The following is a 56281-nucleotide window of genomic DNA, read 5'->3' as shown; positions in this document are numbered from 1 at the left end:
GGCGCAGTGCTTCGAGCCACCGGCGGCGGTCCCGCTCGGTCAGCACCACCACTGCCTCGCAAAACCGCGCCGCCAGGCGGCGTGCCAGCCTGCGCGCCGGCTTGCCGAGGTCTTTGTCAAAGTGGCAGTGTTCCCAGGCAACGTGGCGCACGCCCAGGCCAAGTGCCGCAGGCAGGGCAAAGAATGCGAGCATGGGGTCCACCTGTACCAGCACATCTGTCTTGTGTGCCCTGAGGTGGCGGCGGATGCCGGCCACGGTGGCGGCGTATGCGCGCTTGAAGGAAGGGCGGCTTGCAAACAGCGCTTCGTGCCTGACGGCGGGGTGCAGCGGGAAGCAGCTTGCCGCATCCCACAGACTCAGGATTGTGACGGCATATCCCTTCCCGGCGAGTGCATTGGCCATGGTGGCGGTCATCCGTTCCGCGCCCGCCACCGCATTCAATGTCCCGGTGAGGAAACACAGCCGGGGCAGTGCCGGCTTCACGCGCGGACCCCCTGCGCGGCTGGCTGTGCATTTGCGCTGCGCAGCCAGATAACAATGCCGAACAGCACCGAGAGCAGGTTAGCGACGGCGTAACCCAGGATGGCGCCGTACACGCCGAAACGGGGAATGGCGACAATATCGATGAGAATCGTGACAGTGAACGCTAGGCCCCATTTGACTGCCACCAGGCGCGGGCGCCGCAGGTAGATCGGCAGCAGGGTCAGCCCGACATCGGCGAATATCAGCGTCGAGGCCAGCGCGGCGAGCTGCAGCAGGCTGGCCGCCGAAGCGAAGGCCGAGCCATAGAGCAGGTGGATGATCCAGTGCGCGCTCAGCGCGATCAGTATGCCGCCGATGGCGCCCACGGCCATCATGCTGGCGGCAATCTTGAGGATGTTGCGGCGCGCCTGCGCCAGCGTGGGCTGCGCGTAGACATAGATCGGCGCGATACCGGCTGCCAGGATGGTGGCCACCATGACAAAGTTGTCCAGGATCTGCATGGAGGCTGCGTAGGCACCCAGTTCACCGAGGGAAACTAGTGGCTTGAGCAGCAACTGGTCAATCCGGCGCGAGCCCATCATGAGCATGAAGCTCGCCCAGAACAGCAGTCCGTTGCCGAATAATTCCCGGATCTGGGCCGGGTCGTGCGATACGCGGGAACGGGGCGCGCGCGCCAGATAGAAACTCGTCAGCAGCACGGCCATCACCACCGGTTCCAGCGCGAAGGCGGTCGCATAGGCGGGCACATTGTGGACACCCAGGGCGAACAGCAACGCGACACCGGCTGCCTTCACTGTCAGCGAGGCTAGGTTGAACAGCGTGTTGGGCCGCGTCTGCGTATGGGCCTGCATCCATGCCGTGACAATGCCGAAGGGCTCGCGCAGCACCACGGCCACGCCGATGATCAAGGCCGGCAGCCAGAATTCGACGGCCTGCCCGGTGACGGCCAGGAAGGCGCACATCAGCAGGTAGCCGAGCATGCCCGCCGCCAGCCTGAGCCGGAATGCATGGGCCAGCAGGCTATGTTGCGCGAGCGGATCCTGGTTGGCCACCAGGCGGGGAATGACGACTTCACCGCCGCAGATCAGCGCGATCGAGGAGGCGATGTAGACCACGGCCTGCGCATACTGGATATGCGCGAATCCCTCCGGTCCCAGCCCGCGAGCCAGCATGGCCACGATACCGATGCCGGCGCCGACCTGCAGGCCACGCTCGACCAGCATCCACACCAGGTTGTTCGCGACCCTGCGTTGCATCAGACAGGCTCCGTACAGGCTGCGCGGGACGTCCGGGCCAAGCTCGCATAGCATGCGAGCCACTGGCCGGCGACCGCTTCGATACTGAAGCGCGATACGACGCGCTGGCGGCGGGCGACCTGTTCGGCGGCGCTGCCCTGGCCAGTCGCCAGCGCCTTGCGCATGGCCGCGGCCAGGGCCGGGGCGTCGCCCCTGGGTACGATCTCGCCGCACTCGCCGAGCAACTCCGCCACGCCGGCCGCGTCGGTGGAAACCACCGGGCACCCGCAGGCCAGCGCTTCGCCCACGGCCAGCGGCATGCCTTCGATCTCCGAGGAAAGGACAAACAGGTCGGCCGCGTTGAGCAGGGCCGCCACGTCGCGGCGCATGCCTGCCAGCGTGACACTGCCTTCGAGCCGGTGCTGGCGAATTCGCTGCTCGAGCACCAGGCGCTCGGGTCCTTCGCCGACAATGGCCAGCCGGGCAGGCGTCGTTGTATCGGCTTTCAGCCTGGCGAATGCATCGATCAAGACGGTTTGTGCCTTCTCCGGCACAAGGCGGCCGATGTTGAGCAGCAGCCGCGTGTCGTCGGCCAGGCCCAGTTCCGCCCTGGCGATGCTCCGCTCGGCGGGATCGGGGCGGAACTGCAAGGTATCGATGCCATTCGGCATGACGACAATGCGTGCGGCGGGAACGGCGCCCGCATCCACCATTGCCAGCCGCGCTTGCGGGCTGACATGGGTGGTCAGGCTGGCCCAGCGGTCCGTCAGCCGGTACGCGAGCATGCGCAGGCGTCCGCCCTCCCGTGCACTATGCGCGGTGCAGATGATGGGGGGCATTTCCGCAGTCGCGGCAAGCGCACGGGCGAGCAGGTTGGCGTGGACCATGTGGGCATGAATGATTTCCGGGCGCCACTTTCGCACAAATGCGCGCAATTGCCATAGTGCCCTCGCCATTGATATGGGCGTCTTGCGCATATTCAGCTGCAGCAGGGTGGCCGCGTCCGGCAGCGCCACATCGTGGCCGGGCGTCAGGCTGACGACCGCAACCGCATGTCCCATGGCGATGAACTGCCGCGCCAGGGCAGCCACCTGCCGCTCGGCTCCGCCGAGCTTGAGCCCCGTGCTCAACAGCAGGATACGCATCGGCGCGGTGGCGCAGTGGGAGCGGAATGCCTTGGTCACCGCGCCCCGTACCCCGTCAGCAATGTCCTCAATGTCTTCACCGCGATCAGTAAGTCCAAGGCAAACGAGCAGTGCTTGACGTAATACAGGTCGTAGCTGAGCTTTGTCACAGTTTCTTCATGCGTGCCGACGTAGCCTTGCTGCACCTGCGCCCAGCCTGACAGTCCCGGCCGCACCAGGTGACGGTAGGGATAGTATGGGATGGTGCGGGCGAAATCCTCGACCATCGGCACTTGTTCGGGGCGCGGGCCGATCAGGCTCATGTCGCCGACCAGCACGTTCCACAACTGCGGGATTTCATCTAGCCGGTATTTGCGGATGACGCGGCCGACACGGGTCACGCGCGGGTCGCGGCGGGCGGCGAACTGTGCCGGCGCGCCGGCGTCGTAGCCCATGCTGCGGAACTTGAACATGGTGAAGGGCTTGCCGAATACGCCCACCCGTGCCTGGTGGAACAAGGCCGGGCCGACGGATTCCAGGCGGATGGCCACGGCTACCGCCAATCCCAGCGGCAGCGCAACGGGCGCCAGGCAGAGTACCGCCGCCAGGTCGATCAGGCGTTTGGCGAAGCTGTAGAAGTAGTGCGCGGCGTAGTCGTCGAGGAAGTTCTCGTCGATGTGCGCCAGCCCCACGCGGCCGGTCAGCATCTCTCCGATCCGCTCGACAGAATACATGCGTACGTGGCTGAGCTTGAACTGGGCGAGCACCCGGGTGCGCTCGGGGTCGGCGGTGGCGTTGCGGTCCAGCATCAGGCCGTCGCAATGCACGGCTTCGTCGAGCGAGCTGATGGCCTGGAAGCGGGTGGGGCTGGCCGGCGCCGCACCGGGCATGGCGAGGATCTGCTCCAGCTGCGCCAGCGTGGCGGCGTCGGTATAGCCGAACACGGGCACGTAGTTGCGCACGAAGCGCCGGTAGCCGAACCAGATCCAGCCTAGCGTGGTGACGTAGCTGAGCAGCAGCGCGCCGCGCGAATACTCGAGGTGGAAGGCGGCGAAGACAAAGAGCAGCGCGGCAAAGGGCAAGGTGGTGGCCAACCCGACAAGGCTGTTGCCTTCCATGGCGGGCAGGTGCAGGGACCGGTGCAGCAGCACGAAGGCGAACAGATAGGGCAGCACCGACCACAGCAGGGTGCGGGTGAAGACGTAAGTGACCAGCGCGGCGTGATGGGCGAACTCGGCGAGCGCGATATTGAGGCCGAACAGCAGCAGGCCGAGCAGCGCCCAGGCCAGCATGCGGCTGGCGCGGCGGACGGTTTCCGAGCCCTGCGGGCGGGTCAGCTGGGCAGGGCGGCCGACACTGTGGGTCTTGTTCATTGTCCGCCTGCTCCGGTGCTGGCCGCCGCGCGGGCGGCGCCTGGCTTGCCCGCCAGCGCTTGCTGGTAGATCGTCCAGGTGGCGTCGGCCATCGGTGCCAGGCCAAATTCCCTTGCCCAGCGCGTCCGGGCATTGCGTCCCAGTGTCTCACGCAGCGTGGGGTCGTTGGCCAGCCGTGCCAGCGCGGCCGCCCAGGCGTGTTCGTCATCGCCGGCGACCAGCAGGCCGCTAGCGCCGCTGTCCAGTTGCTCCCGGATGCCCGGGAGGTCGCTGGCGACGACGGGCAGGCCGGCACGCATGGCCTCCAGTACCGAAAGCGGGAAGCCTTCATGGTCAGATGCCAGCGCGAAAGCCTGGGCCGATGCCAGCAAGGCGGGGACGTCGGTGACAGGGCCAGCAAACCTTACCCGGCCCGGTGCCACGCTATCGGCCAAGGACTGCAGGGTGGCCATCTGGGGGCCAACGCCCGCCAGTACCAGCTCGCAATCGGGCAGGGCGGCGCGGGCGAAGGCGCGAATCAGCAGGTCGGCGCGCTTCGGGGCGGCCAGGCGCGCCACCATGACAATGCGCCGCAGCGGCGTGCCGGGCGTCGCCCGCGCGCTGCTGTCCGCGATGCCGTTGCGGATCACGCTGACCCGCGCGGCGGGGATCGGCAGCGACGCGGCCAGCGCGCGTTCGCCCTGCGCCACGCAGATCAGGCGGGCGGCCAGCGGTGCCAGCAGCCATTCCATGCAGCGCGAGATGAGGCGCTGGCGAGCCGGGGCCGCGGCCTTGAAGGCAAAGCCATGCACCGTATAGACCACAGGGATGCCGAGCAGCCATCCGGCAACGCGGCCTAGCGCGCCGGCCTTTGCGCTATGCGCATGGATAAGGTCAGGCGAGGTCTCCCGGAGAGCCTTGAGCAGTTCCCTGAGCGCGGCCAGCGCGCGCAGCGGCGAGAGGGCATTGTCGAGCAGGGCCAGGCGTATGGTGCGGGCGCCGGCTGCCCTGGCGGCGTCCAGCAGGGGCCCGTCGCCCCCGGCCAGCAACACGGGCTCGATCCTGTCGCGCAGGGCGTGCAGCAGATCGGCGACGTGCGTCTGCGCCCCGCCGATCTCGGAGTTCGTGATCAGGAAGGCGATACGCGGGCGGCGGGAGGGCAGGGGCGAAGGCACTGGGCAAAAAGCGCGAGGGCGGGCAACAGGAACAGGCTACCAGGGCATTTCAGTATGGCCGACGAGCCTGGGGCAGGGCCGGCGGCAAGGTTGTCCGGCAGGCCCGTCCCCCGATACTGGGCGGGCAGCTGTGGCACCCCGCTCAGGTGGGGATCGATCCACTTCCAGGCTGGCTTGCGGCGCCATTTTCCAGCAAGGCCGTTCGATTATAACTGGCGCGCCACTCGCAATCCGGCAAAATACGGTCTTTGACGCATTTGCCTGCCGACTCGGCCCTGGCCGGAATTCGTGGCCGGCAACGTCGACTGGTTCTACCGCCTACACACAGGATGACCCATGCAAGCTGATCCTTCCATTTTCAAGGCCTACGATATCCGTGGCATCGTCGACAAGACACTGACGCGTGACGTGGCGCGTGCGATTGGCTTGTCGTTCGGTACGGCCGCCGCAGAGCAAGGCGAGCGCGCCGTGGTGGTCGGGCGCGACGGGCGCCTGTCGGGGCCGGACCTGCTGGGCGGACTGGTCGAGGGCCTGCGCGCCGCGGGCATGGACGTGATCGACCTCGGCATGGTGGCCACGCCCATGGTGTACTTCGGCACCAATGTCGAGCTGGCGGGGCGCCGCGCCACTTCCGGCATCATGGTGACCGGCAGCCACAATCCGCCTGACTACAACGGCTTCAAGATGGTGCTGGCCGGCAAGGCGATCTATGGCGAGCAGATCCAGTCGTTGCGCCAGCGCATCGACGCCGGCAAGTTCGCCAGCGGCGCGGGCGGCTACCAGCAGGTCGATATCCGCCAGCAGTACCTGGACCGCATCGTCGGCGACATCAAGCTGGCGCGCCCGATGAAGATCGCGCTGGATGCCGGCAATGGCGTGGCAGGTGCCTTCGTGGGCGACCTGTTCCGCGCGCTGGGCTGCGAGGTGACGGAGCTGTTTTGCGAGGTGGATGGCAATTTCCCCAACCACCATCCCGATCCGGCCCATGTGGAGAACCTGCAGGACCTGATGCAGTGCCTGCGCGACACGGATTGCGAGCTCGGCCTGGCCTTTGACGGCGACGGCGATCGCCTGGGCGTGGTGACCAAGGACGGCCAGGTGATCTTCCCCGATCGCCAGCTCATGCTGTTTGCCGAAGAGATCTTGTCGCGCAATCCCGGCCAGCAGATCATCTACGACGTGAAGTGCACCGGCAAGCTGGCCCCCTGGATCCGCGAGCACGGCGGCGAGCCGCTGATGTGGAAGACGGGCCATTCGCTGGTCAAGGCCAAGCTCAAGGAGACTGGCGCGCCCTTGGCCGGCGAGATGAGCGGCCACGTGTTCTTCAAGGATCGCTGGTACGGTTTCGACGACGGCCTGTACACCGGCGCGCGCCTGCTGGAGATCCTGTCCAAGCAGGCCGACCCGAGTGCGGTGCTCAATGCCTTGCCTAACTCCAACTGCACGCCCGAGCTGCAGCTCAAATGCGCGGAAGGCGAAGCTTTCACGCTGCTCGACAAGATCCGCGCCAATGCAAGGTTCGACGGCGCGCGTGAAGTCATCACCATCGATGGCGTGCGCGTGGAGTACCCCGACGGCTTTGGCCTGGCGCGTCCGTCCAACACCACGCCCGTGGTGGTGATGCGTTTCGAGGCCGACAATGACGCCGCGCTGGCGCGTATCCAGGCCGAATTCAAACGTGTGATCCTGGCGGAAAAGCCGGACGCGCAACTCCCGTTCTGAGCGGATGCCGTTGACTGAGCCCCTGACGGGAACAACGGGCAAATCCTTGACCCCGCATGCGCTGCCCGCGCGGCCGCGCATCCTGGTGGTCAAGGTCTCGTCGCTAGGCGACGTGGTGCATAACATGCCGCTGGTGCACGACCTGCGCGCGCGCTGGCCGGATTGCGAGATCGACTGGGTGGTCGAGGAGGGCTATGTCGATCTCGTGCGCTTGCTGCCCGAAGTGCGGCGGGTGATTCCGTTCGCGCTGCGGCGCTGGCGCAAGCGTTTCTACCAGGCTGCCACCTGGCGGGAGATCGGTGCGTTCAAGCGCGCCTTGCGAGAGGACGCTTACGACGCCGTGATCGAGACGCAGGGCCTGCTCAAGACTGCCGTGGTGGCACGCGTGGCCAACCGCCGCCAGGGCGCGCCTGTGATCGGGCTGGCCAATGCCACGCAAGGCTCCGGCTACGAGCCGGCCGCGCGGATGTTCTATACCGAACCCGTGACCGTACCCCGCCAGACGCATTCGGTGCGCCGTTCGCGCCTGCTGGGCGCGGCGCTGACTGGTGGCACGCCGCCGGAACCGCCCCAATTCTTCGGCCCCGGCGCGCGCGCGCTGCATGTCGACGATGCGCTATGGGCTGGCCTGCCAACGCGCTACGCAGTGTGCTTTCACGCTACCGCGGGCGCGAAGAAGAAATGGCCGCTGGCGAGCTGGCACGACCTCGGCCGCCGGCTGGCGCACGAGGGCCTGACCATGTTGCTGCCCTGGGGCAACGACGCGGAACGGCGCGCGGCGCAAGAGATCGCTGCCGGCGTGCCGCAGGCGCAGGTGCTGCCGCGCTTTACGGTCATGCAGGGGTTTGGCCTGATCAATCGCGCCGAGGTGGTGATCGGCGTCGATACGGGGTTGGTCCATATCGCCGCGGCGCTGTGCCGGCCCACAGTCGAGATCTACACCGCGACGTGGCGCTGGAAGACGGAAGGCTACTGGTCGGGCCAGATCGCCAATGTGGGCGACGATGGCATCGTGCCGTCCGTCGATGAAGTCTACGCGGCCAGCCGGCGCGTGCGTGGGCAGGGGAACTGATGCTGCGCGTCTTGTATAACCTGCTATGGCTGCTGGCGCTGCCGGTCGCGCTGCTGCGCCTGGTGTGGCGTGCCCGCAAGGAACCCGGCTACGTGCAGCACGTGGGTGAGCGCCTTGGCGCTTATGGCGGCCTGCCGTCGGCGGGCCCCTGGTTGTGGGTCCATGCGGTGTCGGTGGGCGAAACCCGGGCCGCCCAGCCGCTGATTGACGCACTGCTGGCGCAATATCCGACCCATCGCCTCCTGCTCACGCATATGACGCCGACCGGGCGGCAAACCGGCGCCCAGTTGTACGGCGGCGAGCCGCGCGTGCTGCAGTGCTATCTGCCGTACGACCTGTCGTGGCTGGTGCGGCGCTTCCTGCGCTATTTCCGTCCGGATGCCGGCATGCTGATGGAAACCGAGGTATGGCCCAACCTTGTGCGCGGTGCCCGCGTGGCCGGCGTGCCGTTGCTGCTGGTCAATGCCCGGCTGTCGCCGCGCAGCTTCCGGCGCACCGCGCGCTTTGGCAGCGCCGCCACCGCGATGTATCGCGACTTCACCGCGGTGCTGGCGCAGACCCAAGGCGACGCTGAGCGCTTCCGCGCGCTCGGGCTGCCGTCAGTACAGGTGACCGGCAACCTCAAATTCGATATGCAACTGCCCGAGGCAGGCCTGCGGCGCGGCCGCGTGCTGCGCCAGGGGTTTGGCTCGCGCGCCGTGTTCGCCGCCACCAGCACGCGTGACGGCGAGGAAGCGCTGCTGCTGGAAGCGTTTGCGCGTTGGCAGGCGCTTGGCGCCGATGTGCCGCGCCCGGCTTTGCTGCTGGTGCCGCGCCATCCGCAGCGCTTCGATGAAGTGGCGGCGATGGTCACGCGTGCCGGCTTCACGCTGCAGCGCCGCGGCACGCTTGGCGACTCCGCTGCGTGGGAGCAAGCGGGGCTGCCGGAGCCGGTCACGGCGGACGTGCTGCTGGGGGACTCCATGGGCGAGATGGCGATGTACTTCGCCGCCTCGGATATCGCCTTTATCGGCGGCAGCCTGCTGCCACTCGGCGGGCAGAACCTGATCGAGTCCTGCGCCGCTGGCACGCCCGTGCTGATCGGGCCGCATACCTTCAACTTCGCGCAGGCCACGGAAGATGCCATCGCCGCCGGCGCCTGTGAGCGCGTGGCGGATGCCGATGCGCTGATGCGCGCGGCGGCAACGATATTGGGCGATGCGCCGGGGCTCGAAGCCATGCGCGGAAATGCGCGTGAGTTCGCGGTGCTGCACCGGGGTGCCACGGCGCGCACGATGGCTGCGCTGGGGCAGGTGCTCGACCACGCGAACTAGGCGGTTCTGTACGGCAGTGCCGCCGCTTTTCGCTGCCGCATGCGGAACTTGTAGGCCGCAGCCCGATGTCCCTCGTCTCCAGGCGGTTGTTAAACTATCCCGCGTGAGGGCCAGACTCGCGGCCCCAACCGGGCCTGCGAGCTGCCGCCGAGCGGCGCGGGCCGATCAAGCCGCGCGCCCCCAACCAGGAGCTTCCAGATGCAGAACATATTCCGTCTTTCACCCGCCGCGCTCACCGCGCGTGCCGCCGCAGTCGTACTGCTGGCCGCAGCCCTGGGTGCCTGTGCCACGTCACCCGCACCGGATTCGCCTGGTGCCGGCACCAGCCTGAACCAGGCACAGACCGGCGGCCCTAGCCGCTGGGAGCTGGTGCGCTGGCAGCAGGCCGATGGCACGCTGAAATCCATTCCGCACGGCGACAATGGCCAGCCGATCATCTTTGAGTTCAATAGCGGGATCGATTCCGCGCAGGGCACGGTGAGCGGGTACAGCGGCTGCAATCGCTTTACCGGTGGCTATGGCAAGACGGCAACAGGCATGCGTTTCGACCGGCTGGCCGGAACCCGCATGGCTTGCATTGCACCGGGCGGGGAGCTGGAGAGCGCGCTGCTCAAGGCAATGCAGTCGCCCTTCACCACCGTGGGTACGCAGCCGTCGGCCGGTTCAACGGGCCGCCAGATCATCTGGAAGACCGCTGACGGGGATCTGCTGCAGTTCGTAGAGCGCGAGGGCGTGGGCCGGCGCGGCGCGAAGATGGATGCGCAGGCGGCCGCCGCCGGCGTGGAGAAGACGGTGTACGTGGATTCGCAGCGGGTGGAGTGCTCAGGCGTGGGCCGGCAGACTTGCTACCGCGTGCGCGAGAACCCGGGCGCGCCGTGGACGCTTTGGTATGGGCCGATCGAGGGGCTGGATTTCGAGCCGGGCGTGGAGTACACCTTGCGGGTGCGCGAGACGCGTGCGGAGAACCCGCCGATGGATGCGTCCGCGATTCGCTGGCAGTTGTTGAGCGTGGAGTCTCGCACCCGGGCGAACTGAGCAACGTGGGGCCAGCAAGCAAAACGCCGCGGTTCACAGCCGCGGCGTTTTTGTCTTGAGCGGATGCCGATTGCTGCCAGGCGCCCGGCATTCACATTCAGCTGCGCGGCGCGGGCGCTGCCGCAATCGCTTCCTTGCTGCGTGTGGCGGCGCGCTTTGCCGGCGGCGTGCCTGCCGGCGATGCCGTGCCAAGCTTGACCTTCTCCGGCAGCTTGTACATCGAGCCTGGGGTTGAGGTCAGCAGGGTGTTGATCTGCACGACATCGTCCTCGGTCAGGGCGCCGGTAGCGGCCTTCAGGCGCAGCCCGTTCATGATGGTGTCGTAGCGCGCCTTGGCCAGGTCGCGGCGGGTGGAGAACAACTGCGCTTCGGCGTTCAGCACGTCGATGTTGATGCGCACGCCGACTTCGTAGCCGAGCTGGTTGGATTCCACGGCGCTCTGTGCGGAATGCTCGGCGGCTTCCAGTGCCTTGACCTGGGCGAGCCCGTTGGACACGCCCGAGTAGGTTTGGCGCGCGCTCTGGGCTGCGGTGCGGCGGGCAAACTCGAGGTCACTGGCGGCCTTGTCGGCCAGCGCGGCGGTTTCACGCACGCGCGACTGGATCTGGCCACCGGTGTAGATCGGCACGCTCAGTTGCACGCCGATCTGGGCGCTGTTGTAGCGGCTGGAAATATTGACCTGCTGCGCGGCGTTGCCGGTGGAGTTGACGAAGCCGTACGACGCGACCAGGTCGACCGAGGGCAGGTGGCCGGAACGTGCCTTGTTGTACTCGCGCTGGGCAGAGTCGAGGTTGTAGCGCGCCAGGCCCACCTGCGGGTTGGTGTTTTCGGCCTGGCTGGCCCAGGTGTTCACATCGGGCGGCTGCGGACCGGGCAGCGTGGCGGCGGTGCGCAATCCGAGCAGCTCGTCGACCGGCTTGCTGGTGATCTGCTGCAGGTTGGCGCGCCGGATTTCGAGGTCGCTCTGCGCCGCGATCTCGGTCGAGGTGGCGAGGTCGTAGCGGGCCTGCGCGTCGTTGGCATCGGTGATGGTGGCGGTGCCGACCTCAAAGTTGCGCTTGGCCTGCGCCAGTTGCTCGCCGATGGCTTTTTTCTGCGCGCCGGCCAGGTAGAGGTTGTCCTGCGCGGCCAGCACGTCGAAGTAGGCCTGCGAGGTGCGGGTGATCAGGTCGAGCTGCGCCTGGCTGAAAGTCACCTCGCCAGCCAGCGCGGCCAGTTCGCCCTGCTTGTAGGTTTCCCAGCGGTCCCAGCGAAACAGAGGCTGGATCAGTTGCAGCGACCAGTTATTGTTGTTGATAAAGCGGTCCGACACCAAGGGCACGGTCTGGTCCACATTGGTGCGCGTGGCGTTTAGCGTGCCGCTGACCTGCGGCAGCAAGCCGGAGCGTCCCTGGGGCAGCTTTTCCTGACTGGCCACCAGCTGCGCGCGCGCGCTGGCGAACTGCGCGTCGTTGGCCTGCGCATCGCGGTAGACCTGGAGCAGGTCGGCGCCATGCGCGGCTGGCAGATGCAGTAGCGCAAGCAGGGAACCCGTCAGTGCCAGGCGCGTCTTGGGCACGCCCCGCGCAGGGAAAAGCGCAAACCTCATGACATCTCCAGTCTGCCGGGCATCGGGCGCGCGGCTAACGTTTCTAACGATCAGCGTTCAAGGGAATTGGCGCCGCGGGAGGCCGGCGCCCTGGGAGTGATGCTTGCTGTGCTCTTGCTGTGCTCAGTACTTCGGCATGGCCGGGTCGACCTGCTCGGCCCAGGCGTGCACGCCACCGGTCAGGTTGTAGACCTTGGCAAAGCCTTGCCGCTCGAGGAAGCTTGCCACCTGCATGCTGCGCGCGCCGTGATGGCAGATGCAGACGATGTCTGCGTCTTCGTCAAGCTCGCCGGCACGTGCCGGGATCTGGCCCATCGGGATATGCGTGATGCCGGGCATGGCGCAGGTCTGCACCTCCCAGCCTTCGCGTACGTCGAGCAGCACCGGCTGCGGCCGGCTGGCGTCCGCCAGCCATTGCACCAGTTCGGGTGCGTTGATTACCTGCATGTCTTGTTTCCCGCTCAGAAATGGAAGCGCGACGGCTGCTCGGCGCCCATCAGCGGCGTGACGGCGGTCTCGAACAGGTTGACAGTCTTGTACTCGTTCTCGCTCACGCGCGTGATGATCTGCGCTTCCATGGCCGGCAGCGCGCCGACGAAGGCCGCAATGCGCCCGCCGACCTTGACTTGCGACAGGATGGAGGCGGGCACCGAGGGCAACGCGCCAGAAATGCAGATCACGTCGTAGGGGGCGCTCGCGGCCCAGCCAGTGGCGGCATTGCCTTGGGCCACGTCGACATTGGTCACGCCGGCGTCGGCCAGGTTCTTGCGGGCCAGCTCGGCCAGTTCCGGCAAGATGTCCACGGTCAGCACGTGGCGCGCGCGGTGGGCGAGCAGGGCAGCCATGTAGCCGGAGCCGGCGCCGATTTCCAGCACTTGTTCATGCTTGCGCACGGCCAGGTCCTGCAGGATGCGGGCTTCCACGCGCGGGGCCAGCATGTTCTGGCCGCCCGGCAGCGGGATTTCCATGTCGACGAAGGCCAGCGCGGCGTAGGCCTGCGGCACGAACTGTTCCCGCTTGACCACTGCCAGCAGGTCCAGGATTTCCTGATCCAGCACATCCCAAGGGCGGATTTGCTGTTCGATCATATTGAATCGGGCTTTCTCGAGGTCCATCTTGCCATTCCTTCCAATGCCAACCGCTAATCAGTTCAGAGTTCCGGCCGCGCGGTGCGAGGGGCCGGGGAAATCCGTCAAACCTGATATTTTAACCCCGCGCCATGACAGTTGCCCAAGCGCGTGGCCCAAGTTGTGGCCTCCATGCCGCAGTCCGGCCATGGCTGAGGCATTCCGGGCTGGTTCCAGTCCCGCCCGGGGCTTTTGGGGCGGCTTGCCTCATTCCGCGCTTGCTGGCTTGTGCGCCGCCGTGTCGTCGGCTGCCGGCGCGGTGGCGGGAGTTGCCTGGGCTTGCTTGCCGCGCCACTTGCGGCCCAGCCATGCGCTGAAGTCGTCGAGGTACGTATAGATCACCGGAACCACTACCAGGGTCAGGATCGACGAGGTGATGATGCCGCCGATCACCGTCTGGCCCATCGGCGCGCGTTGCTCGGCGCCTTCGCCCAGGCTGAAGGCCAGCGGCACCATGCCGAAGATCATGGCCAGCGTGGTCATCAGGATCGGCCGCAGCCGCACCCGGGCGGCGGCAACCAGCGCGGCCTCGCGCGACATCGGCGGCTGGCCGTCGGTGCCGCGCCGGGCCTGGTTGGCAAAATCCACCAGCAGGATCGCGTTCTTGGTCACCAGCCCCATCAGCATGATGAAGCCGATGATGGAGAACATGTTGAGCGTGGAGCGGAACAGCAGCAGCGCCGCGAATACGCCCACCAGCGTGAGCGGCAGCGAAGTCATGATGGCGATCGGCTGGAAGAAGCTGGCGAACTGCGAGGCCAGGATCATGTAGATGAAGATCACCGCCAGCGCCAGCGCCGACACCGCGAAGCCGAACGACTCGTTCATCGACTTGGTGGAGCCGCCGAAGCGGTACTTGTAGCCCGCCGGCCAGTTCATGCCATCCAGCGCCGCCTTGACCTCGCGTGCCACTTCGCCTTGCGAGCGCCCGGCGGTATTCGCGGTCAGCTCCACTTCGCGGGAGAGATCGCGCCGGCTGATCTGGTTGGCGCCGGTGGTGGGCACCAGCTCGGCGATCTGGCGCAGGGGCACCATGCGCGGCGAGCCGTCGGTGTTGGTCTGGTTGCTGGCGATCATCAGCGCGCTGAGATCCGCCATGCCGGTGCGGGCGTCCTTGGGCAGGCGCACGCGCACGTCGTAGTTCTGGTCGTCGGGGGCGCGCCATGAGCTGATGGCGTCGCCGGCCAGCAGCGGGCGCAGCGCATTGCCGATCTGCACGATGCCCACGCCCAGGTCGGACGCAAGCTCGCGGCGGATGCGCACTTCCACGGTGGGGCGGTCGTCCTTCATGCTGGAGTCGAGGTCGGTCAGGCCGCGCACCGCGGCCATGTGCCGGCTGGCTTCCAGCGACAGGCGCCGCAGCGTTTCCAGGTCGTCGCCCTGGATCGACACCTGCAGTGCCTTCTGACCGCCGGCGCCATCCGGCATGCCGACCATGGTCAGCGTGATGCCGGCGATGCTGGCCATGCGCTCCCGGATCATCGGGTTAAGCTCTTTGGTGGTGAGTTTGCGTGCGCGGCGCTCGGTCAGGCGCACCGACACCAGCGCGTTGTTGCGCCCGGAGGTATTGCCCGAGTTGATGGTGGCGTAGGTGTAGGCCACCTCGGGGAAGGTCTTGAGCGCGGCTTCCACCTGCCGGACCTTGGCTTCGGTAACGGCCAGGGAGGTGCCCACCGGCGTGGTGAAGCCCACCTGGGTTTCGCCCAGGTCGGCGGCCGGTACGAATTCCGTGCCGATCAGCGGCACCAGCGCGAAGCTGCCCAAGAACGTCACCACCGCGATGATGGCGGTGGCCAGCCGGTGCTTGAGCGCCCAGCCCAGCATCGAGCCATAGCCGTGGCCGAGCGCATCCATGCGCGCCGAGAACCAGTCCAGCATGCGGCCCACAGTGCGGCCGTACAGGCTCTTCTTGTTGCCGGTGCCGTGCAGGTCGGGATCGTGCCAGACCGAGGACAGCATCGGGTCCAGCGTGAACGAGACGAACATGGAGATCAGCACCGCCGCCACCACGGTCACGCCGAACTGGTGGAAGAAGCGGCCGATGATGCCGCCCATGAACCCCACCGGCAGGAACACCGCCACGATGGAGAAGGTGGTGGCCAGCACCGCCAGCCCGATCTCGTTGGTGCCATCGAGCGCCGCCGTGCGATGGTTCTTGCCCATCAGGTTGTGCCGCACGATGTTCTCGCGCACCACGATGGCATCGTCGATCAACAGGCCCACGCACAGCGACAGCGCCATCAACGTGATCACGTTGAGCGTGAAGCCAAACATGTACATCACACCGAACGTGCCGATCAGCGCGATCGGCAGGGTCAGCCCGGTGATGACCGTGCTGCGCCACGAGCCGAGGAACAGGAAGACGATGGCCACCGTCAGGAAGGCGCCTTCGAGCAGGGTGGAGCGGACTTCCTTGACGCTGCTGCGGATGCCGCGCGCGGCGTCGTTGACCACGGTGAGCTGCACGCCCGCGGGCAGCAGCTTGCGCACCTCATCGGTCATCTTGATCAGGCCATCGACGGTGTCGACCGTGTTCTGGCCCTGTGCCTTCACCACCGCCAGGAACAGCGCGCGCTTGCCGTCCAGCATGGCCAGGCTCTCCTGCTCCTCCTCGCCGTCGCGCACGTCGGCGACCTGCTCCAGCGTAACCGGCTGGCCAGCCCGGCGCGCCACGATGATGTGGCGGAAGGCATCCGGCGTGATGACGCGGCCCTTGATCTGCACCACCGTCTCGGTGGAGGTGGAGCGCAGCTCGCCCGCGGGTAGTTCCTGGTTCTCGTTGCGGATGGCGTCCATCACCTGGTTCACGCCGATGCCGAGCGCCTCCAGCTGGGCGGGGCGGATACGGATCTCCACCTCGCGCTTGGTGCCGCCAACGAGGCTGATGGCGCCCACGCCGCGCACGGTCTCCAGCCGCTTGCGCACGATCTGGTCGGCGATGGTGGTCAGCTCGCGCTGCGTGCGCTCGGCCCCCGGCGCGTTCGACACGGACAGGTAGAACACCGGTGCGTCCGACGGGTCGTAGCGCAGCACGCGCGGGTCTTTCACCTCGTCGCGGAACTGCGGGCGGATCAGCGCGATCTTGTCGCGCACGTCCTGCGCGGCCTGGCCGACATCGACGGACAGGTCGAACTTGATCACCACCACCGAGGTGCCTTGGTAGGAGTGCGAGAAAATCTCGTCGATGCCCGAGATGGTGTTGACGATTTCCTCGATCTTGCGGGTGACATCGGACTCCACCGATTCCGGCGCGGCGCCGGGGTACTCGGTCTGCACCACGACGATGGGGAAGGTGATGTCCGGGAACTGGTCAACCGGCAGGCGCTGGTAGGAGAACAGGCCGATCACGATGAAGGCCATCATCATCATGGTGGCCAGCACCGGGTTGTGGATGGACAGGCGGGTGAACCACATGGGCGGGGGCTCCTACGCCTTGACCAGCTTGACGCGGCTGCCCGCGCGCAGGGTGCCGAGGTTGTTGCGCACCACCTTGGCGCCGGTGGCCAGGCCGCTGGTGATTTCCACCAGCCCGCTCGCATCGTCGCTGATGCCAAGCTTGACCTGGCGCTCAGCCAGCACGTCATTCTCTACGCTATAGACGAACGCGCGCTCGCCATCGTTGCGCACTGCTGTGGCTGGCACCGCCACCACGCCGGCGTGGTGGCCGAGCACCAGCGAGCCCTGGGCGAACATGCCCGCGCGCAGGCGCGCCTCGGGGTTGTCCACCCGCACATAGACCATGATGCTGCGCGTGCCCTGGCTTACCGCCGGGTTGATGCGCACCAGCTTGCCCTCGAAGCGGCCGCTGCCTTCCACGTCGAGCTGCACGGCCTGGCCGATGGCAACGCGTGCCACATCCGCCATGGGGATCGGCGCCTCGAGTTCCAGCGCGCGCAGGTCGACCACGTCGATCAGGCGCGTGTCGGGCGAGACCTTCTCGCCCGGCTGCACCGCGCGCGCGGCTACCAGGCCATCCAGCGGTGATTTGACGATGGTGTCGGCGAGCGCCTTTTGCGCGACTTCAAGGCCGCCCTGGGCGGCATCGAGATTGGCGTGCGCCACGTCCAGGTTGCTCTGGAAGTTGTCGAAGGCGGTCTTTGAGATAAAGCCCTTGGCCACCAGCTCACGATTGCGCTCGAAGGTCTGCTTGGAATTCTCATACTGGCCACGCGCCGCCAGCATCTGCCCGCGCGCCTGCGCGACCTTGGCCTGGTACTCGGTTGCCTCGATGCGCACGATGACCTGGCCGGCGCGCACGGCTTCGCCCTCGCGCACCAGCACTTGCAGTACCTCGCCCGCGACCTTGGCCTTGACCGAGGCCTGGTTGAGCGCCCGCAGCCCGCCCGACAGCGGCAGCGACACGCGCAAGTCTTGCGTGGTGGCCTCGACCAGGTCGGATGGCAGGAACTCCACCAGGTCTTGCACCGCGGCAGCCGGGGCCACCGGGGCCGCGCCGGGCTTGCCATTGCTTGCCTTGCGCACGGCGGCGGCGGCGCTGAGCACGGCAACCACCGCGATGGTGGCGATCGCGGCGATCAGGATCTTCTTGCGTCGGGTCATGCGGTCTCCGGCGGCGGCGCTGGGATCTCCCGCGCGGCCTGCTGCCCCTGCGCTTGTGCCAGGGCTTCTTGTTGTAGCTGTTCCCAGACGTAGGGGCCGACCTTGGGCGGCAGCGGGGTATCGCGCGCCGCGCCGGTGGTCAGGCCGAACAGCAACATCTGGAGCAAGTTGTCGAGGAATGCCTCGGGGTCGATCTCGATGCGCGACGACGCGCTGAACGCACGCTGCCACAGCATCAGGAACATCAGCGGCGCGCAGATCAGCGTTGTGGTCGGGTTGGCCGGCATGTCGCGCAACTCGCCACGCGCCACGCCGCGCTTGAGCACGCGCGCGAACAACTCATCGCCCGGCAGCACCACTTCCTCGTGGTAGAACTGGGCAATGTCAGGAAAATGGCTGGATTCGGCCATGATCAGCTTGGTCAGGCCGGCCACCGGCGTCGCCCCGACCAGGCCCCACCAGCCGCGCAGCAATTCCCTTAGCAACTCCGGCGTCGAGCCCTGGTAGTTCTCCACCAGGTCGATGCCCCTGGCCAGCGTCGGCACCAGGTTTTCGCGCACCACCGTCTTGAACAGCTCTTCCTTATTAGCAAAGTACAGATAGACGGTGCCCTTGGACACGCCCGCCGCGGCGGCGACATCTTCCAGCCGGGTGGCCGCATAGCCGCGATCGACGAAGAGATCGAGCGCGGCGGCCACCAGTTCCTGTGGGCGCGCTGCCTTGCGGCGAGCCCAGCGTTTGGTGTTGGCGGATTCCTGATTCTGGCTCTGGCCTGGCGGGTTTTTCACTGGGGCGCTGTGCACCTCTGCGGGGAGCAATCCGCATGAGCTGCAAATAAATAACTCATGGGTCAGTAATGTAGTGGACAGGAATCCGGCGGTCAAGCGCGGGGAGGGCCGTACGGCTTGGGGCACAATATGGTCTGCCGGGCGTCGTCCGCGCCTGAACCATTGCCATGTCCCCTCAGTCAGAACTCTCTTGCCGGCCCGATTGTGGCGCTTGTTGCACCGCGCCCTCCATCACCTCGCCGATTCCCGGCATGCCCGGCGGCAAGCCGGCCGGCATACCCTGCGTGCAGTTGCTGCCTGATCGGCGCTGCGCGATTTTTGGCGAGCCCACGCGGCCGGCATTTTGCGCCGGGCTCAAGCCCTCTGCCGACATGTGCGGCGAAACCCGCGGGCAAGCGCTGGCGTGGCTGACGCAGCTTGAGGTTGCCACCGCGCCTGGCCGCGCCGCCTGAACCCGCAAGGAACAAACAGATGGTCATGATCAATCGCCGGCGCTGGCTGGCAGCAAGCGCCAGCGCCGCGCTGGCCGCGGCACTCGTGGGCTGCGGCATGATGGGCAACGACTACACCTTCTCGCAGAGCCAGCTGCAATCGGCCCTGGAGCGCAAGTTCCCGTTCAACAAGCGCTATATGGAGCTGTTCGACATCCAGCTCGCCAACCCGCAGCTCACGTTAGATCCCAGCCGCAACCGGGTGAACGTGCAGTTCGACGCGACGGTGAACAACCGCCTGTTCTCCGGCGAGCCGATGACCGGCCGCTTTGCGCTGGACAGCGGGCTGCGCTACGACCCGGCCAGCCGCGCGGTGGTGCTGCAGGACCCGCAGGTCCAGCAATTCGACGTCAAAGGCCTGCCGCCTCAGCTCACGCGCCAGTTCAACGCGCTCGGCGGCATCCTTGCGGAGCAGTTGCTGCAAGGCTATCCGCTCTATACCTTCCGTCCCGACGAGCTGCGCCTCGCCGGCGCCAGTGTCGAACCCGGTACAATCACCGTTTTGCCCAATGGGATCAACGTCAAGATCAATCGGCCTTGATGACGCGCCGCGCCCAGGCATGCACCTTGCGCAGCCACTGCGGTGTCATGGTCGTGGCGGATAGTTGTGATCCCTGGCGCGTGGCTGATGGCATAAGGCTGACGGTTGCCCGTTTCCCTCTTGCCCGCCTGTCCTTGGCTTTTCCTTGGCTTTTCCTTCGCTCTTCCATTCAGCATTCCACACATTCCAATCAGCATGGATATTGCCCTCGCCCTGAAAGCCGTGATCCTCGGCATCGTCGAAGGACTGACCGAGTTTCTGCCCATCTCCAGCACAGGCCACCTGATCCTCGCCGGCCAGCTGCTCGACTTCAATGATGAAAAGGGCAAGATCTTCGAGATCGTGATCCAGTTCGGTGCCATCCTGGCGGTTTGCTGGGAGTTCCGCCATCGCATCGTCACCGTGGTGGGCGGACTGGCCACCGATGAAAAGGCCCGGCGTTTTGCCATCAACGTGATCGTTGCCACCGTGCCGGCGATCGTGCTGGCGCTGGTATTCGGCAAGTGGATCAAGGCTCACCTGTTTAACCCGATCACCGTGGCCACCGCATTTATCGTTGGTGGTGTGGTGATCCTGTGGGCCGAATGGCGGGAAAGCCATCGCGGCCAGGTATCGCACCCGCAGGGCAATGCGCTGCTGGAGGCCGCCAAGGCCGGCGCGCCGCGGATCGAGTCGGTAGACGACCTGAACTGGCGCGATGCGATCAAGGTCGGGTTGGCGCAGTGTTTCGCGCTGATCCCGGGCACCTCGCGCTCCGGCGCCACCATCATCGGCGGCATGTTGTTCGGGCTGTCGCGCCAGGTAGCCACCGAGTTTTCCTTCTTCCTGGCGATCCCGGTGATATTCGGTGCCACCGTCTATGAACTGTATAAGTCGCGCGCGCTGCTGTCCGCCGACGACCTGGGCATCTTCGGCATCGGCTTCGTCTTCGCCTTCCTGTCTGCCTTCTTGTGTGTGCGTTGGCTGCTGCGCTTTGTCGCCACCCATGACTTCAAGCCGTTTGCCTGGTACCGGATCATTTTCGGCATCGTTGTGCTGGCGACGGCATACTCTGGGCTGATCGCCTGGCATGCCTGACATGGGCTGCGGCAAATGAAAATGGCGTGGCTCGCGGCCACGCCTCAGATTGCTGACCAACCCCACGTTTTCAGGGTGTGGCGTTTTCTGTTGGTGGCGGGACGGCTATCAGGCTAAGTTGTGACTGGCCGGAGTGATCACGGCTAGATGGGAGAGAATCGCGTTAAGACGTCGTTGTAGCCCAGAGAGAGGTCTCATTCACGTAAAAAAGCGCGAGTACAGGGCAATTTCTTGATGTTCTGCTCCGCCGCCGCCAGCAAGCATTGCTCGACAGCCTTGCGTAGCTCACGCATGCGGGCACACACCGATGGTTTGTGTAGTTCCCTCGCGTCGGCGAATCGGCGCTCTACTGTCTCCCCACGGTCTCGTTGCGCAGGGCATGAAATCGTTTGCCCCGTTCGGCCAGCCGCCTGGTATCCCCACACGGTCCTAGTCACGCTCGCACACATGTCGCCCCCCACCTTGTTCGCACTCGAAATCGACCGCGGCAGCGATCTTGCGCAAGAGGTGATCGGCCGGAACCAAGGAATCCAGCGCCACCATCTACAGCTTGTACTCTGGTAAGGGGCGGGTGCTATTGGCACCGTTCCATCATGAAGCAAGCCTTCCGTGTTGGGGGTACGAATGGGCTGTGAAGCAGCGTGACAGCAAGCGGTCAATCACCTCGGCCTTTCCATCCTCAATCCCGTGTGCCCAAAAATAGTACGCTGCGAGATTTGTTCTAGCGTGCTTCGCGCACCGCTGTCACGAAATACCCAAGCGGGTCTTCCTGTGAGCCTAGGCCAAGCCTATCTGAGATGTGTGCGGCAAAGAGCATGCACGCTGCGGTCAGGCCGGTGGGAATTGAGAGTGGAAGGGTCCAGATCAAGGATGTCTTGCGAACTGGCTTGAGCAGTCGGATGGTAAGAACAATCAACTTACTGGCGATGGCTCCGACGTCGTTCCCTCGCTCGATAATCTTTATGGCGGCGAATCCATGAGAACTCAGGAGCCCTTCTAATCGTTCTCTTGTGAAGCGGTGATAGTCGTGTGGGATGTGGTGCCGACGCGCAGACCATGGAACGGATAGCAGCAGAGTAGCTTCATCCTTCAATATGCGGGCTATTTCCTCGACTACCAGTTCTGGCTCTTCCGCGTGCTCCAGCACCTCAATGCACATTACACCATCAAATGACGAATCACTGAACGGCATCGATTTGCCATCATAGTAGGTGATGTCGGGGCGGTTGGCTCGCATGCCGAATGTCGCCGACTCTCCGACATCGAGTCCGCGATAACGGCAGTCGTTCGGCAGCCATTCCCGCCACGGCGACTCCCCGGCACCAACATCCAGCACGTCACCATGCAGGCAGGATATTGAAGGGCGAAGGTACTTAACTATGGAGCCAAGCTGAAGATCCACAAGGCAGCGCACGGCAAAGAGAAATCGATTGCTCGATGGAGGCTTTACCGAAATCGGCTGAAAAACTTCCGTGGTCATCGCTCTTTCGTTTGTGTGTCGCAAGCTACTATTCTATCGTAGCTCACCAAAGTCGCTTGGGGCGTTTCCGCAGCTTCAGGTCACTCATGCCCGCTTGCGGAACACCACGTCCCACACGCCATGGCCCAGCCGCACGCCGCGGCGCTCGAACTTGGTCACCGGGCGGTAGTCCGGCCGCGGCGCAAAGCCGCCGGGGGCGTCCGAGGTGTTGGCCAGGGTGGGTTCACCCGACAGCACTTCCACCATCTGGTGGGCATACTCTTCCCAGTCGGTCGCGCAGTGCAGGTAGCCGCCCGGCTTCAGCCGGTTGGCCAGCAGCTTGACCAGCGGCGGCTGCACCAGGCGCCGCTTGTTGTGGCGCTTCTTGTGCCACGGGTCGGGGAAGAAGATATGCACGCCGTCCAGGCAGGATTCCGTCAGCATGTGCGCGATGACCTCCACGGCGTCATGCGGCATGATCCGCACATTGCCGATCTCGCGCTCGCCCAGCAGCTTGAGCAGGGCGCCCACGCCGGGTTCATGCACCTCGCAGCCCAGGAAATTGTCCTGAGGGCGTAGTTGCGCGATATGCGCGGTGGTCTCGCCCATGCCGAACCCGATCTCGAGGATCGCTGGCGCGGCGCGGCCGAACGTCGCTTCCCAGTCGAGCGGCTGCGGTGCGTAGGGCAGGATGAAGCGCGGCCCCAGGTCATCGATGGCACGCTGCTGGCCGGTGGAGGTTCGCCCCGCGCGGCGCACGAAGGAACGGATGCGGCGCGGATGCGCCACGTCGCTGCCGTCGGCAGCCTCGGCGGGCGCTTTGTCAGCGTCGTCGGCTGGCGTCGGATCGGAACTGGGGTCTTGGGGGAGCATGGCAACAAAAAAGCCGCCGGGCGATCCTGATCGGGCATGCGACCAGTGGCGAAGGCGGCTCGTCTCAATCTGATGTGGAGCGGGCGATGGGAATCGAACCCACGTCTTTAGCTTGGGAAGCTAAGGTAATAGCCATTATACGACGCCCGCAAGAAGCGCGATTCTACGCGGGATTCCGCGGCGAGCGCAAGGTGCGCAGGTGCCGGATCCTCTGAAAAGTGCACTATCTCGCGCTCTGGCGCACCGGCGGAACCGGTGCGCCGGGGCCTGCGTGGCCCCTTAGACGCCAAACGCCGGCGTGGCACCGGCGACGTTCCGGGCCCGATCCGGCTGGCCAGATCCGTTCCCGCCGATCCGGAACACGGCCACCGCCGCCGACAGCCGGCGCGCCTGCTCCTCCAGCGAGCCGGCTGCCGCGGCCGCTTGCTCGACCAGCGCGGCGTTCTGCTGCGTCACTTCGTCCATCTGGGCGACGGCGACGTTGACCTGGTCGATGCCGCTGCTCTGCTCGGCCGACGCGGCGGCGATTTCGTTCATGATGTCGCTGACGCGGGCGATGGCGCTGACGATTTCCGCCATGGTTGTGCCGGATCGCTCCACCAGCTCCGCGCCGGATGCCACGCGCGAGGTCGATGCGCCGATCAGGCCCTTGATTTCCTTGGCGGCGCCCGCGCTGCGCTGGGCGAGCGAGCGCACCTCGGTGGCGACCACGGCGAAACCGCGCCCTTGCTCGCCCGCGCGAGCCGCTTCCACCGCCGCGTTCAGCGCCAGGATGTTGGTCTGGAAGGCGATGCTCTCGATCACGCCGACGATGTCCCCGATCTTGCGCGAGTCCGCGACGATGTTGTGCATGGTGCCGACCACTTGCTGCGTGAGCTCGCCACCTTGCGCGGCCAGCCCGGATGCCCCTTGCGCCAGCTGGCTGGCCGCTTTGGCGTTCTCGGCGGTCTGCTTCACGGTGGAGGTGAGTTCTTCCATGCTGGCCGCCGTTTGCTCGAGTGAAGCCGCTTGTTCTTCCGTGCGCTGGGACAAGTCGGTGTTGCCGGCGGAGATTTCCCGTACGCCGACATTGATCGATTCGGTGCCGCTGCGCACGGTGCCAACCGTCCCGATCAGCGAGGCCTGCATCTGCTGCAGCGCGGCGCTGAGCTTGCCCATTTCGTTGTCGCCGGCGGCGACGACCTCGCCGGTCAGGTCGCCGGCCGCGATGCGGTTGAAGCGCGCGATGGCCGCATTGACCGGATCCACGATGGCGCGCATCAGCGCCGCTCGTCCTGCCCATGAGAGCAGCAGCGCGGCAACCAGGCCGATGGCTACCGTCGTACTGACCGCCTTGAAGCGGTCCTGCGCTTGCTGGTAGCGTTGCGCGCCGCGATCGAGCTGGAGCTTCTCCAGCGCCAGCATGGCCTTTTCATAGGCGCTGTAAAGCGGCGGCAGCTTGTGCGCCTGCTGCTTCAGGAACGCCGTCTTGTCGCCAGCCTTGAGCGCGGTGAGCGCAGGGTTGATGCCTTCGCTCAGGAACTTCGCGCGCTTGTCCTGCATGTCCTTGATGAGGCGTTGCTCTTCTTCGCCGTTGCCGGCGCCGCTGAGATAGTGCGCGAAGCGCTCGTTCGAGGCCTTCAGGTATTGATCAAAACGCTTGAGTACTGCGTCGGCGCCTTCCTGGTCGTTCAGGTCGGAGAGCGAGGCATAGGTGGCCAGCGCCAGCCGCAAGCGCAGCAGCTGGCCAGCGCTGCCTTCCAGGTCCGCGACGGCGGGCGTGTCGATGGTGTACATCTGTTGCAGCGAAGCATTGCCTGCGCGCATTGACAACAATCCGGCCGCGGCGCCCACCACCAATGCCAGTCCGAAAAAAACGACCATGAGGCTGAGATAGCCCCGTATGGACAGGTGCTTCAACATTGTCTTCCTCCCTTAGCGTACGCCGATCGGTTGTCCGGCGGCGTCGCCTCGTGGTCGAGGCGCGCTGTGCCGAAGCGCCTCTGGGTGACGTGGGCGCTATTTCGATCAACGGCCGATCGGGGGAAAACTTGAAGGCGCGATGGCGCCTTATGGAGCCACCCGCAGCCGGCAGACCGCCGCTTCCTCCTGGCCCGGCGCGAGCCAGCGCAACCCCGTGCCGTGGTGGATGGCGTTGGGCAGGCCGAGCCATGGTTCCACGCAGTAGAAGTCGGAGTCGACGCGCTCCGACCAGGTGGTGACCGCGAACCAGGGCGTGCTGCCCGGCGTGTCCAGCTCGATCACCAGCTTGCGGCCATGCGGGGCGGTGGCATCGGGCGGCGTGGCCAGCGTGCAGTGGCGCTGCGCTGCAGGCTGCGTATTCAGGACGTGAAAGGTGTCTTGCAGCCGTGGGTCGTCGAGCCGATAGGTCTCGGCACCCTTGCCCTTCGCCTCCAGCGAGCCGTCGGGGCGCTGGCGCATCAGTTCCGCGGCCGGCATGGCCAGCGTGGAAGCGGCGCGCGCCTGGTGGGCAAGCGGGAAGTAGAAGTGGTGGCCAGCGTAGTAAGGCAGGGCCTGCTCGCCGGCATTGCGTGTGCGCAATGTGGCTTCGAGGTTGTCGTCGCTCAGCCGGTAGGTGACCTCGAACAGGAACTCGAAGGGGTAGGCCGCGCGCGTTGCGTCCGACGCTTGCAGCGTCATGGTCAGGCTGCGTCCCGCCTCAAACCGCGTGACCGCGAAGGGCAGGTCGCGCGCGAAGCCGTGGATCGGCAGCGCGCGCACGGTGCCGCTGGCGTCTCTCCATGCGCCGGGCACGCTGTCGACGAAGTGCCTGGCAATGAAGGGGAACAGTATCGGGTTGCCGCCACGCACGCGGGCTAGTTGGGACCAGTCGGCGTTCTCCGGCCAGTAAAGAATGTCCTCGCCGCGATGCACCCAGCGCACCAGGCGGGCGCCGAACTGCGGGGCGAGCAGCATGTAACTGGAATCGTCTCCGACCCGGATCAGTTCCTGGCCTTGGAAATGCATAGAATTGAGAGGCAGCATGCAAGTTGCGGCGGGAGTGGGCATCGCTGCATGATAGCCGTCAACGCGCCTTGCCGCGGCACCTGTGCGGTGCCTGGTCGCGCCCCCGACGGGTGCAGAGACGTCGGGCGTTCATCAGGCATGTGCCTTTCGCGGCGATCGGTGCGCCACATTCGGACCGGTTCTTGCCGCTTTCGGCGCTGCGTGGGCACGCGGCCGCTGGCGTGAATGTTGCGTCGCAGCGCAGAGCGTTTCCCTCAGCGAAAGGAGCTTGTCATGGCCGAGTCCCTCAGCAAGTCCACCGCGTCCGCCGGCGATGCCGCCACGGATGCCTCCTCCACGAAGTTCTCCCACGTGCGCCCGCAAGACACTGCCTTCGTTGACCAGGGTTTGCGCGATTTCTTCCTGTATCGCGACCTGGGTATTGCAGAGGCCACTGGCGGCAAGCTGCTGGTGCAACTGGTCAAGGCCAACCAGCCGCCCGAGCAAGGCACCGGCTGGCACCGGCACGAGGCGCAGTTCCATGTGGTGCTGATGCTCAAGGGCTGGGCGCGCTTCATGTACGAGGACAAGGAGACACTGGTGGCGACTGGCGATTGCGTGCACCAGCGCCCCGGCATCACGCATTTTCTGTTCGACTACTCGCCGGACATGGAGTACCTGGAGATCGTGGGACCGGCGGACTTTGGCACCGTCGACGTCGAGGGCCCGTGCGCGGTGCCGGCGGTGACGCCGTGGCCGGCGGACCAAAACGCAGCCTAGGCACCTGGCTACCTGGCCGCGCCGCGCGGTCTTATGCGTTCAACCTCACGCGTTCATATAGACGGCGTTGCGCACTAGCGGATAGACCTGCGAATCCCAGCGCTTGCCGTTGAACACGCCGTAATGCCCCACGCCGGTTTGCACGTGGTGCATGCGCATATAGGGCCGCAGGCTGCCGCACAGTTCCTGCGCGGCCATGGTCTGCCCGATGGAGCAGATATCGTCGCGCTCGCCCTCCACCGTGAGCAGCGCCGTGCGCTGGATCGCGTGCGGGTTCACGCGGCGCCCGCCTACGTCCAGCAGGCCCTGCGCCAGCAGGAATTCCTGGAACACCATGCTCACGGTTTCGAGATAGAACTCCGCGCTCAGGTCCATGGTGGCGAAGTACTCTTCATAGAACACCTGGATCGCATCCGCGCGATCATGCTGGCCGCTGGCACGCAGATCGTAGAGGTCGCGGAAAGCCTGCTGGTGGCGCTCGCTGTTCATGCTCATGAAGGCGATCAGCTGCATGAAGCCGGGGTAGACGCGGCGCATCGCGCCGGCAAAGCGAAACGGGACGTAGCTGGTGAGCGAGCGCTCGAACCATTCGATGGGCTGGCTGGTGGCGAGCTCATTGACCTTGGTCGGGTTGATGCGCGCGTCGATGGGGCCGGCCATCAGGATCACGCTCGGCGGCTGTGCCGGATCGCTATCCTCCGCCATCAACGCCACGGCGGCGAGCGCCGCCACGGTGGGCTGGCACACCGCCATCAGGTGCGTGCCGCCGCCCAGCACGCGCAGGAAATCGATCAGATGGTAGACGTACTCGTCAAAGCCAAAGCGGCCGTGCGCCAGCGAGATGTCGCGCGGGTTGTGCCAGTCAGTGATGTAGACATCGTGATCGCGCAGCATGGTCTGCACGGTGCCGCGCAGCAACGTGGCAAAGTGGCCCGACATGGGCGCCACCAGCAGCACGCGCGGGTGGCCGGAGACGCCGTGCTTGCGAAAGTGCAGCAGCGAGCAGAACGGCGTGCTCGCGGTCACTTCCTCCGTAACCTGTACCGGTGTGCCGTTCACCATGACGCTGTCAATGGCAAAGGGCGGGCGATGGTGCGTCAGGCGGCTCAGTGCGAGCACCTCGCAGGCCGCGCGCGTGGCAAGCATCGGCTCGCATCCTGCCATGCGCGGATTTTCTGCAAGCGTGTTCGACACCATGTCGGCCAGGCAGCAGGCGGGATGCATGAGATCCGCATAAGTCTGGTACACCTGATACAGCATGGCTGGCCCCTTTTTATGCGTTGACCTCATCAGCCGCAATATGCGTGCCACGGCGAATTGCGTTGGCATGAGGCTTGCGGGCCTGCCCGTATGATGGAACGGGGTGATCTGTTCTGGTTCGTATGCGGCGCAAGCGCCGCGCGCGAACTGCGCGCGCGGATCTTCGCCATTACATCTGCCTCATGCTGGTGCTGCCCGGCGCACCGTGCCGGTGCCGCCGTGGCTGGCGCATTTTTAACCGTGAAATGGCGCGCCTGATGCGTGCCTGAGCGTGCCTGTTCCGGCTGCGGCGTATGTTTGTGCGCCACATCGAGGTAAGAGCGAGGTAAGCGCAAGCTGCACCGATGTCCCCGCCATGATGTAGTACAAATTCATAGTAGAAGCAGCGAGCACAAAGCGCACAACGCATAGCGCGACACTGCAGCGAGAGATACGGGCGCACCGTCTGCTGGCACACAGACGGCGGAAATCGCCCGCCGTGCGACGGCTTTTCCAGGTGGCAAGGAGGCGGGATGGCAAGGACGACACTCACCATCAGCAGTAAAACGTATTCATCGTGGTCTCTGCGCGGCTGGCTGCTGGTGCGCTTCGCGGGACTGGAATTCGAGGAGGTGCTGGTGCCCCCCGATGACGCCGCGGCGCGCGCGGAAATCCTGCTGCTGTCGCCTTCGATTCTCGTTCCCCGCTTGCTGCACCAGGGCGTGACCGTGTGGGACACGCTGGCCATCGCCGAGTATCTCAACGAGGTCCGCCCGAAGGCCGGCCTGCTGCCCGATGACCGTGCCGCACGCGCGCATTGCCGCGCCATTTGCGGCGAGATGCATTCGGGCTTCGCTGCCTTGCGCGCGGCGTTGCCCATGAACTTGAAGGGGCACTTTCCTGGCTTCAAGGTGTGGTCGCGCGCGCAGGCCGATATCGACCGCATCGTGCAGATCTGGACCGAGTGCCTGACGCAATACGGCGGCCCCTATCTGTTTGGCGAAACGCGCACCATGGCCGATGCGATGTACGCGCCGGTGGTGACGCGCTTCGTGACCTACGGCGTGATGCTGGATCCGGCGCCGGTGGAGTACTGCAAGCAGATCCTCGCCATGCCGGAGCTGCAGGAATGGATCGTCGCGGCGAAGAAGGAACCGGACGAAATCAGCGAACTCGAAGTGGAGTTCTGACCGTCCTGCCAGGAGGAAGAAGAGGGCGCATCGCGGCGTTCAAGGCTGCGGTGCGCCCTTTCTTTCGTTCACGCCGCCGCGGACTCGCTGGCGCGCGCCGCGATAAATCGCTCGGCGTAAGCGAAATACCAGTCCAGCGTTTCCGGGTTGGCCATGGCGTCGCGGTTGGCGATCTTGTCGGGCGCGTGGCCCAGCAGCAGCTTCTTGATGGGTACTTCCATCTTCTTGCCCGACAGCGTGCGCGGCACGCCGGGCACCTGCAGGATCTCGTTGGGCACATGGCGCGAGGACAGCGCGCTGCGGATGCGGGCGCGCATGGTGTCACGCAATGCATCGTCCAGGGCCATGCCGTCGCGCAGCACCACGAACAGCGGCATATACGAGTCGCGCCCCAGGTATTCGAGGTCCACCACCATGCTGTCGAGCACTTCGGGCAGGTCCTCCACCACGCGGTACAGCTCGCTGGTGCCCATGCGGATGCCGTGCCGGTTGATGGTCGCGTCCGAGCGGCCGTAGATGATGGCGCCGCCGTGCGCGGTGATCTTGATCCAGTCGCCGTGGCGCCACACGCCGGGATAGGTGTCGAAGTAGCTGTCGCGGTAACGCTGCCCGTTCGTGTCGCCCCATAGGAACAGCGGCATCGACGGCATCGGCGCCGTGCAGACCAGCTCGCCTACCTCACCCACCAGCGCATTGCCCACCTCGTCGAAGGCTTCGACTTTAGCGCCCAGGCAGCGGCACTGCATCTCGCCCGAGTAGACCGGCAGGATCGGGCAGCCTGCCACGAACGAGCCGGCGAAGTCGGTGCCGCCGCTCATCGGCGCAAGCCAGATGTCCGCGCCCACGTGGCGGTAGATCCAGTCATAGGCCTCGGCTGGCAGCGGCGAGCCGGTCGAGCCGAGCGCGCGCAGCCGGGAAAGGTCGGCCACGCGCGCGGGCTCGATCCCGGCCTTCATGCCGGCCGTGAAGAACGCCGCGCCCGCGCCAAAGGCGGTGACGCGCGCGGCATCCACGAAGCGCCACAGCACGCCGGCGTCGGGCCAGGCGGGATTGCCGTCGTAGAGCGCGATGGTGCTGCCCAGCAGGAGCCCCGCGATCTGCGCGTTCCACATGATCCAGCCACTACTGCTGTACCAGTGGAAGACGTCGTCCGGCCCGAGGTTGTTGTGAAACGCCATCAGCTTGAGCTGCTCGATGACGATGCCACCGTGGCCGTGCACGATGGGCTTGGGCATGCCGGTGGTGCCGGAGGAGTAGACGATCCACAGCGGGTGATCGAATGGCACGGATTCGATCGCCAGCGGTACGCGATGCGCCAGCACCGCCTGCCAGGCGTGGCGACGCACGTTGGCGGGAAGGAGGATGGCGTCGGGGGCGGCATGCGCATCGGTGTGCTCGCCCGGCACCAGTACCAGGTCGGTGAGCGAGGGCAGGGCGGCGGCCAGGTCGGCCAGCACTGGCGCCCGATCGTAGGCCTTGCCGCCATAACGGTAGCCATCGACGGCGATCAGCACCTTAGGTTCGATCTGGCGGAAACGGTCGCTTACCGCCACCTGGCCCATGTCGGGCGCACAGCCCGACCAGATTGCGCCAAGGCTGGCGGTGGCCAGGAAGGCGACAACCGTGGCGGGGATGTTCGGCAGGTAGCCCGCCACGCGATCGCCGCGCGCCACGCCCATGCCGCGCAAGGCGTGGGCCAGCGAGGCAACCTGCTGCTCCAGCCCATCCCAGCTCAGGTCGGTGACCGCGATGGATTCACCGGCGTAGCGGATGGCCGTGCGCTGGCGCGCGGCGCCGCTGCCGGCATGGCGGAACACCTGTTGCACGTAGTTCAGGCTGGCGCCTTCGAACCAGCGTGCGCCGGGCATCTGCGCGCTGCCGAGCACGCGCTCGGCAGGGGTATCGAAGCGCAGGTCGAAGTAGGCGCGGATGGCGTCCCAGAAGGCTTCCAGGTCGGTCACCGACCATTGCCACAGTGCGCCGTAGTCGGCAAAGGCGAGGCCGCGCTCGCCCTCCAGCCAGCGCATGAAGTGCGCAATGCGGCTGCCGTCGCGGAACGCCTGCGACGGCGTCCATCTCAGTTGCCCTTCTTCAAGGGTAGTCATGTCTCCTCCTCGGGTCCGTCTCGCGCGGACGTGCGGATGGGTTGCGATGCGGTTTTGGTGTGATCTTACATGCTGCCCGCCATCACGCTTCCATCACGCTTCCATCACGCTTCCATCACGCTTTGGCGCGGGCCTCGAACAAGGCGTCCCACATGCCGTCGACCCGGGCCTTGACCGCGGCATCCATCTGGATCGGCCGGCCCCATTCGCGAGTGGTCTCGCCGGGCCATTTGTCGGTGGCATCGATGCCCATCTTCGAGCCCAGCCCTGACACCGGCGAGGCAAAGTCGAGGTAGTCGATCGGCGTGTTCTCCACCAGCACGGTGTCGCGCGCGGGATCGACGCGGGTGGTGATGGCCCAGATCACTTCCTTCCAGTCGCGCACGTCGACGTCGTCGTCCACCACCACGATGAACTTCGTATACATGAACTGGCGCAGGAAGCTCCAGACGCCGAACATCACGCGCTTGGCGTGGCCAGCGTACTGCTTCTTCATGCGCACCACGGCCATGCGGTAGCTGCAGCCCTCCGGCGGCAGGTAGAAGTCGGTGATCTCCGGGAACTGCTTTTGCAGCAGCGGCACGAACACTTCATTGAGCGCCACGCCAAGCACCGCGGGTTCATCGGGCGGCTTGCCGGTATAGGTGGAGTGGTAGATCGGATCGCGCCGCATGGTGATGCGGTCGATGGTGAAGACGGGGAACCAGTCCTGCTCGTTGTAATAGCCGGTGTGGTCGCCGTACGGGCCTTCCAGCGCATGCTGGTAGCCGGATGGGTGATCCGGGTCGGGCTGGATGTGGCCTTCCAGCACGATCTCGGCCGAGGCCGGCACGCTCAGCTCGGACAGCGTCGGCGTGATGCAGCCGGCTAGCGCGGTGCGGCTGCCGCGCAGCAGGCCCGCAAACTGGTATTCGGACAAGGTGTCGGGCACCGGGGTGACGGCGCCGAGTATGGTGGCGGGGTCCGCGCCCAGCGCCACCGCGATCGGAAACGGCTTGCCGGGGTTGGCCAGCGCATGCTCGCGGAAATCCAGCGCGCCGCCGCGATGCGCCAGCCAGCGCATGATGACCTGGTTGCGGCTGATCACCTGCTGGCGGTAGATGCCAAGGTTCTGGCGCTTCTTGTGCGGACCCTTGGTGATCACCAGGCCCCAGGTGATCAGCGGCGCCGCGTCTTCCGGCCAGCACGTCTGGATCGGCAGGCGTGCCAGATCCACGTCGTTGCCTTCCCACACCACCTCCTGGCAGGCCGGACTGCTGACGCGCTTGGGCGCCATGTCCCATACCGATTTGACGAGGGTGAACAGCTTGCCGGCTTCGCGCAAGCCACGGGGTGGCTCGGGTTCCTTGAGTGCCGACAGAACGCGGCCGATGTCGCGCAGGTCGGCCAGGCTTTCCGCTCCCATGCCGAGGGCTACCCTGCGTGTCGTGCCGAACAGATTGGCCAGTACGGGCACGCTATAAGTCTGACCAGGCCGATGGGGATCGCTCGGGTTTTCGAACACGACTGCCGGTCCGCCCGCTCTCAACAGCCTGTCGCAAATTTCGGTCATTTCGAGGTTGGGCGACACCGGCGCACCGATCCGTTTCAGTTCGCCAAGGCCTTCCAGTTGGCCCAGGAAATCGCGCAAGTCGTTGTATTTCATGATTTATTCGATTGAGGCGCAGGCGCGTTAGCGCACCCGTCCATGCAAGTTGTGTGATGCAATATTCACATTAATGTGATGGGACACAAAAAAATCGCCCCAATTTGTATGTCCAAATTGTAAATTTTTTGACTCTGCCGCGGTCGGCAAGGATGGCCTCCATGCTTTGCCAGTACTGAGTTTCAACCAATGGCGGGGGCACGGAAGTGCGTCAAAGACCCTTGTTACATATAACTAAAAGCTTTGTTTATCGGAAACGTTATTCTTGACGATGTATAAAAGGGTTCCTACAATCCGGTTCTGCTCGTTGGAGTGTTGCGGTGCAGCACATGTTCTTCCGCCCTGTCAAGGGCATTAGTGGGGAATTATCCATATCTGATCATATGAGCGGATGCGTCTGAGCAGGACGGATTCGATCGATCGCCCCGGCCGTGGCCGGGTGCTTTGAGTAGTTCGCGGCAGGGCAGGCTCCCCCAAGAGCCTACCCTGTTTCTCGTTGGGCGCATGGGGAGCGCCCACCAACAGGTGCTGGACGTCTTTGCTGGGCGGCGCGGCATCCTTACTTGAATACGCGGTCAACGGGCGTGCGGCGCAGCAGCGTGGCACGAAGCGGACAGCGGATGGAGGTAAGTATGAGTGGTTGGAAAACCCTTCATCTTCCCGGAGTCGGACGGGCATTGCAGGTCCGTTTCAGACACCCGGTACCCGGAGTGAGTCGGGCATTGCAGGTCCGCCTTGCGCATCCGGTCGCTGGCCGCGCTTTACGCAGCGGTCGCGCAACATTGAAATATGCCCTGAACAGTCTCGGGGTTGTGTCTGTAGTCGCTGCGGTATCGCTGTCTGTCAGTCAGGAATGGCGTACGGCCCTGGCCGGTGCGCTGGCTGGCGAGGAAGCGCCTGCGGTATTGATGGAAGCGGCAGTGCCAGCCTCCACGGCCGATGTGGCCGCGGCCAAGCTGGGCCTGACGATGGCGCAGGCCAAGCCGGCGGGATTGCCGACCGTGTCCGGCACGGACGACTGGGGCCAGCAGCCCGCGGGCAAGGTGCCCTCCGTGGCTCACCTGGCGGCGCAGATCCCGGCGCAGCGCGTGGCGCTGGATGCACGTAACCCGGCCACGCTGGGCAGCGCGCGTGAGCAGGCTGTGGTGGCTGAGTACATCGCGCGCAAGTATCGCGTGGCGGCGCAGGCCACCGCGCAACTGGTCAAGGCCGCATACCTGACAGGGCGCGAGGTCGGCATCGATCCGCTGCTGATCCTGGGCGTGATCGCGATCGAGTCCAGCTTCAATCCGTACGCGGAGAGCGGCGTGGGCGCGCAGGGCCTGATGCAGGTGATGACCAAGGTCCATCAGGACAAGTACGAGGCCGTGGGCGGCGTGGCAGCCGCGCTGAACCCGTACGCCAACATCAAGATCGGTGCGCTGGTGCTCAAGGACTGCATCGCCCGCGCCGGTTCGCTGGAAGGCGGCCTGAAGTATTACGTGGGTGCGGCGACCACCAACACCGATGGCGGCTATGGCGCCAAGGTGTTGGCAGAGCGTGCCCGCCTGCGCCAACTGCCGGGCGTGCACAGCGTCGCGGCTGAGCCGGTGTCGGCCAAGCCGGAAGTGACTGCGGATGCCAAGGCACAGGCCGAGCGTCATCGCGGCACGGCTGGCGACAAGCTGGAAGCGGCAGGCAACGTTCCGAAAAGCGCTTGATCCCGGGATCCGCGTATCTCGGCAGCGCCGAAAAAAAAGCACCCTTCGGGGTGCTTTTTCCGTTGCATTGACCGCGCTCTGGCCGGCGTTCAGGCGAAGAACTTGCCCAGGCGCGCCATGGCCTCCTCGATGTTTTCCATCGAGGTTGCGTAGGAGATCCGGATATAGTCGCTCGCCGTGTATGGACCGAAGTCCTGGCCCGGCACCAGCACCACGCCGGCATCGTGCAGCATGGCCTGGGTCAGGGCATCGGCATCGCCGGCGGACGGGTGGTTGACGCCGCGGCAGTCCGCATACACATAGAAGGCGCCATCCGGTTTGACCGGCACCCGCAGGCCCAGCGATTCCAGCGCCGGCACGATGGCATCGCGGCGACGATGGAACTCCGCCTTGCGCGCGTCGTAGATCGCCAGCGCCTCGGGGGAGAAGCAGGCCAGCGCGGCGTGCTGGGCGACGGCCGATGCGCAGATGAACAGGTTCTGCGCCACTTTCTCGAAGGCGCCTACCAGTTCGTCCGGGACCACCAGCCAGCCCAGGCGCCAGCCGGTCATATTGAAGTACTTGGAGAAGCTGTTGACGGTGATCACGTCGTCGTCGAGGCTCAGCGCTGATACCGGCGGTGCATCGTACGACAGCCCCTGGTAGATCTCGTCGACGATGGCAAAGCCCTGGCGCGCCCGCACGGCCTTCAGGATGCGCGCCAGTTCGTCCGGCAGGATCGAGGTGCCGGTGGGGTTGGAGGGCGACGCCAGCAGCACGCCGCGGGTCTGCTCGCCCCAATGTGTCTCCACCTGCTCCGCCGTGAGCTGGAAGCGCTGGGCCGGGCCGCTCGGAATCATCTTCGCGCGGCCGTCGAAGGCGGCAACAAAATGCCGGTTGCAGGGGTAGCTGGGGTCAGGCATCAGCACTTCCGCGCCAATCTCCACCAGCACGGCGCAGGCCAGCAGCAACGCGGCCGAGGCGCCGGCGGTCACCACCACGCGGCGCGCAGGGATATCGATCCCGTACATGGTCTTGTAATAGCCGGCGATGGCCTCGCGCAGCGGCGCGATGCCCAGCGCGCCGGTGTACTGGGTGACGCCGCGGCGCATGGCGGCCTCGGCGGCCCGCACCACGGGCTCGGCGGCCGTGAAATCGGGCTCGCCGATCCCCATGTGGATGATGTGGCGCCCGGCACGCTCGAGTTCGGCGGCCTGCTTGGCCAGCTCCATCACGTGGAAGGCATCGATATTGGCTAGACGGGAGGCAGTGGCGAGGCGCTGCAGATCCATGGTGGGATAGGCTTGGTGGGCCTGGTAGGTGGGTTGATGGGTGTTAGGCTGCAGTTAAGCCGCAGTTGGGCGGGTGTTGGCCGCGGTAGAAGTAAAAACACCCGCCGGAGCGGGTGTCGGTACGGCAAGCGTGGCATCGTGAACGGCGCCGGTTGCTGTCGTTCAGCGTCGGGCGGCCAGTTCCGGCGCGCGCACCTTGGCGGCCAGCTTGTCCAGCACGCCATTGACGTACTTGTAGCCTTCGACGCCGCCGAAGGTCTTGGTCAGTTCCACGGCTTCGTTGATGACAACCTTGTACGGGATGTCCACGCAGTGGATCAGCTCGTAGCTGCCGATCAGCAGGGCCGCGCGCTCGACCGGCGACAACTCGCTCACCGGGCGGTCCAGGAACGGCTCGAAGGCACCCGTCAGCCGGGTTTCTTCGCGGATCGCGCCATTGAGCAGTGCATCGAAGTGCTCGCGGTCAGCCTTGTTGAAGCCCTGGGCGTCGTGCAGGTGGGCCTGGATCGCATCGGTATCGTTGCGGTTCAGCAGCCACTGGTACAGGCCCTGCAGTGCGAGTTCGCGCGAGCGGCGGCGCGCGCTCTTGGGCGCAGCCTTGGGCTCGGCCTTGGCGACGGGCTTCGCGCCGGCGTCGTCCGCCGGCTTGCCGGCTGGGTTGCTGCTCTCGGGCGCGTCACTCATCGTCGTCCTCGTCTTCATCCGCTTCCTGGCTGCGCAGCGAATCCAGCGCGGAGACCAGGTTGGCCATTTCCACCGCGGCGCGGGCGCAGTCGCGGCCCTTCTCGCGGGTACGGGCATGGGCCTGGGCGTCGGTGTCGACGGTCAGGATGCCGTTGGCGATGGGCACATTGAAGTCCAGGCCGACGCGGCTGATGCCGGCGCCCGATTCATTCGACACCAGCTCGAAGTGATAGGTCTCGCCGCGTACGACCGCGCCCAGCGCGACCAGCGCATCGAACTGGCCGCTTTCAGCCATTTTTTGCAATGCCAGCGGGATTTCGAGCGCGCCCGGCACGGTCACCACCAGGGTGTCCTCGCCTTCGATGCCCAACTTTTCCAGTTCGGCGACGCAGGCTTCGAGCAGTTCGGCGCAAACCGGTTCGTTGAAGCGCGCTTGCACGATGCCGATGCGCAGGCCTTCACCTTCGAGGTTGCTGGGGTAGAAACCGTGATCCATCTTATCTTCTCCTGGGTTCGGGGTGGCGGCCCGCGATAGGCTCGCGGCCGCCGTGTATCCGGTAGTTCAGTTAGCCTGGCCGCCGCTCATGGGCTGGTAGCCAGTCACTTCAAGGTCATAGCCGGTCATGCTCGGCATTTTCAGCGGCGATGCCAGCACGCGCATCTTGCCCACGCCGAGATCCTTGAGGATCTGGGCGCCGGTGCCGTAGGTGCGCAGGTCCGGCTTCACGCGCGGGCGGTTTTGCGGCGCGTCGAGCGCCGAGAACTGCGTGAACAGCTGTTCAGCCGTGTCGCCGCAGTTCAGCAGCACCATCACGCCATGTTCGGACTGCGCAATGGCCTCGAGCGCGGCGGGCACGCTCCAGGAGTGCGTGGTACGCGACACTTCCAGCAGGTCCAGCGTGGAAAGCGGCTCGTGCACGCGCACCAGCGTTTCGCGATCAGCCTGGGGGTTGCCCTTGACCAGCGCCAGGTGGGCGCGGCCGCTCGGCTTGTCGCGATAGATGATGCTGTGGAACGTGCCATATGGCGTTTGCATGGTGCGCTCGCCGGCGCGCTCGATGATGCTCTCGGTACGGCTGCGGTAGTGGATCAGGTCGGCAATGGTGCCGATCTTGATGTCATGCTCTTGCGCGAACTCGATCAGGTCCGGCAGGCGCGCCATGGTGCCGTCGTCCTTCATGATCTCGCAGATCACCGCGGCCGGCGTCAGGCCAGCCAGGGCGCCCAGGTCGCACCCGGCCTCGGTATGGCCGGCGCGGATCAGCACGCCACCGGGCTGGGCCGTCAGCGGGAAGATGTGGCCGGGCTGGACCAGGTCGGCGGCACGGGCATCCTTGGCCACCGCGGCTTGCACGGTACGGGCCCGGTCGGCCGCCGAGATGCCGGTCGTGACGCCTTCGGCTGCCTCGATCGACACCGTGAAGTTGGTGCCGTGCACCGTGCCGTTGCGGCTCACCATGGGTTGCAGCTCGAGCTGGCGGCAGCGTTCGGCGGTCAACGTCAGGCAGATGAGGCCCCGGCCGTACTTGGCCATGAAGTTGATCGCCTCCGGTGTGACGAAATCGGCAGCCAGGACCAGGTCACCCTCGTTCTCGCGGTCTTCCTCGTCAACCAGGATGACCATGCGGCCGGCACGGATTTCGGCAATGATTTCTTCTGTACGGGCGATTGTCATAGCTGCAGGCTGGGAAGCTGGCTGGAGTTTGGGCTGGAATTCTGGCTGAATTTCGGGCGGGATGGCTTGCTGGCCGGCTGCCGCTTCGGGGTATACCGGCTGGCCGCGGCAGCGGTCTGGCCCAATATTGTACGTCAACCAGGCGCCGCGGGGCGCGCGGCGCCGGCAGGGCCAATGCAGATGGCCCTCCGTGCGGCGGCGGACGGCGGAAAGTCAGGTGGCCTTGGCAGGCCGCCTGGGTGCCGAGAAGACGCGTGTCAGGCGGGTTTTGGCGCGCTCAACATCCGCTCCACGTACCGCGCGATCAGATCGATCTCCAGGTTCACGCGCGTGCCGGGCTTCAGGTCCTGCAGCGTGGTGACCTCGATCGTATGGGGGATCAGGTTGATCGAGAACGTGCAGCCGCCTTCATCGTCGATGACCTTGTTGACCGTCAGCGACACGCCGTTGACCACCACCGATCCCTTGTAGGCCAGATAGCGTCCCAGCTCGCGCGGGGCGCGCACGCGCAGTTCATGCGACTCGCCCACCGGCGCGAAGTGGGTGACTTCGCCAAGCCCGTCGACATGGCCCGAGACCAGGTGGCCGCCGAGGCGGTCGGCCAGGGTCAGCGCCTTTTCCAGGTTGACCCGGCCGGGCTTGTCCAGGCCAGCGGTCTTGTCGAGCGATTCGCGGGAAACATCGACGTCGAATGCGTCGCCGTCCAGCGCGATGACCGTCATGCAGGCACCCTGAATGGCGATGCTGTCGCCAAGGATGACATCGGACAGGTCCAGCCCGTTGGCACGGATGCGCAGGCGCACACCGGCATCGGCTGCGGCTTCGCTGGCGCCCAGCGGGGATACGGTTTCGATGCGGCCGACGGCCGCGACAATGCCAGTGAACATGATCGATGCTTGATGCAATGGGAAAACACGCATGCTAGCAGGTGCGCAGCGGATTCGTTTTGCGCGCGGCCTGCCGTCAGGCGATCAGACGTGATCGGCGCGGCGCGCGATCAGGCGCAGGTCTTCGCCGATCATGCGCACGTCGTGCCAGCGAAAGGCGGCGGCGTCCTGCAGCCGCGCCAGGGGTGGCAACTGGAACATGCCTTGTGCGTCGCCCAGCAGCTTGGGCGCGAGGTAGATCAGCAACTCGTCTGCGCAATGCTCGCGGATCAGCGATCCGTTGAGCTTGAGGCCGGCTTCCACGTGCAGTTCGTTGATGCCGCGCCGGCCGAGTTCTTCCAGCATGTGGCGCAACTCCACCTTGCCGTGCGGATTGGGCAGCACTACCACTTCCGCGCCGCGGGCTTCCAGGGCGCGACGGCGCGCGGCATCGTCAAAGGCGCAGAACACCAGTACTGGCTTGGCAAAGTCGCCGGTGTCCGGCGTCAGCAGGCGCGCGTCCAGGGGAATTTCCAGCCGGGAATCCACCACCACGCGCTGAGGCTGGCGCGGCGTGTCCACGGCACGCACATTGAGCTGCGGGTTGTCGTCGCGCACGGTGCCGATGCCGGTCAGGATAGCGCTGGCGCGCGCGCGCCAGGCGTGGCCGTCGTCGCGCGCCGCCTGGCCGGTAATCCACTGGCTGCTGCCGTCGTGCAGCGCGGTGCCGCCATCGAGCGAGGCGGCCACCTTGACACGCACCCAGGGCAGGCCACGCGTCATCCGGTTGACAAAGCCGATGTTGAGTTCGCGTGCTTCTTTTTCGAGCAGGCCGCAGCGTACGTCCACACCAGCTTCGCGCAGCCGCTGCAAGCCACGGCCCGAAACCGTCGGGTTCGGGTCCTCCATGGCGGCCACCACGCGCGCGATGCCGGCGCGCACCAGCGCGTCCGCGCAGGGCGGCGTCCGGCCAAAATGGCTGCAGGGCTCGAGCGTGACAAAGGCCGTGGCGCCCTTGGGATCGTTCCCGCGCGCCGCGGCGTCCTTGAGTGCCTGGATCTCGGCGTGATCCTGCCCGGCGGGCTGGGTGAATCCCTGGCCGATGATCATGCCGTCCTTGGACAAAACGCAGCCAACGCGCGGGTTGGGCGTGGTGGTGTACATGCCACGCTCGGCGAGCGCGAGAGCCTGTGCCATGGCTGCGTGGTCGGTATCGGAGAACATGAGGCCTGGTGCTTCCTGCCGCGCGGGCGGTGAGTTGGATATGGTTACAGTCATCAGGTGTCAGGGCGGCTCGGACTGTGCGAGGCCGTCGCAATCGGCATCCTGCCCCGGCGTGCACAAGCGGACCCGGCCGTGGGCACCGAGCCTTAGCTGCCGCTGTTCGCCCCGGCAGGTCACGGTGAAGGTGGCGGCGAGGAACCCGCCTTGCTCTGAGCGAGAGTATCCCACAGCTGTCATGCGCAGCGTATTGCTGCCTTGCGCGGTCGAGCGCAGGGCGATCCGCAGGCAGGCGTCGCGCAGCTCGACGACAGCAAGCAAGCCGGCGTTGTCCTGGCCCGGCTCGTCTCCCGGCTCCAGTGCCAGCTGCCAGCCGTGGTCCAGCGACGAAGCACCCGGCAAGGGCCTCAGTACCACGTCGGATCGCCGGGCTACGGCGGCCGATCGCGCCACCGCCAGCGAGCCGGCCAGGCGGTCTGCCGCCAGCATCACCTGCTGGCGCGCCTGCAAGCGCTGCCAGGACGGCAAAGCCAGCGCCGCCAGGATGGCCAGCACAGCCACGCAGGTGAGGAGTTCGGCAAGCGTTGCACCGCGACGCGAATGCCGGTGCCAGAGCCGACGCACGGCCGTCTCAGCACGCCTGGGGCAGCGGTACTGGCTCCGCGGCAAGGGCGGGCTGGGCAAGCCACTCGCCGGTGCTGCGCAGAATCAGCGTGCCGCATGACGCATCCGGCGTCTGCGGCACGGCGCGCAGCTCCACGCAATGCGCCAGTCCGCTGCCCGGGCAGGCACCGGCATTGATCCAATGACGCGGGCGCGCTGCCTGGGCGGGCACCGACTGCGGCCATTTGCCGGCCACCGTTGCGCCCCCCGGCTGGGCGGCGAAGCTCATGGTGGCGAGCGCGTGGCGCTCCAGGTCCAGCATCAAGCCGATCAGTGCGCTGCGTGCCTCGGCGCGCCTGCCGCGTTCCATATGCTGGTGCCAGGCAGGCATCACCATTGCCATAAGGATGGTGGAGACAGTCAGCGCGATCAGCAACTCGAGCAGGGTGAAGCCGGTCGGGCGGTGGCAGGGTGTCATGCAGGGGGCTCCGGTGTGCGGTGGCGTGGTTGGCGGTGGATCGGTCTGGAAGGCGTATCTGGGTCTCACGGCGACCCGGAGCGGATCAGCTCGCGCCAGCTGAGGCGGCCGGTGCGGCGGCTGGCGACGGTGCGGTTGAGTGGCACGGCGCTTCCTTCCTCCAGGGACCAGAGCGTGAGGGTCACGTCCTCATGCGACGTGACGCCCGGTTGCGGCGCAAGCTTTGGCGGTAGTGCCGCGCGTTCGAGAACGACGGTCGCCGTGGCGCTGGCCCCGAACCCGGTCGCTACGTGAGTGAGAGGCCCGCCAGCCTGCGCGCTGGCAGTGGATTCGCCGCTCAGCGCATGGATCAGGTACGCGCGCTGGCGCGTGTCGGGCGTTCGGGTGACAAAGCCGAGGTAGCCCGGGTCGGCGGGGAGGAGCCGTTCCAGGCGCTCGCCGGGATTGGGAAGAGGCAAGTGCCAGCCAGCGGTGGATGCTGGGCGGCCTGGAATATCCGGCGTGTGAGCCTGCCGGCGCAGCACCACGCCGCCTCCTTGAGGCTGGGCCACAATGCGCGCGCCACCGCGACTCGGGCCGCCTGTGTCGGCGAAGGGCGTGCTGTCGAATGCCGCACTGACATGGGTACCGGTTCCGTAAACCACCAGGTGGCCGCCGGCGGCGCTGATCAGGGCAGGGGGCACGATTGCGCGCGACGAAGGCGCTGGGTTGTCCATCCGGTAAATGCAGTCGACGCGCCGGCCGCTATCACGCCATGGCATCGCGCCACGCAAGTCGAAGCGCCAGAGCCCGCCTGCTGTATCCACCGCGTACGCCGCCAGGGCCACGCCGGAAGTATCTGGCAGGATGCTCGCGGCAAGCAGCGCGGGGTTGGGTCCGGGGCTCCCGCAACCGCCGGCCGGCAGGAGCAGCCGCCGTATCGCGTGGCGTCCTTGCCACGGCGCGTGCGTGGGTTTGTCCAGGGGCAGCATGGCGATGCCGGCCTGTTGCCCCGGCGGATCGCGATGCGGCACGCCTCGGTGGGCTTGGCGACCGCGCGGGGCGCCCAGCGTCACCATGGCGTACCAGCGCGGGCCTTCATGCGTGGAGAGTGCCAATGCGCGGACGGGGCCCGACGGGGCCAGCGGGAGCGTGTCGGAAGCCCTGGCCTCCCAGAGCGTTCCTACTGGCGGCTGCGCCGCTGCATTCGTGATGTCGAGGGCGAAAACGCCCGCTTGTGGATCGGCTGCGTTCGCCGGAAGGCCACACAGCAGCAGGGTGCGCCAGCGGCCGGGTTCGAGCGAGACGTCGGCAGCCTCGGGGTGGGGGCAGGGCGTGGAGCCCTGTTTTCGCATTGGGCGCGGCTGGTAAGCGAGTACTTCGTCGCCGGACGTCGCATTGAACGCGCGCAGCCTGCCATCACGCATCCCCACCCAGACCAGCGCAGCGCGCGCGCCGTGCTGAACGACGAACTCCGCGTGGCCCGGCCAGCCAGGTATCCACTTGGGCGGCGGTACCAGGACAGGTGGCGTGCTTCCCCCGCCCTGTGCCGTGCCAGCAAACAGCAGTCCGGCGGCGAGCGCAATCAGCGCGTTGTGGTACCGGGCGGAGTGCGTCACGGCTGGAACTCGCTCTGTAGCAAGCGGCGTACCGCCGCGTCGCGCCCCAACCCCAGCGCAGTAATGCGAAAACGCAGCCGTTGGCCCGTGCCCGGCGTGTAGCCGGATCCCAGCCATTCGCCAGGAGGGCGCTCGTGCATCAACTCGGCAACGTACCGCGGCATGGTGCCCACCCCAGCCGCTCCGGGTGGCAAGGCCGGCAGGGTAACGCCACTGAAGGAGCCCATCGCGATGCCCGTGGTCTCATCCGGCCGGCGCGAATCGAGCCAATTCAACCATGGCGGCGGCATGCCCGGGGCGGGCCGGCAGAGTCCCCGCTGCGCGCCGGCGCCGCATTGGCCCGGCGGTGGCCACGCAGCAAGGCGGCTATCCACTCCGGACGCGCCGTTGCTGAGCGCCGCCATCAACTCCGCTTCCGCGTCGAGCAACGCCGACTCCGCCGCGCGAAAGGCGAGCTCCTGCTCGAGCTGGTAAGTGGTCACTTGCCTGCTGGCGAGCAGGAATTGAAGGCCAGCCAGGGTTGTGGCGGCCACAAGCAGAAGCATCGTGGCCGTCAGCAGGAGCGTGGTGCCCCCTTTCGCCCGGTTACCGCGCCGCAGGCAAACCGCAATCTTGGCGCTCAGCATAGTGTCTCCGTGCAGGGCCTGGTATTGCGCAGCCGCACGGATGCCGAGAACACCCGTCGTATCAAGGCAGGCCGGTCACCCGGCGTAAAAACGAGGTCGTCGGCATGGAGGCCGGCGCCAGCATGCGCGCCCGGGGTACCCCGTGGGAACAAAGTGAGCACGGCCGGCGCCGCTGCCAGCGCCAGTGGGCGCTCACCACGCAGCACCAGAGCCATCTGCACCACCAGTACCTCGCGCCAGGCCGCGTCGCCCCTGGCGCGCAGTTCCTCGGCGCGCAGGAACGCGTCGGCGTTGCCATCGCCATCGGTATCGATGCCGTATCGCAACCGCAAGGCCTCCACGCCACGCACCAGGGCGCCCGAAGTCCAGCTTCCCTCCAGCACCCGCCCGTCGCGCCGGCTGGCATAGCGGCACAACAGTTGCGGCTCGCCATCCGAGCCGGTGGCGATATAGATCAGGCTCTCCCCCGCATAAGCGTGGACTGCGCCACCAGCCGATCCGCCAACGCTCACCGCCGGCAACGCATACCCACTGCAATCGATCATGGTCTGGTCCGGCAGCGTCGGATCCTGCGCGCGCCCGCTGCCGCTGAATCGCACCAGCATTGCATCGCTGCCATTGACGCCACGGCGAGGGCAGGTAGGCAGCGCGGCAATGCCCGGCTGGCCGCAATCGTCCCGCCCTGATAGCGCCGGTGGCGCATTGGCCGGCAAGGCCACGCCGACCGGCTGCCAACCGCTATGCCGGACAAGTTGGGAGAGGATGGCGAGCGCCCGCTGGCCGCGTTCTTCCAGCAGCACGAGATCGACGGCGGTGCGGTACGTGACCTGGACGGCATGGAACGCGGACACAGCCAGCGCGCTGACCAGCAGGCCGAGCGCCAGGCCAACCATCAGTTCGATCAACGAGAACCCTTGTGCCCGACAAGCCTTCATGGCCGGATCCAGAGGGCAATGACGCGCAGCGCGGCCGCATCCCGCACGCCGCCGGTAGGTCTCGACGAAGCCAGGGACAGCGGCCCGACGACCGCCAGCCTGGATCCCGGCAAGCACCCACTGTCCTCCGCCGAAGCGAGCGACTGGCACAGCTGGAGGTCATTCGGGCCAATGCCACGTGCCTGAAGGGGCGACAGCGCGAGGCCCGGATCCCCCAACTCCGCTAGTTCGGCGGCTGCACGTGTAGCATGGCCGAGGGCCTCATAGCCGCGCAGTGTGCCTAGTGCGAACGGCGCCAGCGCAGCAAGCGGCAGCAGGCCGACGCCGAGGACAGCGAGGGCGGTGAGGGATTCGATGAGGATGAAGCCGCGAGGGGATCCTGTGATCGCCTTCGTTGAAGGAGGGGTTGCAAAAGGCATGGCGGTTTCGCTCGGATGTGGAGACCTGCTCAGGATGCCGCTCAAGCGAAAGCAAAAGTGTGCCGGGCTGTGAAGGGTTTGCTAAATAATGTTTCATACATGCCTGTGGCTACTATCCAACGCAGTCAGTGCAAACCGACTCGGCGAAGTAGCTGAATTGACACTTCCCTATCCTATCCCCCACTATAGCGGGGTGGCGCTCGCAGCCGGATGCGCTATGAAGTAATCAAGGCTGATGCGCCTATCGCCAGCCTGCAGAAAATTAAAAGATTTCGGGATGGGTTCGGCGCTTCCAACGCAGAGTGGAATGCCGGAACCGGATGAGTAATTCAACCGGGGGTCATATGTACAGGGTCAAAACTTCGCTCGCGCAGCGCCGGCATTCGGCCGTTCATCGGCGGCGCTGACATGTCCGCGCCGCTTCGCACTCTAGCGACCGCGCTGCATTTTCCCGCTCAGCAAGACGCCCGGCCTGGAGCAGGTCGGCGTGCATGCCGGGCGGCGCGCGGGTTTACCTTGATCGAGCTGATGGTGACGGTTGCTATCCTCGCCATACTGTCCGCAATCTCCATTCCCATCTATTCGGACTATGTCACGCGCAGCAAGCTGTCGGAGGCCTTCGACACGCTCTCCGTGTTTGGGCTGCGCATGGAGCAGAGTTTCCAGGACAACGGCAACTATGGTGTCGGTGCGGCCTGTAATGTGTCCACCTCTTCGACGAACTTCGCCTATCAGTGCACCCTGACCTCCGCCGGCCAGGGGTTCCTCATGACAGCGCAGGGCCAGGGCCCAGTCGCCGGCTATACCTATACGCTTGACCAGACCGGCAACAAGGCCACCACCGCATATAAGGGCCAGGTGGTAAGCGGCCCATGCTGGTGGCTGACTCCAGGGAATTGCTGATATGAGGATGAGGGGGTTGTCCCTTATCGAGATGATGGCTGTGCTTGCCATTATCTCCATCCTGCTGATGGTCGGCGTACCGAGCATGAGCGACTATTTGCAGAACAGCCGTCTGCGTGCTGTGAGCGAGCAGCTGTCATCGGACCTGAAGGCGGCGCGCGTCGAAGCGCTGAACCGCAATCGGATGACGACATTCGCGGTGTCTGCAAATGGTTGGTCTTACGCAGTACCCAGCGCGGCCGCTTTCGCTGGCTATTCCGCGTCCCCGGCAGAGTTGAGCCGCTCGGTTGCGCTTGCCTCGAACCAGGCAGCAATCTGCTTTGACGGTACTGGACGCGTGTTAGCGGCGGATTGCGGGGGAGCACCAGCTGCTTTGCCTCAGTTCGATATCCAGCCGATGAGCGGGAGCGCAGCGTGTCGCGCTAACGGCGGTACTGCGCAATGCCTACGTGTGATGTTGTCGGCCTTGGGCCAGGCCCGCGTGTGCAATCCCGCGGCTGCGGCAAATAGCTTGATGGCGTGCTGATATGAAGGCGCGCGTCCAGGGGTTCGCACTCATTGAGGCAATGGTGTCGTTGGCACTGTTCGCGATTGGCATCGTTGGCTTATGCGCAGCGACTCTGATGGCTGCCAAGCAAAATTCGCAAACCCGCTATCGTACTGTGGCGCAGTACTACGCCGCCGAGATTATTGGGGTTGCCACGGTGGATGCGGCGAATGCTCCGTGCTACACCGTGCCGGCCGGCGGCGGGTGCACCGCCGGCACCGGCCAGGCGATCGCTGCCGATTGGCTGAAGCGCGTCAACGGTGCACTGCCTAGCGACGCGACGCACACACCGACGGTGGCTTATGACGCAGTCACCGGCAACCTGACCGTCACCCTGCAATGGAAACTGGCAGGCGAAGCGCAGGAGAAGACCTACTTGAGCCTAACCACCTGGCACAACCTCGTAACCACCACCAACCTCAGATAGCCACGCCATGCACGCCAGGCTTCACTCGCACCTGCGTACTAGCGGCTTCACGCTGATTGAGCTGCTGGTTGGGCTTCTGATCGGCTTGATTGCCGGCGTCGCCATTCTCAGCGCAACTTACTTCTTCGAGGACTTCAAGCGCACGCAGTTTGGGACCAGCGCGGCTGCCGACAGTAGCGTGCTGGCCATGCTGGCAATCGAGCGCGATATCAAGGGGGCGGGAGTCGGCGTTGCCACCAGCGGCCGTAACAACCAGTCCACCATCATCTGCCCGGCGCTCAACGCCTATTTCAACGGCGTGCTGATCGACAACGCCGCGATTGCGCCCGTCTGGGTGACACGCCCGGGTGGGGTGGGTGCCTCGGACACGATCTCCATTGCGGGAGCCTCCTCAATTGGCGCCGCGGCACCGATCGCCCTCAGTACTGGAATGGCGACAGGGACGGATCCGCTGAATGTGCCTTCGGCCCAGGGCATCACCATTCCGGGCCCGAACACGCAGGGGTCGGTATTGCTGGTTTCGGCGTACAGCGGCAACGGTAGCGTGACTGCGCCCTGCACCGTCATGCAGGTCAGCGGAACCTCGCTGCAGGCCAACAGCACGCAGATAGCCCATGCGGCTGGCAGCGGCAACTGGAATCCTCCGGCAACGGTGGTGTTCTCCAATCCGCAGGCTTATGGCGCTGGAGCGAGCGTGATGAACGCAGGGGCATTTGCCTGGACGACTTATCAGGTCAACAACGCGACGGCCATGCTGCAACTGGTTGATCAGTTTGCCTCTGCTGGCACCCCCGCGACGCCGCTAGCAGAGAATGTGGTCTACATGCGCGCGCAGTATGGAGTGGTCGCGGGAGCAGGCTTGAGCGTTGCCCAATGGGTGGATGCTACCGGGGCATGGGCATGGCCGTTAAGCGCGGCCAGCATGAGCCAGATCCGGGCAATTCGCGTAGGCCTAGTCACGCGAATCCCCGCGGCTGTAAAGCCGTCAGGCGGGCCGGGAGCGGCATGCGATGCCACCACGGCGGCGACTTTGCCGGTGATTTTCGCCGCTACCGCTTCGCCCCTGGGGGCAGCCGTGACGGCCGATCTGAGCGCGACACAGAATTGGCAGTGCTATCGCTATCGCACGCAGAGCCTCGTCATCCCTCTCAAGAATATCGTGTTCGGAGAACAGTGAGCATGCGATCGCGTCGTACCCAGACCGGCCTCGCACTGCCGATCGTGTTGATCATCCTGCTGGCGATCCTGGTGTCCGCGGTGTCGTTGCTGCGTACCGGTGCCGTATCTGGAACCACGGCCGGCAACGTTGCGTTCAAGGAGGCAGCGAGCCAGGCCACCGATCTTGCCTTGACCGCTGCGAAGACTACCCTGGATGGCGTTGCCAACCCGGATACCACGGATACCACCAAGCAATACTACGCGACCACTACCACCTTCGCGCTGGACCAGAATGGCCTGCCCAATGTGAACTGGGCCGACACCACCAGCTTCCCGCAGGTCAAGGTCGGCAATGGTGGCTTGCAATATCAATATGTGGTTGAACGCCTGTGCAGTTCGACCCCGGTGACAGATCCGTACGGCCAGTGCACCGCCCGCGCCAAGGCGATCCAGGGGCCAAGCAGCAATCAGATGGGTTCACCTTCACTGCAACTGCCACAGGTGGCTTACCGGGTGACGGTACACGTCACGAGTCCGCGCAGCGGCGAGACATTCGTACAGGCAATCCTCAACAGATAACCGGCCCATGAAACTCTCAACCCTGCTTAAGGTTTGCCTGGCGATTTCCTCTGTGGCGGTGATTTCGGCCTACTCTGCCTCGACCGACATTTCCGTTACGCCGCTCTCCGCCACTTCACAGGCGCCGCCCAACGTCATCTTTGGCATTGACGATTCGGGTTCGATGGACTTCGAGGTCCTGATGAGTACGAGTGACGGTGCATTGTGGTGGGATACGAGCAACAAGAACTTCTACTCGGGCGGCAAGTTCAACTTCAATGATACGGGCTCGTCCGGCAATGGCTGGATGAAGTTTGCCTATCTGTTCCCGAACGGACAGAGCACTAGCAATGATAGCGATTTGCGCCGCTACGCCGATTCGACCTCCGATCACTTCGCGGTGCCGCCGCTGCCGCAGTACAGCTACATGCGCAGTGCGGACTATAACCCGATCTATTACAACCCGAATGTAACCTACGTCGCATGGCCGTCAGCCTATATGGGTGGCGCAATGAAGAGCTTCAGCAACGCAAGCACGGCGGCTACCCGTAGCCATCCGTACTATCCGACGCAAAGTTCGTCGTCGCCATACACGTGGAACATGGCGGGGACTGTTGCCGTGCAAGGCAATCCAGGAGCCAACACGACCTTCCGCATGTTCCCTGGCATGGTGATTCCGTTTGCGTGGGCATCTGCGAACTCACTCACGCAGATTACCTACAAAAAAAATGGCGGCAGTTGGACAACCACGAATATCAGCGGCGATCTCACAATCCCCTCCAACGTCACCTATTGGGATGTTTCGCTTCCTTACCGCCCCGCGACCTATTACGTCAAGGATGCAACCTGTACGGCTAGCACTGCAGGCTGCAATGCAACGCCGGATGGCGCCTTTGTGCGCGAGTGGCAGATCGTTTCGGCCAACAGCGGGAAGTTCCCAGGCGGACGCAGCTATGCGGATGAGCTGCAGAACTTCGCCAACTGGTTTCAGTATTACCGCAAGCGTAAGCTGATGCTGGGCTCGGGGATGGGCCAGGTTTTGACGAACCTGAAGGGAATGTACGGTGCCTATACCAACTTCAATTCGGGGGCGGGCACCAACGTCACCATGTACGACTTTTCCTCGACGGATAACTCGAAGAATGGTTCTGCGTTGCTGGGGGCGATTTATCAGAGCGTAGCGGCCGGCGGTACGCCCACGCTTGAAACGCTCAACTTCATTGGTGGCCAGTTCATGAGAACGGACACCAATGCGCCGGTCAAGTTCGCTTGCCAGCAGAATGCAGGCTTTATCCTGACTGACGGCTATGCCAACAAGTCGACGGTGACGCCGCCGAGCTATTCGGCCAGCAGCAGCTTCATCAATACCGCCCCGTACTCGACAATTCCCAAGCCTTCCCTGGCGGACATTGCGAGCTCTTACTTCGTCAATAATCTGCGCTCCGATCTCACTGCGGGCCTGGTGCCGGTGAATTCGACGGATAGCTCCTGGAATGCCGACAAGAACCCCAACCTGCATATGAATACGTACGCGGTGGCGCTCGGTGCAAAGGGCTATATCTATGGGCAGAACACAGCGCAGGCCAACAGCCCGAACCTGAATCCGCCGACCTGGGTGGCCACATCCCAGAACTACAGCCCTAACGCGCTGGATGATCTCTGGCACGCCACCATCAATGGCCGCGGCCAGATGTTCCGGGCTACCAACGCCGCCGACCTGACATCGTTCTTCCAGCAGGTGCTTCAGAGCCTGTTGTCGAAGTCGGCGTCCAACGCGGCAATTGCAGTGAGTTCGACCAATGGCGGTGGTGCGGCCTTCATGGCCAGCTACAACGGCCAGAACTGGTCTGGCGAGCTGACGGCCGCGCCCATCGACCCAACGACCGGGTTCATCAATGCCGCCGCGCCGCTCTGGAAGGCGCGCGACCAGCTGACTAGCCGCACGCCCGGCAACCGCTGGATCGGGACATACGATAATGGCAAGGGCGCCGCGTTCGCAACGGGCGCGGGAGGGCTGCTGCCGGCGACCGTCAATCTTCTCAATAGCTCTGGCAAGACAGACGGGGCCAGCGTGCTGGCCTACCTGCGTGGAGATCGATCGCTGGAAGGCACCACGTATCGCACGCGCAGTTCGCTACTTGGCGATATCGTGTCGGCTGAGCCGGTCTATGTCGCTGGCGCGACCGCCTATTACTCGGACGCGGGCTATGCCGGGTTCCAGAGCCAGCTCGCTTCTCGCAAGCCCGCGATTTACCAGGGGGCAAACGACGGCATGCTGCATGCGTTCGACGCCAGTTCCGGCGCGGAGCTCTGGGCGTATGTGCCGGGTGCGCTTCTGACGACAAGCGGGAAGATGAATGCGTACACGGTGACGCCCTATACGCATCAATACTACGTCGATGCCACGCCGGCTGTTGGCGATGTCTACATGGCCGGTATCAAGGCATGGAAGACCTTGCTGGTGGGTGGGCTAGGGGCGGGAGGCAGTGGCTACTATGCGCTTGATGTGACCAGTTCGACGGCGCAGAGCGATGCGGACGTGGCCAGTAAAGTGAAATGGGAGTTTCCGAATTCAGCGACCAGCAGCACGGATGCTGCCAACCTGGGCTTGACCTTCGGCAAGCCTATCCTCGCGAAGACGAAGGCCATGGGCTGGGTGGTGCTCGTGCCGTCGGGCTATAACAACAATGTGGTTCGCAATGGAGGAACGCAGGGCGATGGCAAAGGCCGCCTGTTCGTGCTCGATCCTGCTACCGGCAATGTCCTCCAGTCGATCTCGACCGGGGTTGGCGATACCACTACGCCTTCCGGTCTCGCCTATATTTCCGCTTACGCGGCGAATGGATCGACCGACGCGACAATCGACTACGTCTATGGCGGCGACCTGCTGGGGAACGTGTGGCGCTTCGATCTGTCCGGCACCGCTGCAACCTCGTGGAATGTCAGCAAGCTGGCCAGCCTGGCGGATAGTAGTGGCAAGGCGCAGCCGATCAGTTCAGCGCCGGAACTGACTACCTATAACGGCCAACGTATGGTCTTCGTGGGTACGGGCCTTCTGCTCGGGCAATCCGACTTGGGCGTGAGCAACGTGCAATCCATGTACGCTCTGGTTGACAATATGACTGCAGCGCCGCTGATCTCCAACGTGCGAACCACGCTTGTGAAAAGAACTGTGACGCTATCGGGGTCTGTGCGCCATATCAGCAACACGCCTGCTGTGAACTACACCAAGAATCCGGGCTGGTACTTCGATTTGCCAGGATCAGGTGAACGAGTGGTGACCAATCCGGCCGCGATTGCGGGGATTCTGGTTTTCACCACCGACATTCCCTCGGCGGCGACTTGTGGCTCGTCCAGCTATCTGTATGCTGTGGATTTGACTACTGGCGGCGAACTGCCAAGCACGAACTTCACTTCGTCCGGGCTGTCCCCGTGGACGGGCATCGCCCTGTCCAATACCGCGCTGTCATCAAGGCCGTCGCTGGTCGCGTTAAACAATGGCAATCTTGACGCACTGACCCAGCAGTCGAACGCCACTTCGTCCACCTCTCAACTGCCGATCAATTTGCTGAGCAAATCCAAGCGGGTGGCGTGGAAGGAAGTCTACATCCAGAAATGAGATGAGCCTGGCGCCAGGGGATCCCCTGGCCCGCAGCTTAGCGTTTGCTGCTGCTCGCCGCCACTTCGGCGAGTACATCGGAAAATTCCGACACGTCCTCAAAACTCCGATACACCGAAGCAAACCGGATATAAGCAATTTTGTCCAACCGGCGCAGCTCGCGCATGACCAGTTCCCCGACCTGGCTGCTGGGGATTTCCTTCTCGCCGAGGGCGAGCAGTTTTTCTTCGATGCGGGTGATGGAAGCGTCGATGGCTTCGGCCGAGACCGGGCGCTTGCGCAAGGCGAGGCGCATCGAGTCTTTCAGCTTGTCGCGGGTATAGTCCGCGCGGGAGCCGTTTTTCTTGACGATGGCGGGGAAGAACAGCTCGATCCGCTCATAGGTGGTGAAGCGGCGGTCGCAGGATTCACAGCGGCGGCGGCGGCGCACCGTATCGCCTTCTTCCGACATGCGCGTGTCCAGGACCTGGGTGTTGGAGTGAGCGCAAAAAGGGCATTTCATGCCTGACCACCTCGAAGTATGAGCCGGGGCGCGTGCCGCGCAGGCAGCGTTTTGTCATTCTGTGTCGCGCCGGGCTGGGTTGGCAAGGCCTGCCGCAGGCGCGGCGCGCGCCGCGGCTGCCGGCCACCCGCGCGTGGCGGGTGGCGCTGGGCTTTAGCCGTAGACCGGGAAACGCTTGGTCAGGGCTGCCACTTGCTCGCGTACGCGAGCGATATTGGCCAGGTCGTGCGGGTTTTCCAGCACGTCGGCGACGAGGTTGGCCACCAGGCGGGCTTCTTCTTCCTTGAAGCCGCGGGTGGTCATGGCCGGCGAGCCCAGGCGGATGCCCGAGGTGACGAACGGCTTTTCCGGGTCGTTGGGGATGGCGTTCTTATTGACGGTGATGTGCGCTTCGCCCAGGACCTTTTCGGCTTCCTTGCCGGTGATCTGCATGGCGCGCAGGTCGACCAGCATGACGTGGCTTTCGGTGCGGCCGGAGACGATGCGCAGGCCGCGCTCGATCAGGGTTTCGGCCAGCACGCGGGCGTTCTTGACCACTTGTTGCTGGTAGGTCTTGAACTCGGGCGAGAGGGCTTCCTTGAACGCGACTGCCTTGCCGGCGATCACGTGCATCAGGGGGCCGCCCTGGATGCCGGGGAAGATGGCCGAGTTGATGGCCTTCTCATGCTCGGCCTTCATCAGGATCACGCCACCGCGCGGGCCGCGCAGGCTCTTGTGGGTGGTGGTGGTGACGAAGTCGGCGTGCGGCACCGGGTTGGGGTACTCGCCGGCGGCGATCAGGCCGGCGTAGTGGGCCATGTCGACCATGAACAGGGCGCCGATGGACTTGGCCACCTTGGAGATGCGTTCGAAGTCGATGCGCAGGGCGAAGGCCGAGGCGCCGGCGATGATCAGCTTGGGCTTCTTTTCCTGGGCCAGCTTTTCCAGCGCGTCGTAGTCGATGTCTTCGTTTGCGTCCAGGCCGTAGCTGACCACGTTGAACCATTTGCCGCTCATATTGAGCGCCATGCCGTGGGTCAGGTGGCCGCCTTCGGCCAGGCTCATGCCCATGATGGTGTCACCCGGCTTCAGGGCGGCGAAGAACACGCCCTGGTTGGCCTGCGAGCCGGAATTGGGCTGCACGTTGGCGGCTTCGGCACCGAACAGTTGCTTGACGCGGTCGATGGCCAACTGCTCCACGATGTCGACGTACTCGCAGCCACCGTAGTAGCGCTTGCCGGGATAGCCCTCGGCGTACTTGTTGGTCAGTTGCGAGCCTTGCGCGGCCATCACGGCCGGCGAGGTGTAGTTTTCCGAGGCGATCAGCTCGATGTGCTCTTCCTGGCGCTGGTCTTCCTTCTGGATGGCGGCAAAAAGCTCGGGGTCGATCTGGTCGATCGTATAGCGGCTGCGTTCGAACATGGCGAAAACTCGTCTGAAAAAAAGGGAATTCCGAATGGCTTCGGGGTAGGGCGCGCGGGGAAGGCACAGGCGACCGGCGCCGGACGCGTTAGCTATCCGGCGCAGGGCGCACCCTGCTTCCCATTCGCTGCCCAGGCGAGCGGCAGGCGCTTGAAACATCGCGCCAGAGAACTTTGCGCTTCCTCGTGGTAGTGCCCACTGACTTCGCCAGTCGCGCAAGATGGAATGGTTGGCGGCAGTTTAACGCGAGGCGCTGGCTCGCTGCAAGACGGTGCTGCGGGGCCAAAGACCGAAAGTCAATGCCTTGTCCGTCAGGTAATGTAATTGTTGTAATGTCAGACAAGGGTTTACACCGGGTCGGGCCGGCTGCCGTTACAATCGCGGCCATGACCAACAATGTGTGGGCCTTGCGGGTGTACTGGGAAGACACCGACGCGGGCGGCGTAGTGTTCTACGCCAATTACCTCAAGTTCTTCGAGCGCGCCCGTACCGAGTGGCTGCGCTCGCTAGGCATCGAGCAGCAAGCGCTGGCCGATGAGACCGGCGTCGTCTTCATCGTCAGAAGCACGGCGGTGGACTACAATGCCCCCGCCCGTCTGGACGACCTGCTTGAGATCCGGACACAGATTGAACGGGTTGGCCCGGCGTCGGTCCAATTCGCCCAAGAAGCCTGGCGTGGTGAGCAATTGCTGGCTACTGGCGCCATCCGGGTTGGGTGTGTTGATCGTAGCACATTTCGCCCGACTCCCATTCCCGCCCCCGTCCTTGCAACCATCAAGACCGCTCGATGAATCCCGTGACCGTCACGCAAGACCTGTCGATCATTTCGCTGGTGCTGCACGCCAGTGTGCTGGCACAGGCCGTCATGGCCCTGCTGCTGGTGATGTCCCTGTTCTCGTGGACATATATCTTCCGCAAGCATTTCTCCCTGCGCGCCGCGCGGACCCAGACCGAGGGGTTCGAGCGCGACTTCTGGGCCGGCGGCGACCTGCAGGCCCTGTATCAGAGCGCAGCCAACAATCGTCACAACACAGGCGCGCTGGAACGGATCTTTGAATCCGGCATGGGCGAGTACCTGAAGGCGCGCGAGCGCAACAATGAAGCCGGCGCGCTGCTCGATGCCGCGCGGCGTGCGATGCGCGCGGCCTATCAGCGCGAAATGGATGTGATGGAATCGCATCTTCCGTTCCTGGCGTCGGTGGGTTCGGTCAGCCCGTACATCGGCTTGTTCGGCACCGTATGGGGGATCATGAACGCCTTCCGTGGCTTGTCCAATGTGCAGCAAGCTACGCTTGCGGCCGTGGCGCCCGGCATTGCGGAGGCGTTGGTCGCCACCGCTATCGGCCTGTTCGCGGCGATTCCGGCGGTCATTGCCTACAACCGTTACGCCACCGAAGTGGATCGTCTGGCCATCCGCTTCGAGAGCTTCATGGAAGAGTTCCTGAACATCCTGCAACGGCAGACCCGCTAAAACGCCGAAGCCACCAACGTCTTCGGTCAAGGAGAACCAGCAATGGCAGCGATACAGCGCCGTGGCGGCTCGCGCCGCCGGGCCAGCGCCGACATCAACGTCGTGCCTTACATTGACGTGATGCTGGTGCTGCTCGTCATTTTCATGGTGGCGGCACCGATCGTGAATCCCGCCGTGGTTGACCTGCCCAGCGTGGCCAACGCCACCCAGCAGCAAAAGGCACCTCCCATCGTCGTGACCGTGCATGAGGACGGCGCACTGACCGCGCGCGGCAAGGATAACGCCGGCAACAGTTTCGAGCGCAAGCTCGACAAGCAGGGTCTGATCGACTTCGTGCATCAGCGCCAGAACGAGAATCCCGATCAGCCGGTGGTGATTGCCGCCGACCGCTCGGTCAAGTATGAAGCCGTGCTGGACGTCATGTCAGTGCTCAAGGCCGACGGCGTGAAGCGCGTTGGCCTGATGGTCAAGCCCAAGTAAGCACCGCCCCACGCGATGAAAACCGCCGCCTATCCTTATCAGCCGGCCCCGGAGCGGGGAACCCTGCGTTCCTTCCTGCTCGCGGTTTTCATGCACCTGTTGCTGGGCATCGTGCTGTATTTCGGCGTGCACTGGCAGAGCAGCACCCCGGTGGGCGCCGAAGCCGAGCTCTGGGATGAGATCCCGGCCACTACCGCGCCGCCGCCGCCCCCGCCGCC

Annotated in this window: 51 protein-coding genes, 1 tRNA gene, 2 pseudogenes and 1 riboswitch (1 of these 55 cut by a window edge); of the genes and pseudogenes, 20 read left to right on the top strand and 34 right to left on the bottom strand. The window is 65.3% G+C overall.

Annotated elements, in window-relative coordinates; translation table 11 throughout:
• The 5 genes in view from A9975_RS34005 to A9975_RS33985 are tightly spaced (each overlapping or abutting the next) and all read right to left on the bottom strand, a layout consistent with a single transcriptional unit that may run on beyond the window.
• A protein-coding gene (locus A9975_RS34005) for a glycosyltransferase family 4 protein (RefSeq protein ID WP_370565965.1) crosses the window boundary here: on the bottom strand, window positions 1-484 show its beginning. Its footprint begins 623 nt before the window's first position; the window shows 484 of its 1107 coding nt (coding positions 1-484); it begins with the start codon at window positions 482-484; the stop codon falls past the left edge of the window.
• Window positions 481-1740 (bottom strand): lipopolysaccharide biosynthesis protein, encoded by a 1260-nt coding sequence (locus A9975_RS34000; protein WP_183036574.1) that lies wholly within the window; start codon window positions 1738-1740, stop codon window positions 481-483. The genes A9975_RS34005 and A9975_RS34000 overlap by 4 nt, the downstream gene beginning before the upstream one ends.
• Window positions 1740-2903, bottom strand: a complete 1164-nt coding sequence (locus A9975_RS33995; protein ID WP_309404590.1) for a glycosyltransferase — start codon at window positions 2901-2903, stop codon at window positions 1740-1742. Before A9975_RS33995 ends, A9975_RS34000 begins: the two co-directional genes overlap by 1 nt.
• Window positions 2900-4216 carry a sugar transferase gene (locus A9975_RS33990; RefSeq protein ID WP_183036573.1) on the bottom strand — a complete coding sequence of 439 codons (1317 nt, stop codon included), beginning with the start codon at window positions 4214-4216 and terminating at the stop codon, window positions 2900-2902. The genes A9975_RS33995 and A9975_RS33990 overlap by 4 nt, the downstream gene beginning before the upstream one ends.
• The gene (locus A9975_RS33985; RefSeq protein ID WP_183036572.1) at window positions 4213-5370 is read right to left on the bottom strand and encodes a glycosyltransferase family 4 protein; all 1158 of its coding nucleotides are present in this window, start codon (window positions 5368-5370) and stop codon (window positions 4213-4215) included. Before A9975_RS33985 ends, A9975_RS33990 begins: the two co-directional genes overlap by 4 nt.
• Before the next feature lie 336 nt (window positions 5371-5706).
• Between A9975_RS33985 and A9975_RS33980 the strand changes: the two genes are divergently transcribed.
• The 4 genes from A9975_RS33980 (at window position 5707) to A9975_RS33965 (ending at window position 10512) form a co-directional block, all read left to right on the top strand.
• Window positions 5707-7092, top strand: a complete 1386-nt coding sequence (locus A9975_RS33980) for a phosphomannomutase/phosphoglucomutase (protein WP_183036571.1) — start codon at window positions 5707-5709, stop codon at window positions 7090-7092.
• A 4-nt stretch (window positions 7093-7096) separates the two neighbouring features.
• Window positions 7097-8164 (top strand): lipopolysaccharide heptosyltransferase I, encoded by a 1068-nt coding sequence (gene waaC / locus A9975_RS33975; RefSeq protein WP_183036570.1) that lies wholly within the window; start codon window positions 7097-7099, stop codon window positions 8162-8164.
• Window positions 8164-9477, top strand: coding sequence for a lipid IV(A) 3-deoxy-D-manno-octulosonic acid transferase (gene waaA, locus A9975_RS33970; protein ID WP_183036569.1), 1314 nt, complete (start codon window positions 8164-8166; stop codon window positions 9475-9477). The genes waaC and waaA overlap by 1 nt, the downstream gene beginning before the upstream one ends.
• Window positions 9478-9675: 198 nt before the next feature.
• Window positions 9676-10512 carry an META and DUF4377 domain-containing protein gene (locus A9975_RS33965; protein ID WP_183036568.1) on the top strand — a complete coding sequence of 279 codons (837 nt, stop codon included), beginning with the start codon at window positions 9676-9678 and terminating at the stop codon, window positions 10510-10512.
• 97 nt (window positions 10513-10609) lie between these two features.
• Here A9975_RS33965 and A9975_RS33960 read toward each other — a convergent pair whose 3' ends face one another.
• The 6 genes from A9975_RS33960 to A9975_RS33935 form a co-directional block, all read right to left on the bottom strand.
• On the bottom strand, window positions 10610-12100 hold the full coding sequence (locus tag A9975_RS33960) for a TolC family outer membrane protein (RefSeq protein WP_183036567.1): 1491 nt from the start codon (window positions 12098-12100) through the stop codon (window positions 10610-10612).
• Between the two features lie 123 nt (window positions 12101-12223).
• Window positions 12224-12547, bottom strand: coding sequence for a rhodanese-like domain-containing protein (locus A9975_RS33955; protein ID WP_043348625.1), 324 nt, complete (start codon window positions 12545-12547; stop codon window positions 12224-12226).
• Window positions 12548-12561: 14 nt separating this feature from the next.
• Window positions 12562-13215 (bottom strand): protein-L-isoaspartate O-methyltransferase, encoded by a 654-nt coding sequence (locus tag A9975_RS33950; RefSeq protein WP_183036566.1) that lies wholly within the window; start codon window positions 13213-13215, stop codon window positions 12562-12564.
• Between the two features lie 219 nt (window positions 13216-13434).
• Window positions 13435-16641, bottom strand: a complete 3207-nt coding sequence (locus tag A9975_RS33945) for an efflux RND transporter permease subunit (protein WP_183036565.1) — start codon at window positions 16639-16641, stop codon at window positions 13435-13437.
• Between the two features lie 12 nt (window positions 16642-16653).
• The gene (locus A9975_RS33940; RefSeq protein WP_183036564.1) at window positions 16654-17787 is read right to left on the bottom strand and encodes an efflux RND transporter periplasmic adaptor subunit; all 1134 of its coding nucleotides are present in this window, start codon (window positions 17785-17787) and stop codon (window positions 16654-16656) included.
• Window positions 17784-18575: a TetR/AcrR family transcriptional regulator gene (locus A9975_RS33935; RefSeq protein WP_183036563.1), complete on the bottom strand. Its 792-nt coding sequence runs from the start codon at window positions 18573-18575 to the stop codon at window positions 17784-17786. The genes A9975_RS33940 and A9975_RS33935 overlap by 4 nt, the downstream gene beginning before the upstream one ends.
• A 167-nt stretch (window positions 18576-18742) precedes the next feature.
• Between A9975_RS33935 and A9975_RS33930 the strand changes: the two genes are divergently transcribed.
• From A9975_RS33930 to A9975_RS33920, 3 genes are all read left to right on the top strand, one after another.
• A complete protein-coding gene (locus tag A9975_RS33930; RefSeq protein WP_183036562.1) occupies window positions 18743-19027 on the top strand; it encodes a YkgJ family cysteine cluster protein in 285 nt (94 codons plus the stop codon).
• 19 nt (window positions 19028-19046) lie between these two features.
• Window positions 19047-19607, top strand: a complete 561-nt coding sequence (locus tag A9975_RS33925; RefSeq protein ID WP_183036561.1) for a DUF1439 domain-containing protein — start codon at window positions 19047-19049, stop codon at window positions 19605-19607.
• Window positions 19608-19802: 195 nt separating this feature from the next.
• Window positions 19803-20684, top strand: coding sequence for an undecaprenyl-diphosphate phosphatase (locus A9975_RS33920; RefSeq protein ID WP_150984085.1), 882 nt, complete (start codon window positions 19803-19805; stop codon window positions 20682-20684).
• Window positions 20685-20878: 194 nt separating this feature from the next.
• Here the strand turns inward: A9975_RS33920 and A9975_RS33915 are convergent.
• The 6 genes and pseudogenes from A9975_RS33915 to A9975_RS33890 all read right to left on the bottom strand — a co-directional run.
• A pseudogene (locus A9975_RS33915) lies at window positions 20879-21102 on the bottom strand (IS5/IS1182 family transposase); the annotation flags it as partial.
• 303 nt (window positions 21103-21405) lie between these two features.
• Window positions 21406-22164, bottom strand: coding sequence for a class I SAM-dependent methyltransferase (locus tag A9975_RS33910; protein ID WP_183036560.1), 759 nt, complete (start codon window positions 22162-22164; stop codon window positions 21406-21408).
• An 84-nt stretch (window positions 22165-22248) separates the two neighbouring features.
• Window positions 22249-23016, bottom strand: coding sequence for a tRNA (guanosine(46)-N7)-methyltransferase TrmB (gene trmB, locus A9975_RS33905; protein ID WP_183036559.1), 768 nt, complete (start codon window positions 23014-23016; stop codon window positions 22249-22251).
• A 75-nt stretch (window positions 23017-23091) separates the two neighbouring features.
• Window positions 23092-23166, bottom strand: a tRNA-Gly gene (locus tag A9975_RS33900).
• Window positions 23167-23295: 129 nt separating this feature from the next.
• On the bottom strand, window positions 23296-24918 hold the full coding sequence (locus tag A9975_RS33895; RefSeq protein WP_183036558.1) for a methyl-accepting chemotaxis protein: 1623 nt from the start codon (window positions 24916-24918) through the stop codon (window positions 23296-23298).
• A gap of 147 nt (window positions 24919-25065) precedes the next feature.
• Entirely contained in the window at window positions 25066-25983 is a 918-nt protein-coding gene (locus tag A9975_RS33890) for an aldose epimerase (RefSeq protein ID WP_183036557.1), read from the bottom strand.
• Between the two features lie 273 nt (window positions 25984-26256).
• Here A9975_RS33890 and A9975_RS33885 point away from each other — a divergent pair, with 273 nt between their 5' ends.
• Window positions 26257-26742, top strand: a complete 486-nt coding sequence (locus tag A9975_RS33885; RefSeq protein ID WP_183036556.1) for a cupin domain-containing protein — start codon at window positions 26257-26259, stop codon at window positions 26740-26742.
• A 45-nt stretch (window positions 26743-26787) separates the two neighbouring features.
• On the opposite strand, the gene A9975_RS33880 is transcribed toward A9975_RS33885, so the two are convergent.
• Window positions 26788-28002, bottom strand: a complete 1215-nt coding sequence (locus A9975_RS33880; protein ID WP_183036555.1) for a polyhydroxyalkanoate depolymerase — start codon at window positions 28000-28002, stop codon at window positions 26788-26790.
• A 512-nt stretch (window positions 28003-28514) separates the two neighbouring features.
• Between A9975_RS33880 and A9975_RS33875 the strand changes: the two genes are divergently transcribed.
• Window positions 28515-29171, top strand: coding sequence for a glutathione S-transferase family protein (locus tag A9975_RS33875; RefSeq protein WP_183036554.1), 657 nt, complete (start codon window positions 28515-28517; stop codon window positions 29169-29171).
• Between the two features lie 68 nt (window positions 29172-29239).
• On the opposite strand, the gene A9975_RS33870 is transcribed toward A9975_RS33875, so the two are convergent.
• Together A9975_RS33870 and ubiD are read right to left on the bottom strand one after the other, a co-directional pair.
• Window positions 29240-31276 (bottom strand): acetoacetate--CoA ligase, encoded by a 2037-nt coding sequence (locus A9975_RS33870; protein ID WP_183036553.1) that lies wholly within the window; start codon window positions 31274-31276, stop codon window positions 29240-29242.
• Between the two features lie 115 nt (window positions 31277-31391).
• Entirely contained in the window at window positions 31392-32921 is a 1530-nt protein-coding gene (gene ubiD, locus A9975_RS33865) for a 4-hydroxy-3-polyprenylbenzoate decarboxylase (protein ID WP_174422593.1), read from the bottom strand.
• Between the two features lie 632 nt (window positions 32922-33553).
• On the opposite strand from ubiD, the gene A9975_RS33860 reads away from it, so the two are divergent.
• Window positions 33554-34621 carry a lytic transglycosylase domain-containing protein gene (locus A9975_RS33860; protein ID WP_183036552.1) on the top strand — a complete coding sequence of 356 codons (1068 nt, stop codon included), beginning with the start codon at window positions 33554-33556 and terminating at the stop codon, window positions 34619-34621.
• A gap of 89 nt (window positions 34622-34710) precedes the next feature.
• Here the strand turns inward: A9975_RS33860 and A9975_RS33855 are convergent, their stop codons facing one another.
• The 12 genes from A9975_RS33855 to A9975_RS33800 form a co-directional block, all read right to left on the bottom strand.
• The gene (locus A9975_RS33855) at window positions 34711-35892 is read right to left on the bottom strand and encodes a pyridoxal phosphate-dependent aminotransferase (protein WP_174422591.1); all 1182 of its coding nucleotides are present in this window, start codon (window positions 35890-35892) and stop codon (window positions 34711-34713) included.
• A 162-nt stretch (window positions 35893-36054) separates the two neighbouring features.
• A complete protein-coding gene (gene nusB / locus A9975_RS33850; RefSeq protein ID WP_150984095.1) occupies window positions 36055-36576 on the bottom strand; it encodes a transcription antitermination factor NusB in 522 nt (173 codons plus the stop codon).
• Window positions 36569-37072: a 6,7-dimethyl-8-ribityllumazine synthase gene (gene ribH, locus A9975_RS33845; RefSeq protein ID WP_150984096.1), complete on the bottom strand. Its 504-nt coding sequence runs from the start codon at window positions 37070-37072 to the stop codon at window positions 36569-36571. Before ribH ends, nusB begins: the two co-directional genes overlap by 8 nt.
• A gap of 66 nt (window positions 37073-37138) precedes the next feature.
• A complete protein-coding gene (gene ribBA, locus A9975_RS33840) occupies window positions 37139-38251 on the bottom strand; it encodes a bifunctional 3,4-dihydroxy-2-butanone-4-phosphate synthase/GTP cyclohydrolase II (RefSeq protein WP_043348572.1) in 1113 nt (370 codons plus the stop codon).
• Between the two features lie 257 nt (window positions 38252-38508).
• On the bottom strand, window positions 38509-39138 hold the full coding sequence (locus A9975_RS33835; RefSeq protein WP_183036551.1) for a riboflavin synthase: 630 nt from the start codon (window positions 39136-39138) through the stop codon (window positions 38509-38511).
• An 84-nt stretch (window positions 39139-39222) separates the two neighbouring features.
• Window positions 39223-40341, bottom strand: coding sequence for a bifunctional diaminohydroxyphosphoribosylaminopyrimidine deaminase/5-amino-6-(5-phosphoribosylamino)uracil reductase RibD (gene ribD / locus A9975_RS33830; protein WP_183036550.1), 1119 nt, complete (start codon window positions 40339-40341; stop codon window positions 39223-39225).
• A 60-nt stretch (window positions 40342-40401) separates the two neighbouring features.
• Window positions 40402-40962: a GspH/FimT family pseudopilin gene (locus A9975_RS33825; protein ID WP_183036549.1), complete on the bottom strand. Its 561-nt coding sequence runs from the start codon at window positions 40960-40962 to the stop codon at window positions 40402-40404.
• 7 nt (window positions 40963-40969) lie between these two features.
• Window positions 40970-41419, bottom strand: coding sequence for a type IV pilin protein (locus A9975_RS33820; RefSeq protein WP_183036548.1), 450 nt, complete (start codon window positions 41417-41419; stop codon window positions 40970-40972).
• Window positions 41420-41484: 65 nt separating this feature from the next.
• Window positions 41485-43017 carry a pilus assembly protein PilY gene (locus A9975_RS33815; RefSeq protein WP_183036547.1) on the bottom strand — a complete coding sequence of 511 codons (1533 nt, stop codon included), beginning with the start codon at window positions 43015-43017 and terminating at the stop codon, window positions 41485-41487.
• Window positions 43014-43643: a hypothetical protein gene (locus A9975_RS33810; RefSeq protein ID WP_183036546.1), complete on the bottom strand. Its 630-nt coding sequence runs from the start codon at window positions 43641-43643 to the stop codon at window positions 43014-43016. Before A9975_RS33810 ends, A9975_RS33815 begins: the two co-directional genes overlap by 4 nt.
• Window positions 43637-44578 (bottom strand): PilW family protein, encoded by a 942-nt coding sequence (locus A9975_RS33805; RefSeq protein ID WP_183036545.1) that lies wholly within the window; start codon window positions 44576-44578, stop codon window positions 43637-43639. The genes A9975_RS33810 and A9975_RS33805 overlap by 7 nt, the downstream gene beginning before the upstream one ends.
• Window positions 44575-44997 (bottom strand): hypothetical protein, encoded by a 423-nt coding sequence (locus tag A9975_RS33800; protein WP_183036544.1) that lies wholly within the window; start codon window positions 44995-44997, stop codon window positions 44575-44577. Before A9975_RS33800 ends, A9975_RS33805 begins: the two co-directional genes overlap by 4 nt.
• Before the next feature lie 408 nt (window positions 44998-45405).
• On the opposite strand from A9975_RS33800, the gene A9975_RS33795 reads away from it, so the two are divergent.
• Genes A9975_RS33795 through A9975_RS33770 form a run of 6 tightly spaced genes read left to right on the top strand, consistent with a single transcriptional unit; the run spans window position 45406 to window position 52209 of the window.
• Window positions 45406-45900, top strand: coding sequence for a type IV pilin protein (locus A9975_RS33795; protein WP_183036543.1), 495 nt, complete (start codon window positions 45406-45408; stop codon window positions 45898-45900).
• A 1-nt stretch (window position 45901) separates the two neighbouring features.
• Window positions 45902-46426, top strand: a complete 525-nt coding sequence (locus tag A9975_RS33790) for a GspH/FimT family pseudopilin (RefSeq protein WP_370565964.1) — start codon at window positions 45902-45904, stop codon at window positions 46424-46426.
• A 1-nt stretch (window position 46427) separates the two neighbouring features.
• Window positions 46428-46874 carry a prepilin-type N-terminal cleavage/methylation domain-containing protein gene (locus A9975_RS33785; protein ID WP_183036541.1) on the top strand — a complete coding sequence of 149 codons (447 nt, stop codon included), beginning with the start codon at window positions 46428-46430 and terminating at the stop codon, window positions 46872-46874.
• Window positions 46875-46881: 7 nt separating this feature from the next.
• Window positions 46882-48051: a PilW family protein gene (locus A9975_RS33780; protein WP_183036540.1), complete on the top strand. Its 1170-nt coding sequence runs from the start codon at window positions 46882-46884 to the stop codon at window positions 48049-48051.
• Between the two features lie 2 nt (window positions 48052-48053).
• Window positions 48054-48611: a hypothetical protein gene (locus A9975_RS33775; protein WP_183036539.1), complete on the top strand. Its 558-nt coding sequence runs from the start codon at window positions 48054-48056 to the stop codon at window positions 48609-48611.
• A 7-nt stretch (window positions 48612-48618) separates the two neighbouring features.
• Window positions 48619-52209, top strand: coding sequence for a pilus assembly protein (locus A9975_RS33770; RefSeq protein ID WP_183036538.1), 3591 nt, complete (start codon window positions 48619-48621; stop codon window positions 52207-52209).
• Window positions 52210-52246: 37 nt separating this feature from the next.
• Here the strand turns inward: A9975_RS33770 and nrdR are convergent, their stop codons facing one another.
• Entirely contained in the window at window positions 52247-52711 is a 465-nt protein-coding gene (nrdR, locus tag A9975_RS33765) for a transcriptional regulator NrdR (RefSeq protein ID WP_150984110.1), read from the bottom strand.
• Window positions 52712-52864: 153 nt separating this feature from the next.
• Window positions 52865-54112: a serine hydroxymethyltransferase gene (gene glyA, locus A9975_RS33760; protein ID WP_043348535.1), complete on the bottom strand. Its 1248-nt coding sequence runs from the start codon at window positions 54110-54112 to the stop codon at window positions 52865-52867.
• A gap of 122 nt (window positions 54113-54234) precedes the next feature.
• Window positions 54235-54337, bottom strand: a riboswitch (ZMP/ZTP riboswitch).
• 161 nt (window positions 54338-54498) lie between these two features.
• Between glyA and ybgC the strand changes: the two genes are divergently transcribed.
• The 4 genes and pseudogenes from ybgC to A9975_RS33740 form a co-directional block, all read left to right on the top strand.
• The gene (ybgC, locus tag A9975_RS33755; RefSeq protein ID WP_183036537.1) at window positions 54499-54903 is read left to right on the top strand and encodes a tol-pal system-associated acyl-CoA thioesterase; all 405 of its coding nucleotides are present in this window, start codon (window positions 54499-54501) and stop codon (window positions 54901-54903) included.
• Window positions 54900-55583, top strand: a complete 684-nt coding sequence (gene tolQ / locus A9975_RS33750) for a protein TolQ (RefSeq protein WP_183036536.1) — start codon at window positions 54900-54902, stop codon at window positions 55581-55583. Before ybgC ends, tolQ begins: the two co-directional genes overlap by 4 nt.
• Window positions 55584-55625: 42 nt before the next feature.
• Window positions 55626-56063, top strand: coding sequence for a protein TolR (gene tolR, locus A9975_RS33745; protein WP_043348529.1), 438 nt, complete (start codon window positions 55626-55628; stop codon window positions 56061-56063).
• Window positions 56064-56078: 15 nt separating this feature from the next.
• Window positions 56079-56281: pseudogene (locus A9975_RS33740) on the top strand (cell envelope integrity protein TolA); the annotation flags it as partial.

The sequence above is a fragment of the Cupriavidus sp. UME77 genome, from assembly GCF_014170355.1.
Taxonomy (GTDB): domain Bacteria; phylum Pseudomonadota; class Gammaproteobacteria; order Burkholderiales; family Burkholderiaceae; genus Cupriavidus; species Cupriavidus basilensis.
This window is presented reverse-complemented; position numbering and strand designations above follow the sequence as displayed.

What these genes read in the sequence shown, in the direction of transcription:
- A9975_RS33950 (WP_183036566.1), bottom strand. Translation starts at nt 13,215, where the DNA reads ATGGACCTCGAGAAAGCCCGATTCAATATGATCGAACAGCAAATCCGC.
- A9975_RS33890 (WP_183036557.1), bottom strand. Translation starts at nt 25,983, where the DNA reads ATGCATTTCCAAGGCCAGGAACTGATCCGGGTCGGAGACGATTCCAGT.
- ribBA (WP_043348572.1), bottom strand. Translation starts at nt 38,251, where the DNA reads ATGACAATCGCCCGTACAGAAGAAATCATTGCCGAAATCCGTGCCGGC.
- A9975_RS33855 (WP_174422591.1), bottom strand. Translation starts at nt 35,892, where the DNA reads ATGGATCTGCAGCGCCTCGCCACTGCCTCCCGTCTAGCCAATATCGAT.
- A9975_RS33960 (WP_183036567.1), bottom strand. Translation starts at nt 12,100, where the DNA reads ATGAGGTTTGCGCTTTTCCCTGCGCGGGGCGTGCCCAAGACGCGCCTG.
- A9975_RS33930 (WP_183036562.1), top strand. Translation starts at nt 18,743, where the DNA reads ATGTCCCCTCAGTCAGAACTCTCTTGCCGGCCCGATTGTGGCGCTTGT.
- A9975_RS33980 (WP_183036571.1), top strand. Translation starts at nt 5,707, where the DNA reads ATGCAAGCTGATCCTTCCATTTTCAAGGCCTACGATATCCGTGGCATC.
- A9975_RS33785 (WP_183036541.1), top strand. Translation starts at nt 46,428, where the DNA reads ATGAAGGCGCGCGTCCAGGGGTTCGCACTCATTGAGGCAATGGTGTCG.
- waaA (WP_183036569.1), top strand. Translation starts at nt 8,164, where the DNA reads ATGCTGCGCGTCTTGTATAACCTGCTATGGCTGCTGGCGCTGCCGGTC.
- ribH (WP_150984096.1), bottom strand. Translation starts at nt 37,072, where the DNA reads ATGGATCACGGTTTCTACCCCAGCAACCTCGAAGGTGAAGGCCTGCGC.
- A9975_RS33805 (WP_183036545.1), bottom strand. Translation starts at nt 44,578, where the DNA reads ATGAAGGCTTGTCGGGCACAAGGGTTCTCGTTGATCGAACTGATGGTT.
- A9975_RS33880 (WP_183036555.1), bottom strand. Translation starts at nt 28,002, where the DNA reads ATGCTGTATCAGGTGTACCAGACTTATGCGGATCTCATGCATCCCGCC.
- A9975_RS33965 (WP_183036568.1), top strand. Translation starts at nt 9,676, where the DNA reads ATGCAGAACATATTCCGTCTTTCACCCGCCGCGCTCACCGCGCGTGCC.
- A9975_RS33945 (WP_183036565.1), bottom strand. Translation starts at nt 16,641, where the DNA reads ATGTGGTTCACCCGCCTGTCCATCCACAACCCGGTGCTGGCCACCATG.
- A9975_RS33990 (WP_183036573.1), bottom strand. Translation starts at nt 4,216, where the DNA reads ATGAACAAGACCCACAGTGTCGGCCGCCCTGCCCAGCTGACCCGCCCG.
- A9975_RS33870 (WP_183036553.1), bottom strand. Translation starts at nt 31,276, where the DNA reads ATGACTACCCTTGAAGAAGGGCAACTGAGATGGACGCCGTCGCAGGCG.
- A9975_RS33775 (WP_183036539.1), top strand. Translation starts at nt 48,054, where the DNA reads ATGCGATCGCGTCGTACCCAGACCGGCCTCGCACTGCCGATCGTGTTG.
- A9975_RS33875 (WP_183036554.1), top strand. Translation starts at nt 28,515, where the DNA reads ATGGCAAGGACGACACTCACCATCAGCAGTAAAACGTATTCATCGTGG.
- A9975_RS33940 (WP_183036564.1), bottom strand. Translation starts at nt 17,787, where the DNA reads ATGACCCGACGCAAGAAGATCCTGATCGCCGCGATCGCCACCATCGCG.
- trmB (WP_183036559.1), bottom strand. Translation starts at nt 23,016, where the DNA reads ATGCTCCCCCAAGACCCCAGTTCCGATCCGACGCCAGCCGACGACGCT.
- A9975_RS33790 (WP_370565964.1), top strand. Translation starts at nt 45,902, where the DNA reads ATGAGGATGAGGGGGTTGTCCCTTATCGAGATGATGGCTGTGCTTGCC.
- ybgC (WP_183036537.1), top strand. Translation starts at nt 54,499, where the DNA reads ATGACCAACAATGTGTGGGCCTTGCGGGTGTACTGGGAAGACACCGAC.
- ribD (WP_183036550.1), bottom strand. Translation starts at nt 40,341, where the DNA reads ATGTTCTCCGATACCGACCACGCAGCCATGGCACAGGCTCTCGCGCTC.
- A9975_RS33770 (WP_183036538.1), top strand. Translation starts at nt 48,619, where the DNA reads ATGAAACTCTCAACCCTGCTTAAGGTTTGCCTGGCGATTTCCTCTGTG.
- nrdR (WP_150984110.1), bottom strand. Translation starts at nt 52,711, where the DNA reads ATGAAATGCCCTTTTTGCGCTCACTCCAACACCCAGGTCCTGGACACG.
- A9975_RS33810 (WP_183036546.1), bottom strand. Translation starts at nt 43,643, where the DNA reads ATGCTGAGCGCCAAGATTGCGGTTTGCCTGCGGCGCGGTAACCGGGCG.
- tolQ (WP_183036536.1), top strand. Translation starts at nt 54,900, where the DNA reads ATGAATCCCGTGACCGTCACGCAAGACCTGTCGATCATTTCGCTGGTG.
- A9975_RS33885 (WP_183036556.1), top strand. Translation starts at nt 26,257, where the DNA reads ATGGCCGAGTCCCTCAGCAAGTCCACCGCGTCCGCCGGCGATGCCGCC.
- A9975_RS34000 (WP_183036574.1), bottom strand. Translation starts at nt 1,740, where the DNA reads ATGCAACGCAGGGTCGCGAACAACCTGGTGTGGATGCTGGTCGAGCGT.
- nusB (WP_150984095.1), bottom strand. Translation starts at nt 36,576, where the DNA reads ATGAGTGACGCGCCCGAGAGCAGCAACCCAGCCGGCAAGCCGGCGGAC.
- A9975_RS33910 (WP_183036560.1), bottom strand. Translation starts at nt 22,164, where the DNA reads ATGACCACGGAAGTTTTTCAGCCGATTTCGGTAAAGCCTCCATCGAGC.
- A9975_RS33920 (WP_150984085.1), top strand. Translation starts at nt 19,803, where the DNA reads ATGGATATTGCCCTCGCCCTGAAAGCCGTGATCCTCGGCATCGTCGAA.
- A9975_RS33835 (WP_183036551.1), bottom strand. Translation starts at nt 39,138, where the DNA reads ATGTTCACTGGCATTGTCGCGGCCGTCGGCCGCATCGAAACCGTATCC.
- A9975_RS33820 (WP_183036548.1), bottom strand. Translation starts at nt 41,419, where the DNA reads ATGACACCCTGCCACCGCCCGACCGGCTTCACCCTGCTCGAGTTGCTG.
- A9975_RS33800 (WP_183036544.1), bottom strand. Translation starts at nt 44,997, where the DNA reads ATGCCTTTTGCAACCCCTCCTTCAACGAAGGCGATCACAGGATCCCCT.
- tolR (WP_043348529.1), top strand. Translation starts at nt 55,626, where the DNA reads ATGGCAGCGATACAGCGCCGTGGCGGCTCGCGCCGCCGGGCCAGCGCC.
- A9975_RS33895 (WP_183036558.1), bottom strand. Translation starts at nt 24,918, where the DNA reads ATGTTGAAGCACCTGTCCATACGGGGCTATCTCAGCCTCATGGTCGTT.
- A9975_RS33780 (WP_183036540.1), top strand. Translation starts at nt 46,882, where the DNA reads ATGCACGCCAGGCTTCACTCGCACCTGCGTACTAGCGGCTTCACGCTG.
- waaC (WP_183036570.1), top strand. Translation starts at nt 7,097, where the DNA reads ATGCCGTTGACTGAGCCCCTGACGGGAACAACGGGCAAATCCTTGACC.
- A9975_RS33860 (WP_183036552.1), top strand. Translation starts at nt 33,554, where the DNA reads ATGAGTGGTTGGAAAACCCTTCATCTTCCCGGAGTCGGACGGGCATTG.
- A9975_RS33925 (WP_183036561.1), top strand. Translation starts at nt 19,047, where the DNA reads ATGGTCATGATCAATCGCCGGCGCTGGCTGGCAGCAAGCGCCAGCGCC.
- ubiD (WP_174422593.1), bottom strand. Translation starts at nt 32,921, where the DNA reads ATGAAATACAACGACTTGCGCGATTTCCTGGGCCAACTGGAAGGCCTT.
- A9975_RS33955 (WP_043348625.1), bottom strand. Translation starts at nt 12,547, where the DNA reads ATGCAGGTAATCAACGCACCCGAACTGGTGCAATGGCTGGCGGACGCC.
- glyA (WP_043348535.1), bottom strand. Translation starts at nt 54,112, where the DNA reads ATGTTCGAACGCAGCCGCTATACGATCGACCAGATCGACCCCGAGCTT.
- A9975_RS33795 (WP_183036543.1), top strand. Translation starts at nt 45,406, where the DNA reads ATGTCCGCGCCGCTTCGCACTCTAGCGACCGCGCTGCATTTTCCCGCT.